At 71.6% G+C, this 55,356-nt stretch carries 55 protein-coding genes, 1 tRNA gene and 1 riboswitch (2 of these 57 running past the window's edge); of the genes, 27 read left to right on the top strand and 29 right to left on the bottom strand.

Annotation, left to right across the window (positions count from 1 at the left end; genetic code table 11):
* On the bottom strand, positions 1-503 hold the 5' portion of the coding sequence (locus tag QF034_RS18330) for a copper chaperone PCu(A)C domain-containing protein (RefSeq protein ID WP_307175995.1). The gene continues 172 nt to the left of window position 1, outside the view; the window shows 503 of its 675 coding nt (coding positions 1-503); it begins with the start codon at positions 501-503; the stop codon falls past the left edge of the window.
* Between the two features lie 581 nt (positions 504-1,084).
* Here QF034_RS18330 and QF034_RS18325 point away from each other — a divergent pair.
* The 6 genes from QF034_RS18325 (at position 1,085) to QF034_RS18300 (ending at position 7,500) form a co-directional block, all read left to right on the top strand.
* Positions 1,085-1,567, top strand: coding sequence for a CarD family transcriptional regulator (locus QF034_RS18325; protein WP_003953493.1), 483 nt, complete (start codon positions 1,085-1,087; stop codon positions 1,565-1,567).
* A gap of 286 nt (positions 1,568-1,853) precedes the next feature.
* Positions 1,854-2,618 carry a 2-C-methyl-D-erythritol 4-phosphate cytidylyltransferase gene (gene ispD, locus QF034_RS18320; RefSeq protein WP_307175994.1) on the top strand — a complete coding sequence of 255 codons (765 nt, stop codon included), beginning with the start codon at positions 1,854-1,856 and terminating at the stop codon, positions 2,616-2,618.
* A 49-nt stretch (positions 2,619-2,667) separates the two neighbouring features.
* Positions 2,668-3,147, top strand: coding sequence for a 2-C-methyl-D-erythritol 2,4-cyclodiphosphate synthase (ispF, locus tag QF034_RS18315; protein ID WP_307179912.1), 480 nt, complete (start codon positions 2,668-2,670; stop codon positions 3,145-3,147).
* Positions 3,148-3,191: 44 nt separating this feature from the next.
* Complete coding sequence (cysS, locus tag QF034_RS18310) at positions 3,192-4,589, top strand: cysteine--tRNA ligase (protein WP_307175993.1); 1,398 nt, start codon at positions 3,192-3,194, stop codon at positions 4,587-4,589.
* 95 nt (positions 4,590-4,684) lie between these two features.
* Complete coding sequence (gene rlmB / locus QF034_RS18305) at positions 4,685-5,626, top strand: 23S rRNA (guanosine(2251)-2'-O)-methyltransferase RlmB (protein ID WP_307175992.1); 942 nt, start codon at positions 4,685-4,687, stop codon at positions 5,624-5,626.
* Between the two features lie 128 nt (positions 5,627-5,754).
* A complete protein-coding gene (locus QF034_RS18300) occupies positions 5,755-7,500 on the top strand; it encodes a DoxX family protein (RefSeq protein ID WP_307175991.1) in 1,746 nt (581 codons plus the stop codon).
* 72 nt (positions 7,501-7,572) lie between these two features.
* On the opposite strand, the gene QF034_RS18295 is transcribed toward QF034_RS18300, so the two are convergent.
* The 4 genes from QF034_RS18295 to QF034_RS18280 form a co-directional block, all read right to left on the bottom strand.
* Positions 7,573-8,304, bottom strand: coding sequence for a nucleotidyltransferase family protein (locus QF034_RS18295; protein ID WP_307175990.1), 732 nt, complete (start codon positions 8,302-8,304; stop codon positions 7,573-7,575).
* A gap of 108 nt (positions 8,305-8,412) precedes the next feature.
* A complete protein-coding gene (locus QF034_RS18290) occupies positions 8,413-8,868 on the bottom strand; it encodes a hypothetical protein (RefSeq protein ID WP_307175989.1) in 456 nt (151 codons plus the stop codon).
* A 218-nt stretch (positions 8,869-9,086) separates the two neighbouring features.
* Complete coding sequence (locus QF034_RS18285; RefSeq protein WP_307175988.1) at positions 9,087-10,175, bottom strand: ABC transporter ATP-binding protein; 1,089 nt, start codon at positions 10,173-10,175, stop codon at positions 9,087-9,089.
* Between the two features lie 184 nt (positions 10,176-10,359).
* Positions 10,360-11,328 carry a helix-turn-helix transcriptional regulator gene (locus QF034_RS18280; RefSeq protein WP_307175987.1) on the bottom strand — a complete coding sequence of 323 codons (969 nt, stop codon included), beginning with the start codon at positions 11,326-11,328 and terminating at the stop codon, positions 10,360-10,362.
* Positions 11,329-11,446: 118 nt separating this feature from the next.
* On the opposite strand from QF034_RS18280, the gene QF034_RS18275 reads away from it, so the two are divergent.
* Positions 11,447-11,863, top strand: coding sequence for a DUF3224 domain-containing protein (locus QF034_RS18275; protein ID WP_307175986.1), 417 nt, complete (start codon positions 11,447-11,449; stop codon positions 11,861-11,863).
* 88 nt (positions 11,864-11,951) lie between these two features.
* A tRNA-Thr gene (locus QF034_RS18270) sits at positions 11,952-12,025 on the top strand.
* 16 nt (positions 12,026-12,041) lie between these two features.
* On the opposite strand, the gene QF034_RS18265 is transcribed toward QF034_RS18270, so the two are convergent.
* Positions 12,042-13,133 carry a DUF4037 domain-containing protein gene (locus QF034_RS18265; RefSeq protein ID WP_307175985.1) on the bottom strand — a complete coding sequence of 364 codons (1,092 nt, stop codon included), beginning with the start codon at positions 13,131-13,133 and terminating at the stop codon, positions 12,042-12,044.
* A gap of 3 nt (positions 13,134-13,136) precedes the next feature.
* On the bottom strand, positions 13,137-14,060 hold the full coding sequence (locus QF034_RS18260; protein WP_370880813.1) for an aminoglycoside phosphotransferase family protein: 924 nt from the start codon (positions 14,058-14,060) through the stop codon (positions 13,137-13,139).
* Between the two features lie 189 nt (positions 14,061-14,249).
* On the opposite strand from QF034_RS18260, the gene QF034_RS18255 reads away from it, so the two are divergent.
* Positions 14,250-17,468, top strand: a complete 3,219-nt coding sequence (locus tag QF034_RS18255) for a Tat pathway signal protein (RefSeq protein ID WP_307175983.1) — start codon at positions 14,250-14,252, stop codon at positions 17,466-17,468.
* 33 nt (positions 17,469-17,501) lie between these two features.
* Here the strand turns inward: QF034_RS18255 and QF034_RS18250 are convergent, their stop codons facing one another.
* Positions 17,502-18,482, bottom strand: a complete 981-nt coding sequence (locus QF034_RS18250) for a zinc-binding dehydrogenase (RefSeq protein WP_307175982.1) — start codon at positions 18,480-18,482, stop codon at positions 17,502-17,504.
* 81 nt (positions 18,483-18,563) lie between these two features.
* Positions 18,564-19,724 carry an NAD(P)-binding protein gene (locus QF034_RS18245; RefSeq protein ID WP_307175981.1) on the bottom strand — a complete coding sequence of 387 codons (1,161 nt, stop codon included), beginning with the start codon at positions 19,722-19,724 and terminating at the stop codon, positions 18,564-18,566.
* A 129-nt stretch (positions 19,725-19,853) separates the two neighbouring features.
* Here QF034_RS18245 and QF034_RS18240 point away from each other — a divergent pair, with 129 nt between their 5' ends.
* Complete coding sequence (locus QF034_RS18240; protein WP_307175980.1) at positions 19,854-20,531, top strand: pentapeptide repeat-containing protein; 678 nt, start codon at positions 19,854-19,856, stop codon at positions 20,529-20,531.
* 13 nt (positions 20,532-20,544) lie between these two features.
* Here QF034_RS18240 and QF034_RS18235 read toward each other — a convergent pair whose 3' ends face one another.
* A complete protein-coding gene (locus tag QF034_RS18235; RefSeq protein ID WP_307175979.1) occupies positions 20,545-21,045 on the bottom strand; it encodes a hypothetical protein in 501 nt (166 codons plus the stop codon).
* On the opposite strand from QF034_RS18235, the gene QF034_RS18230 reads away from it, so the two are divergent.
* Positions 21,035-22,477 (top strand): M1 family metallopeptidase, encoded by a 1,443-nt coding sequence (locus QF034_RS18230; RefSeq protein WP_370880812.1) that lies wholly within the window; start codon positions 21,035-21,037, stop codon positions 22,475-22,477. The two genes, QF034_RS18235 and QF034_RS18230, sit on opposite strands and share 11 nt — an antisense overlap.
* Positions 22,478-22,484: 7 nt before the next feature.
* Here the strand turns inward: QF034_RS18230 and QF034_RS18225 are convergent, their stop codons facing one another.
* Entirely contained in the window at positions 22,485-23,009 is a 525-nt protein-coding gene (locus QF034_RS18225; RefSeq protein ID WP_307175978.1) for a GNAT family N-acetyltransferase, read from the bottom strand.
* 102 nt (positions 23,010-23,111) lie between these two features.
* Entirely contained in the window at positions 23,112-23,687 is a 576-nt protein-coding gene (locus QF034_RS18220) for a TerD family protein (protein WP_010035999.1), read from the bottom strand.
* Positions 23,688-23,833: 146 nt separating this feature from the next.
* On the opposite strand from QF034_RS18220, the gene arfB reads away from it, so the two are divergent.
* Complete coding sequence (gene arfB, locus QF034_RS18215) at positions 23,834-24,271, top strand: alternative ribosome rescue aminoacyl-tRNA hydrolase ArfB (RefSeq protein WP_086564441.1); 438 nt, start codon at positions 23,834-23,836, stop codon at positions 24,269-24,271.
* On the opposite strand, the gene QF034_RS18210 is transcribed toward arfB, so the two are convergent.
* Both QF034_RS18210 and QF034_RS18205 read right to left on the bottom strand, forming a co-directional pair.
* Positions 24,268-24,735: a GNAT family N-acetyltransferase gene (locus QF034_RS18210; RefSeq protein WP_307175977.1), complete on the bottom strand. Its 468-nt coding sequence runs from the start codon at positions 24,733-24,735 to the stop codon at positions 24,268-24,270. The two genes, arfB and QF034_RS18210, sit on opposite strands and share 4 nt — an antisense overlap.
* A 45-nt stretch (positions 24,736-24,780) precedes the next feature.
* On the bottom strand, positions 24,781-25,365 hold the full coding sequence (locus QF034_RS18205; RefSeq protein ID WP_307175976.1) for a flavin reductase family protein: 585 nt from the start codon (positions 25,363-25,365) through the stop codon (positions 24,781-24,783).
* A gap of 371 nt (positions 25,366-25,736) precedes the next feature.
* Between QF034_RS18205 and cdgB the strand changes: the two genes are divergently transcribed.
* Both cdgB and QF034_RS18195 read left to right on the top strand, forming a co-directional pair.
* Positions 25,737-27,395, top strand: a complete 1,659-nt coding sequence (cdgB, locus tag QF034_RS18200; protein ID WP_307175975.1) for a diguanylate cyclase CdgB — start codon at positions 25,737-25,739, stop codon at positions 27,393-27,395.
* Between the two features lie 118 nt (positions 27,396-27,513).
* Positions 27,514-28,443: a carbohydrate-binding protein gene (locus QF034_RS18195; protein ID WP_307175974.1), complete on the top strand. Its 930-nt coding sequence runs from the start codon at positions 27,514-27,516 to the stop codon at positions 28,441-28,443.
* Positions 28,444-28,487: 44 nt separating this feature from the next.
* Here QF034_RS18195 and QF034_RS18190 read toward each other — a convergent pair whose 3' ends face one another.
* The 3 genes from QF034_RS18190 to QF034_RS18180 form a co-directional block, all read right to left on the bottom strand.
* On the bottom strand, positions 28,488-29,417 hold the full coding sequence (locus QF034_RS18190; RefSeq protein ID WP_307175973.1) for a 1-phosphofructokinase family hexose kinase: 930 nt from the start codon (positions 29,415-29,417) through the stop codon (positions 28,488-28,490).
* A gap of 123 nt (positions 29,418-29,540) precedes the next feature.
* Positions 29,541-30,752 carry an N-acetylglucosamine-6-phosphate deacetylase gene (gene nagA / locus QF034_RS18185; RefSeq protein WP_307175972.1) on the bottom strand — a complete coding sequence of 404 codons (1,212 nt, stop codon included), beginning with the start codon at positions 30,750-30,752 and terminating at the stop codon, positions 29,541-29,543.
* Positions 30,752-31,693: an ROK family protein gene (locus QF034_RS18180; RefSeq protein WP_307175971.1), complete on the bottom strand. Its 942-nt coding sequence runs from the start codon at positions 31,691-31,693 to the stop codon at positions 30,752-30,754. Before QF034_RS18180 ends, nagA begins: the two co-directional genes overlap by 1 nt.
* A gap of 132 nt (positions 31,694-31,825) precedes the next feature.
* On the opposite strand from QF034_RS18180, the gene QF034_RS18175 reads away from it, so the two are divergent.
* Complete coding sequence (locus tag QF034_RS18175; RefSeq protein ID WP_307175970.1) at positions 31,826-33,079, top strand: ABC transporter substrate-binding protein; 1,254 nt, start codon at positions 31,826-31,828, stop codon at positions 33,077-33,079.
* A gap of 35 nt (positions 33,080-33,114) precedes the next feature.
* The gene (locus QF034_RS18170; RefSeq protein ID WP_307175969.1) at positions 33,115-33,360 is read left to right on the top strand and encodes a DUF3263 domain-containing protein; all 246 of its coding nucleotides are present in this window, start codon (positions 33,115-33,117) and stop codon (positions 33,358-33,360) included.
* A 3-nt stretch (positions 33,361-33,363) separates the two neighbouring features.
* Here QF034_RS18170 and otsB read toward each other — a convergent pair whose 3' ends face one another.
* From otsB to QF034_RS18155, 3 genes are all read right to left on the bottom strand, one after another.
* Entirely contained in the window at positions 33,364-34,212 is an 849-nt protein-coding gene (otsB, locus tag QF034_RS18165; protein WP_307175968.1) for a trehalose-phosphatase, read from the bottom strand.
* A 6-nt stretch (positions 34,213-34,218) separates the two neighbouring features.
* Positions 34,219-35,607 (bottom strand): alpha,alpha-trehalose-phosphate synthase (UDP-forming), encoded by a 1,389-nt coding sequence (locus QF034_RS18160; RefSeq protein WP_307175967.1) that lies wholly within the window; start codon positions 35,605-35,607, stop codon positions 34,219-34,221.
* Between the two features lie 73 nt (positions 35,608-35,680).
* On the bottom strand, positions 35,681-36,625 hold the full coding sequence (locus QF034_RS18155) for a glucosyl-3-phosphoglycerate synthase (RefSeq protein WP_306965906.1): 945 nt from the start codon (positions 36,623-36,625) through the stop codon (positions 35,681-35,683).
* Positions 36,626-36,780: 155 nt separating this feature from the next.
* A riboswitch (SAM riboswitch) is annotated at positions 36,781-36,936 on the top strand.
* Positions 36,937-36,954: 18 nt separating this feature from the next.
* Here QF034_RS18155 and thrC point away from each other — a divergent pair.
* The 6 genes from thrC to QF034_RS18125 all read left to right on the top strand — a co-directional run bounded on the left by thrC (position 36,955) and on the right by QF034_RS18125 (position 44,403).
* Complete coding sequence (gene thrC / locus QF034_RS18150) at positions 36,955-38,241, top strand: threonine synthase (protein WP_307175966.1); 1,287 nt, start codon at positions 36,955-36,957, stop codon at positions 38,239-38,241.
* Positions 38,242-38,351: 110 nt separating this feature from the next.
* The gene (locus tag QF034_RS18145; protein WP_010035955.1) at positions 38,352-38,627 is read left to right on the top strand and encodes a ubiquitin-like small modifier protein 1; all 276 of its coding nucleotides are present in this window, start codon (positions 38,352-38,354) and stop codon (positions 38,625-38,627) included.
* 447 nt (positions 38,628-39,074) lie between these two features.
* Positions 39,075-39,278, top strand: coding sequence for a cold-shock protein (locus QF034_RS18140; protein WP_010035953.1), 204 nt, complete (start codon positions 39,075-39,077; stop codon positions 39,276-39,278).
* Positions 39,279-39,816: 538 nt separating this feature from the next.
* Entirely contained in the window at positions 39,817-41,439 is a 1,623-nt protein-coding gene (groL, locus tag QF034_RS18135) for a chaperonin GroEL (protein WP_307175965.1), read from the top strand.
* 178 nt (positions 41,440-41,617) lie between these two features.
* Positions 41,618-42,745 (top strand): NADH:flavin oxidoreductase, encoded by a 1,128-nt coding sequence (locus tag QF034_RS18130; protein ID WP_307175964.1) that lies wholly within the window; start codon positions 41,618-41,620, stop codon positions 42,743-42,745.
* 101 nt (positions 42,746-42,846) lie between these two features.
* Entirely contained in the window at positions 42,847-44,403 is a 1,557-nt protein-coding gene (locus QF034_RS18125) for a carboxylesterase/lipase family protein (RefSeq protein ID WP_307175963.1), read from the top strand.
* Between the two features lies 1 nt (position 44,404).
* Here the strand turns inward: QF034_RS18125 and QF034_RS18120 are convergent, their stop codons facing one another.
* The 5 genes from QF034_RS18120 to QF034_RS18100 all read right to left on the bottom strand — a co-directional run bounded on the left by QF034_RS18120 (position 44,405) and on the right by QF034_RS18100 (position 47,792).
* On the bottom strand, positions 44,405-44,974 hold the full coding sequence (locus QF034_RS18120; RefSeq protein ID WP_307175962.1) for a hypothetical protein: 570 nt from the start codon (positions 44,972-44,974) through the stop codon (positions 44,405-44,407).
* Between the two features lie 13 nt (positions 44,975-44,987).
* Entirely contained in the window at positions 44,988-45,659 is a 672-nt protein-coding gene (locus QF034_RS18115) for a Uma2 family endonuclease (RefSeq protein ID WP_307175961.1), read from the bottom strand.
* A 59-nt stretch (positions 45,660-45,718) separates the two neighbouring features.
* Positions 45,719-46,525 (bottom strand): hypothetical protein, encoded by an 807-nt coding sequence (locus QF034_RS18110; protein WP_307179910.1) that lies wholly within the window; start codon positions 46,523-46,525, stop codon positions 45,719-45,721.
* Positions 46,526-46,777: 252 nt separating this feature from the next.
* Entirely contained in the window at positions 46,778-46,969 is a 192-nt protein-coding gene (locus QF034_RS18105; RefSeq protein ID WP_307175959.1) for a DUF397 domain-containing protein, read from the bottom strand.
* Positions 46,953-47,792 (bottom strand): helix-turn-helix domain-containing protein, encoded by an 840-nt coding sequence (locus QF034_RS18100; RefSeq protein ID WP_307175958.1) that lies wholly within the window; start codon positions 47,790-47,792, stop codon positions 46,953-46,955. Before QF034_RS18100 ends, QF034_RS18105 begins: the two co-directional genes overlap by 17 nt.
* 114 nt (positions 47,793-47,906) lie before the next feature.
* On the opposite strand from QF034_RS18100, the gene QF034_RS18095 reads away from it, so the two are divergent.
* Together QF034_RS18095 and QF034_RS18090 are read left to right on the top strand one after the other, a co-directional pair.
* Positions 47,907-48,152, top strand: a complete 246-nt coding sequence (locus QF034_RS18095) for a hypothetical protein (RefSeq protein ID WP_307175957.1) — start codon at positions 47,907-47,909, stop codon at positions 48,150-48,152.
* A gap of 134 nt (positions 48,153-48,286) precedes the next feature.
* Entirely contained in the window at positions 48,287-50,311 is a 2,025-nt protein-coding gene (locus tag QF034_RS18090) for a hypothetical protein (protein ID WP_307175956.1), read from the top strand.
* On the opposite strand, the gene murQ is transcribed toward QF034_RS18090, so the two are convergent.
* Together murQ and QF034_RS18080 are read right to left on the bottom strand one after the other, a co-directional pair.
* Positions 50,308-51,249 (bottom strand): N-acetylmuramic acid 6-phosphate etherase, encoded by a 942-nt coding sequence (gene murQ / locus QF034_RS18085; protein WP_307175955.1) that lies wholly within the window; start codon positions 51,247-51,249, stop codon positions 50,308-50,310. The genes QF034_RS18090 and murQ overlap by 4 nt on opposite strands.
* Positions 51,250-51,296: 47 nt before the next feature.
* Positions 51,297-52,199, bottom strand: coding sequence for a MurR/RpiR family transcriptional regulator (locus QF034_RS18080; RefSeq protein ID WP_370880951.1), 903 nt, complete (start codon positions 52,197-52,199; stop codon positions 51,297-51,299).
* A 55-nt stretch (positions 52,200-52,254) separates the two neighbouring features.
* Here QF034_RS18080 and QF034_RS18075 point away from each other — a divergent pair, with 55 nt between their 5' ends.
* Both QF034_RS18075 and QF034_RS18070 read left to right on the top strand, forming a co-directional pair.
* The gene (locus QF034_RS18075) at positions 52,255-52,638 is read left to right on the top strand and encodes a DUF8819 family protein (protein WP_307175953.1); all 384 of its coding nucleotides are present in this window, start codon (positions 52,255-52,257) and stop codon (positions 52,636-52,638) included.
* The gene (locus QF034_RS18070) at positions 52,635-52,922 is read left to right on the top strand and encodes a DUF4031 domain-containing protein (protein WP_020271000.1); all 288 of its coding nucleotides are present in this window, start codon (positions 52,635-52,637) and stop codon (positions 52,920-52,922) included. Before QF034_RS18075 ends, QF034_RS18070 begins: the two co-directional genes overlap by 4 nt.
* Here the strand turns inward: QF034_RS18070 and QF034_RS18065 are convergent.
* Both QF034_RS18065 and QF034_RS18060 read right to left on the bottom strand, forming a co-directional pair.
* Positions 52,895-53,947, bottom strand: coding sequence for a GNAT family N-acetyltransferase (locus tag QF034_RS18065; protein ID WP_307179909.1), 1,053 nt, complete (start codon positions 53,945-53,947; stop codon positions 52,895-52,897). The two genes, QF034_RS18070 and QF034_RS18065, sit on opposite strands and share 28 nt — an antisense overlap.
* A gap of 34 nt (positions 53,948-53,981) precedes the next feature.
* Positions 53,982-54,644, bottom strand: a complete 663-nt coding sequence (locus QF034_RS18060; protein WP_307175952.1) for an HD domain-containing protein — start codon at positions 54,642-54,644, stop codon at positions 53,982-53,984.
* A gap of 47 nt (positions 54,645-54,691) precedes the next feature.
* Here QF034_RS18060 and QF034_RS18055 point away from each other — a divergent pair, with 47 nt between their 5' ends.
* On the top strand, positions 54,692-55,356 hold the 5' portion of the coding sequence (locus QF034_RS18055; RefSeq protein WP_307175951.1) for a maleylpyruvate isomerase family mycothiol-dependent enzyme. The gene runs 13 nt beyond the window's last position; 665 of the gene's 678 nt are visible here — the first part of the coding sequence; the start codon lies at positions 54,692-54,694; the stop codon falls past the right edge of the window.

The raw sequence follows: 55,356 nt of genomic DNA, 5'->3' as shown, positions 1-55,356 counted from the left end.
GGGCCCCACTCCTTGAAGTAGTGCTCGGCGGGGACGACGAACGCGCGCAGGCTCACGTCACCCGTCTTGCTGAAGGTGAAGGTGACCTTCTGGGCGTTGCCGTCCTGGACGGCCTCGCGGCTGCTCGGCAGCACGGCGGTGGCGTTGTCCTTGCCGCCCAGGACCAGCGAGCCGTGGGCCGGGATGCTCAGGCTGCCGCCCTTGGCGGGCTTGAGCTCGGCCTTCTTGCCGGTGCCGGGCAGGGTGATGGACTCCAGCGTCTCGGCGGTGCTGCCGGAGTTGAAGAAGGTGGCGGAGATCGCGGCCGGGCCGGTCGACTCGAGGTCGGGCTGCGTGATCACGATCGCGTTCTGGACCTTGATGTTGCCGACGCTCGTCGCCGCGTTGTCCGGCTTGATCTCGAGGGTCTGCGCGTCGCTGCCGGCGCCGCACGCGGCGAGCGAGGCGACGGAGAACGCGATGGCGGCCGCGGCGAGGACGCCGCGTCGAAGGCTGCTGCTCACGGCGGCGGCAACTCCTTGACTCGAGCGGAGCGGCCGATAAAGCCGCCCTAAGTGTCTGTCAGCAGGCCTCAGGTTACCGAGCCGTTCCCGCCCGGCCGCACCCGACCCCCCGGCACCTGTGGTCCCACGTGAGTCACAAGTGACACCCAGGTCACATTGGCGGGTGCTCGTCAGGCATTCACATAAGAGCCTCGGGCGGCAGCGCAGATTTTCCGTGAAGGAATGCGCGGACCCCCTCGGAATTGATCACCGGCGGCTCGCCCGGACGCCCGGTGATCAATTCGGGATTCGACCGGAACCCGGCTCGGGCCTCCGAACGGAGTAGCGGAAGTCGATCATACGGAACCGGACATATGGGGATGTTCGGCCGCTTGGAGGGGGGTCCGGATGTGTGTAACGTACGCGTTTCGCTCGGCCTGGAGAGCCGCTCCGACCTGCGAATACCTTCTTCCATCCCCTGTCCGAAGCACGTTCCTGTTGGACTTGTCAAGCCCCGAGATATGCCCTGACCTGCGAAAACGCCATTCAGAACCCGCAGTTTCCGTGTTACCCTGGATAGCCACGGAAGGGGTACCTGTCACATGACGTTCAAGGTTGGCGACACCGTGGTCTATCCCCATCACGGGGCCGCGCTGATCGAGGCTATCGAAACTCGCCAGATCAAAGGCGTGGACAAGACCTACTTGGTGCTGAAGGTCGCCCAGGGTGACCTGACAGTGCGTGTGCCAGCGGACAATGCGGAGTTCGTCGGCGTGCGTGATGTGGTCGGTCAGGATGGGCTGGACCGGGTCTTCGAGGTGCTGCGCGCGCCGTACGCCGAGGAGCCCACGAACTGGTCCCGTCGTTACAAGGCAAACCTGGAGAAGCTCGCTTCGGGCGATGTCATCAAGGTCGCGGAAGTGGTGCGTGACCTGTGGCGTCGTGAGCGCGAGCGCGGACTCTCCGCCGGCGAGAAGCGCATGCTCGCCAAGGCCCGCCAGATTCTGGTGAGCGAGCTCGCCCTCGCGGAGAACACCAACGAGGACAAGGCCGAGGCCCTGCTCGACGAGGTTCTCGCCTCCTGAGGCGAAGCCTGTCGCTCAGCACTCTGCTGATCAATCCTGCACATCGAAATGCCGCGGTGCCCGATGACGATTCTCCAGTCGCCGGGCGCTGCGGCATGTTCGCATTCGGACGCCGAATGCGCCGTCATCGCCGGATGTGTTATCACTCACGATCCGGTGCTTGGCGTGCCGGGCCCGGGCAGCCGGCTCGACCAGCGTCACGGAAGGGTCCGGTCGAGCGCGTCGCGCCCGGCACTCCTCCAGGCCATACCCACGCCAGGGCAACACACAAACCTGACAGGAACCGATGTCTGACGATTCGCGTCCCTCGCCGTCGGCCGCCCCTTCGGCAGGCCGTACGGCGGCCGTGATCCCGGCCGCCGGCCGTGGTGTACGGCTCGGCCCGGGCGCCCCCAAGGCGCTCCGCGCGCTGGGCGGCACCCCCATGCTCATCCACGCGGTCCGCGCAATGGCCGCCTCCCGCGCCGTCTCGCTGGTCGTCGTCGTGGCCCCGCCCGAGGGTGCCGCCGAGGTCAAGTCGCTGCTCGACGCGCACGCGCTGCCCGAGCGGACCGACTTCCTCGTCGTACCGGGCGGGCAGACCCGCCAGGAGTCCGTGAAGCTCGGCCTGGACGCGTTGCCCCCCGGTCACGACATCGTGCTGGTGCACGACGCGGCCCGGCCGCTGGTGCCGGTGGACACGGTCGACGCCGTGATCGAGGCCGTACGCGAGGGCGCCCCGGCCGTGGTCCCGGCCCTGCCGCTCGCCGACACCGTCAAGCAGGTCGAGCCCGCCGGGGCGCCCGGCGAGCCGGAGCCGGTCGTCGCCACGCCGGAGCGCGCGCGGCTGCGGGCGGTGCAGACGCCGCAGGGCTTCGACCGGACGGCGCTGGTACGGGCGCACGAGACGGTCACCGGGGACGTCACCGACGACGCCGGCATGGTCGAGCAGCTCGGCCTCACGGTCGTGGCGGTGCCCGGCCACGAGGAGGCGTTCAAGGTCACCCGGCCCCTGGACCTGGTGCTCGCGGAGGCGGTCCTGGCCCGCAGGAGGCTCAACGATGGCTTCTGACGAGACGCCCGCGAAGGGCGAGACGCCCGCGGTGGACGAGGCGCCCGCGATGCCGCTGCCCCAGGTCGGCATCGGTACCGACATCCACGCCTTCGAGGAGGGCCGCGAGCTGTGGTGTGCCGGTCTGAAGTGGGAGGACGAGGGTCCGGGACTGGCCGGCCACTCCGACGCGGACGTCGTCGCGCACGCCGCGTGCAACGCGCTGTTCTCGGCGGCCGGCCTCGGCGACCTGGGACAGCACTTCGGCACCGGCCGCCCCGAGTGGTCGGGCGCGTCCGGCATCACGCTCCTGACGGAGGCGGCCCGGATCGTCCGCGCGGCCGGTTTCCGCATCGGCAACATCGCCGTACAGGTCGTGGGCCCGCGGCCGAAGATCGGCAAGCGCAGGGACGAGGCCCAGAAGCTGCTGTCGGAGGCGGCCGGAGCACCGGTTTCCGTATCGGGCGCGACGACGGACGGACTGGGCTTCCCGGGACGCGACGAGGGCCTGATGGCGGTGGCGACGGCGCTGGTCGTACGCGCCGCGTGACGGCTCTGCCCCACACACCCCCTACGGCCTACTACCCTGGTCCCGTGACTATTCGCCTGTACGACACCAGCGCCCGGCAGATCCGTGACTTCTCCCCGCTCAAGCCGGGTTGTGTCTCGATCTACCTGTGCGGTGCCACCGTGCAGGCCGCACCCCACATCGGGCACATCCGGTCGGGTCTGAACTTCGACATCATGCGCCGCTGGTTCGAGTACCGCGGCTGGGACGTCACGTTCGTGCGGAACGTGACGGACATCGACGACAAGATCATCTCCAAGGCGGACCAGCAGAACCGTCCGTGGTGGGCCATCGGCTACGAGAACGAGCGCGCCTTCAACGACGGCTACACCGTGCTGGGTTGCCTGCCGCCCACCTACGAGCCCCGCGCCACCGGCCACATCACCGAGATGGTCGAGATGATGCGTGACCTCATCGACCGAGGGCACGCCTACGAGGCCGACGGCAGCGTCTACTTCGACGTCCGCTCCTGGCCCTCCTACCTGGAGCTGTCCCGGCAGGACCTCGACGAGATGCGCCAGCCCGCCGAGGAGGGCATCACCGGCAAGCGCGACCCGCGCGACTTCGCCATGTGGAAGGCGGCGAAGCCGGGGGAGCCCAGCTGGGAGACGCCGTGGGGCCGCGGCCGTCCGGGCTGGCACCTGGAGTGCTCGGCGATGGCGCACAAGTACCTCGGCACCGCCTTCGACATCCACGGCGGCGGCCTCGACCTGGTCTTCCCGCACCACGAGAACGAGATCGCCCAGGCCAAGGCCTACGGCGACGACTTCGCCCAGTACTGGGTGCACAACGCCTGGGTCACCATGAGCGGCGAGAAGATGTCCAAGTCGCTCGGCAACTCGGTCCTGGTCAGCGAGATGGTCAAGCGCTGGCGGCCCATCGTGCTGCGCTACTACCTCGGCACCCCGCACTACCGCTCGACGATCGAGTACAGCGAGGAGGCGCTGCGCGAGGCCGAGTCGGCGTTCGCGCGGATCGAGGGCTTCGTGCAGCGCGTGGTGGAGAAGGCCGGTGCCGTCGAGCCGGCCGCCGAGGTGCCGCTGGCCTTCGCCGAGGCGATGGACGACGACCTGGGCGTGCCGCAGGCGCTCGCCGTGGTGCACACCACGGTCCGGCAGGGCAACAGCGCGCTGTCCGCCGACGACAAGGAAGCCGCGGTGGCCCGGCTCGCCGAGGTCCGTGCCATGCTCGGCGTCCTCGGGCTCGACCCGCTCGACGCCCTCTGGGCCGGGGAGAGCGACCGCGGCGCCGACCTGCACGGCGTGGTCGACACGCTCGTCCGCATGGTCCTCGACCAGCGCGAGGCCGCCCGGGCCCGCAAGGACTGGCCCACCGCGGACGCCATCCGCGACCAGCTCGGCCAGTCCGGCCTGGTCATCGAGGACAGCCCGCAGGGGCCCCGCTGGAGCCTCGGACCGCGCTGACCCGACCGCGATCCGGAAGATCGATTGTGCCGCCCGGGCCTCCGGGCGGCACACTTCAGACGTACGTACGTACCGCACCCACAGACAGGTAGGTCATGGCAGCCAACAACCGCCGCATGTCCGGCAAGAAGGGCGCGCAGGTCGGCAGTGGCGGCCAGCGGCGCAAGGGCTTGGAGGGCAAGGGCCCCACTCCGCCCGCCGAGATGCGCAAGGGACACAAGAAGAACCGTGTCGCCGGCGCCAAGGCGCGGCAGACCGCGCGCCGTCCCGCGCCCCGGGGCCGCGGCGGCAAGTCCACGTCCGAGCTGGTCGTCGGCCGCAATCCGGTCTTCGAGGCGCTGCGCGACGGCGTGCCGGCGTCCACGCTGTACGTCCAGCAGTTCATCGACAACGACGAGCGCGTCCGTGAGGCCCTCCAGCTCGCCGCCGAGCGCGGTGGGATCAACCTCATGGAGGCCCCCCGTCCCGAGCTCGACCGGATGACGAACGGGCTCAACCACCAGGGCCTGGTGCTCCAGGTCCCGCCGTACGAGTACGCGCATCCCGAGGACCTCGTCGAGGCCGCCGCCGACGCGGGTGAGGACCCGCTGATCGTCGCGCTCGACGGGGTGACCGACCCGCGCAACCTCGGCGCGGTCGTCCGCTCCGTCTCCGCCTTCCGCGGGCACGGCGTCGTCGTACCCGAGCGGCGGGCCGCCGGGATGACGGCCGGTGCCTGGAAGACGTCCGCCGGTGCGGCCGCCCGTACGCCCGTCGCCCGCGCCACCAACCTGACGCGCGCGCTGGAGGCGTACAAGAAGGCCGGCATCGTGGTCGTCGGACTCGCCGCCGACGGCGAGGTCGAACTCGGTGACCTTCAGGCCCTCGGCGGGCCCGTCGCCATCGTCGTCGGCAGCGAGGGCAAGGGCCTGTCCCGGCTGGTCGGGGAGACCTGCGACTTCCGCGTGCGGATCCCGATGCCGGGCGGCGCCGAGTCGCTCAACGCCGGTGTGGCGGCGGGGATCGTGCTGTACGAGGCGGCCCGCCGGCGCCGCTGAACAGGCGTCCGCCGCCTCACCCGTACGGGGTAATTCCGGTGGCATCGGGGCGACAAGGACAAGCTTGACGGGGTCCGGACAGATCCGGCGAGTCAAAGCAGTGTCCTATCCCGACGTCACTCGGTTAGATGAGTGTGGACACCAGAACACCCCGCACACCCACGGGGGAACGCTCGTCGGGACTCGACGACGCTCCCGCGCTGAGCATGGTGAAGGTGCCGAGCGACCCGGCGCAGGTCATCGTCAATCACGCGAGTTTCCGCGTGCAGTTGGGCGTCTCGACGCGTCGCGTCCAGTCCCCCCGGGTCGCACGGCATCTGACCGCCAGCGAGGACACCGCCCGCACCCCCGTCGTCACCGCCCGGGGCGCGGCGGACGGGGCCGCCACGCGTCGCCGGCCCGTCGTCTGGAGCGGCAAGTCCGCGCCCGACGACACCGGCGCCCACCGGCTCCTCCAGGCCGTCCGGCACGAGAGCGTCCGCCACCCCGACGAGTCCGCCACGGACAGCGGGGCCACCCAGGTCATCTCCCGCGTGGGCACCGACCCGCGGGCCCCGGGCTACGGCGCCGGGTACCAGGACGGCGGCTACGGCACCGGCTACGAGGGCGACGGCTACCAGGACGAGCTCACCCAGACCGTCGAGACCCCCGTCGTCGGCCGGCAGCGCACCCACGAGCCCGCCGACGGCACCCGGCTGCTGCCGCCCATGCGCACGGTCGGCAGCGCCTACGACGAACCGGCCTACGACGCACCGGCCTACGACGACCCCGCCTACGCGGAAGGGGAGTTTGAGGACGACGCCGACGAGGCGGACGGCACCGGGCGGTCCGTCAAACGGCACGGCGACGACCCGGCACGGCACGCCTACTACCCGGGCCGCCGGATGAACCTCGGCGTCGTCCTGCTCCCGCTGCGCGTCTTCCTCGGCTTCATCTCCATCTACGCCGGCATGGGCAAGCTGTGCGACCCCGTCTACTTCGACGGCGGCAAGCGCGGCACCATGGTGAAGTGGCTGAACACGCTGCACCCCTGGGAAGTCGCCGAGCCGCTGCGGCAGTTCGCGTTCGAGCACCCGGTCGGATCCGGACTGGCCATCGCCTTCGCCCAGGTCATCGTCGGCGTCCTGACAGTCCTCGGCTGCTGGCAGCGCGTCGCCGCCTGCTTCGGCGCCCTGCTCTCGGCCGCGCTGCTGGTCACCGTCAGCTGGAAGAGCGTCCCCGTCTACGAGACCCCCGACATCATCTACCTCGCCGCCTGGTCCCCGCTGATCATCGCCGGCGCCCCCGTCTACTCCGTCGACGGCCGCCTGGCCGGCAGCGCCTGGCGCCGCCTCGGACCCCGCGCCGACATCTGGGACCTGCGAAGCTACGTGCTGCGCCGCGGCGCCCTCGTCACCGCCGTCGCCACCGGCCTCACGCTGCTCGTCGGCTCGCTGCTCGGCGGCGCCGTCCGCGACTCCGACCGGGTCGTCGTCCCCGGACCCGGCGAGGCCCCGCGCAACGAACTGCCCGGTGCCCCGCTCCCGGACGCCCCTGGCAAGCGGCACCACAAGCGGACCCCGTCGGCCTCCACCTCGCCCACCCAGGGCGCCACGGCCGGCTCGGCCAGTCCCAGCGCGGGCACCACGGCCAGGCCGGGCGCCACCCAGGACGCCGGCGCGGTCACCGGCGGCTCGCCCAGCCAGACCCAGGGCAGCGCGGGCCAGGCCCCGCCCCAGCAGTCCTCCCCGGCCGGCCAGGCCCCGAGCACCACGTCCGGCCCCACTTCCGGCGGCACGGGCTCGACCGGCGGCTCCGGCTCGACCGGCGGCTCGGGCGACGGCGACTCCTCGTCCACGGGCCGGCCGGGCCTGGTGGGCGGCTTGCTGGGGTAGCCGGCCGACCGGCACGAACAGGAACGGGCCCCACACCTCGGGTGTGGGGCCCCTTCTGTGGAAGGCGAGCTCTCAGCGCCCCGACGCCGCCAGTTCCTTCGCGGCCTCCGTCAGATCCTTGGCCGTGTCGATGGCACGCCAATACGACCCCTGAGGGATCGTGAACCCGGCCAGCTTCCGTTCGCGGGCCAGCCGGGGAAACGTCGTGCGCTCGTGGTCCCCGCGGTCGGGCAGCAGGCCCGCGAACCCGGGGGAGAAGACGTACACACCCGCGTTGATCTCGAAGGTCGACGGCGGGGCCTCGATGAAGTCCGTGATGCGGCCGAAGCCGTCCGTCTTCACCGCACCCCACGGCAGCCGCGGCCGCGCCAGGGCCAGCGTCGCGACGGCGTCCCGCTCGGTGTGGAAGTCCGCCATGTCACGCAGCGAGAACCGGGTCCAGATGTCGCCGTTCGTGGCGTACCAGGGCTGGTCCGGGTGGGGCAGATGCGCGGCGGCGTACTTGAGGCCGCCGCCGCGGCCGAGGGGCTCCGACTCCACGACCGTGGTGACGGAGACGGGCAGATCGGCCGTCTCCAGCCACTTCTGGAGCACCTCGGCGAGGTGGCCGCAGGAGACCACCACGTCCGTCACGCCCTCCTCGGCGAGCCAGGACAGCTGATGGCCGATGATCGGTGTCCCCGTCCCGGGGATCTCGACCATCGGCTTGGGCCGGTCGTCGGTGTACGGGCGTAGCCGGGAGCCCTGGCCACCGGCCAGAACGACGGCTTGAACGGGGCGGGACGCGGCGCTCGGATCGCTCATGAGACCGAACTGTACGTGGCGTCCCGCCCGGGACCGCGGCGGACAAAAAATTCTCGCGTCAGCCGCTGCCGGCTTCTCACCTCTCTCGCCGACGGCAGGGCGGGGTGCTCAGGTGTGCGCGGCCGCGACGCCCGTGGCGAAGGCGGTGTCGCAGACCGGGCGGGCGTAGGACTGGGCGCGTGTCGGGCCGTAGACCCGGACGGCGGCCTGTCCGAGGGCGCGGGCGATGGACGTGCAGTGCTTCGCCAGCGACGGGCGGCCGTTGACGGCCTGCTGGAGATGGGTGAGGGCGACGCCGGGGTTCTCCTCCTGGAGTTCGGTGAGCAGTTTGTCGCGCAGGATGTCCTGCGGGGCGCGCTTGACCGCCCGCGGGGTGCCGGCGGACGTGCTGGTGTCCGCGGCGGTGAGCACCGGGTCGGAGGTGCTCCCCGACCAGTTGACTCGGGTGACCGCGAGGGTCCCGGAGAGCACCAGGACGACGGGCAGGACGAAAGCGAGGGAGCGGCCGATCCGGCGGGCGGGGCCCCGGCCGCGTCGCGTCTGTTGGTTAGTGGAGTGCTTCACGCGTGTGAGGGTAGCGCGGGGTAATGGTTTGTAGACATTCAGTCACCGGTTCGGGGGATGAGACAGTGCTCATTTTTGGGTAAGGCGTTGACGCACACCGCTCGAAACGTCCGGTGTGCCGGGGTATTTGTCGACAAGGAGAAGGGCCCCGCAGCAGGCTGCGGGGCCCTTCTCGTCAACTTGGGTGATTCACCCGGGGTTGTGCGTTTGCCGACGGGTCAGTCGGACAGGCGCGCACCCGTGGAGGTCGAGAACACGTGGGTCTCGCCGGCACGCGGGACGACGTGCAGCGTGCTGCCCTTCTCCGGGACGTCACGGCCGCCGACGCGGACGACGATGTCCTTCGTCTCGCCACTGACCTGGGCGGTGCCGTAGACGAAGGCGTCGGAGCCGAGCTCCTCGACCACGTTCACGGTGACCGCGACACCCAGGTCGGAGTCGGCGCCGGCGACGTCGAAGTGCTCGGGGCGGACGCCCACGGTGACCGTCTTGTCGGTGGCGGCGGAGAGCGCGTCACGCTGCACCGGCACGACCGAGTTGCCGAACTTCACGCCGCCGTCGGTGATCGGGACCTCGACGAGGTTCATCGCCGGGGAGCCGATGAAGCCGGCCACGAAGAGGTTGGCGGGCCTGTCGTACATGTTGCGCGGGGTGTCGACCTGCTGGAGCAGACCGTCCTTGAGGACGGCCACGCGGTCGCCCATCGTCAGGGCCTCGACCTGGTCGTGGGTGACGTAGACGGTCGTGATGCCCAGGCGGCGCTGGAGCGAGGCGATCTGCGTACGCGTGGACACACGGAGCTTGGCGTCCAGGTTGGACAGCGGCTCGTCCATGAGGAACACCTGCGGCTCACGCACGATGGCGCGGCCCATGGCGACACGCTGGCGCTGACCGCCGGAGAGCGCCTTCGGCTTGCGGTCCAGGTACTCGCTGAGGTCGAGGATCTTCGCGGCCTCTTCGACCTTCTGCCGGATCTCCGCCTTGTTGACGCCGGCGATCTTGAGCGCGAAGCCCATGTTGTCGGCGACGGTCATGTGCGGGTAGAGCGCGTAGTTCTGGAACACCATGGCGATGTCCCGGTCCTTCGGCGGCAGGTGGGTGACGTCGCGGTCGCCGATGCGGATGGCGCCGCCGTTGACGTCCTCGAGCCCCGCGAGCATGCGGAGCGAGGTGGACTTGCCGCAGCCGGACGGGCCGACGAGGACGAGGAACTCGCCGTCCTCGATGTCGATGTCGAGCGCGTCAACAGCGGGCTTGGTGGAACCCGGGTAGATCCGGGTCGCCTTGTCGAACGAGACAGTGGCCATGGTGAGTGAACCCCTTCTACCGGCAGGAACGTGCCGGACGATCCGAGTAGGAAGGCGGTGCCACGACGGTGTTCCGTTGTGGTGTAGTCCACACGTGTGAACTGGCTCAGGACGGTACCTGGCGTTCACGTGGTCTGTCAGTACCTCCGGCCCTGTGAACTTCGTGGAAATTTTCGAAGACGCCTCACGGCTGCCCGTACCGGTCCGCCAGCGCCGCCACCGCCCGCGCCACGGCCTGCCGCAGCCCGGGCGGCCCGAGGACCTCCGCCTCCGGACCCAGCCGGAGCAGGTCCCCGACCGCCACGGCCTCCGCCTCCACGGGCAGTTCCACTTCCACCCAGCCGTCCGCGTCCGGCGCGCCCGCACCCTGAAGGGCCCGTGCGCCCGCCGCCCCGAACTGCATCGGCAGCAGCCGCTGCCCCCGCGGTGAGAGGCGCAACCGGGCGACACCCTGCTGCAGGGCGGCCTCCAGCCGCCGGGACGACTCCTCCCAGTAGGCGGCCAGGTCGAAGCCGGCCGGACGGTCGAAGAGCTCCCCGGTCTCCTCCACGGTCAGCAGGCGGGACACCCGGTACGTCCGCACGGACTCCTCCGCAAGGGCGACCAGGTACCAGATGCCGCCCTTGAGGACGAGCCCCAGCGGCCGCACCTCCCGGCGCACCTCGCCCCGCCACCGCCGGTAGTGCACGCGCAGCACCCGCCGCTCCCACACGGCCGCCGCCACCGGTTCCAGACACGGCACCGGATCGGCCTCCCGGAACCACGCCGGCGCGTCCAGATGGAACCGCTCCTGCACCCGCCGCGCCTGCCCGGCCAGCTCCGCCGGCAGCGCGGCCTGCACCTTCAGCTGGGCACTGGCCAGTACCGCTCCCAGCCCCAGATCCCGCGCCGGGCCGGGCATTCCGGCGAGGAACAACGACCCGGCCTCGGCGTCGGTCAGACCGGTCAGCCGGGTCCGGTAGCCGTCCATCAGCCGGTAGCCGCCCTCCGGCCCCCGGTCCGCGCACACCGGCACCCCCGCCGCGCCCAGCGCCTCGACGTCCCGGTAGACCGTGCGCACCGACACCTCCAGCTCGGCGGCGAGCTCGGGCGCGGTCATCCGCCCGCGGTTCTGGAGCAGCAGGAGCAGGGAGAGGAGCCGGTCGGCACGCATGGGAGCCATTGTCCGGTGTACGCGCCCGTACCTGACAGGAGATGTCAGGTACGGGGGACAGAGTGGTGTTCCCAGACGGGCCGCACGGCCACCGGCTGATCTTCGAGAGGACCCACCCATGCCCGGCACCCGCACCACCACCGGACACTTCACCTTCGCCGACTGGCAGGAGCGCGTGATCGGCCCGGGGGAGGACGCCAACCCCCGGCTCGCCCACGCCTCCGTCCGGAACACCTTCAGCGGCGGCATCGAGGCGGCCGGGACGCTCTGCGAGTACTCCATCGTCTACGTCACCCAGAAGACCGGCTCCTTCGCCGGCATGGAACTGATCACGGGCCGGCTCGACGGGCGGGAGGGGAGCTTCGCCGTGGAGGAGCGGGGGTGGTTCGGCGAGGACGGGACGGTGCACTGCACGTTCGAGGTGGTGCGGGACTCCGGGAGCGGGGAGCTGGCCGGACTGCGGGGGAAGGGCGATTTCACCGCGTGCCACGGGGAGGCGACCGTGGCGTACCGCTTCGAGTACGAGCTGGAGTGAGCCCGGGCGGGACGGAACTTCGTGGCTCGGGGTAACGGGCTCTGTGTACAGTGGTGCCGCCCTCGCGTACGGCGTTGTAGTACGCGGTGCCTCCTTAGCTCAGATGGCCAGAGCAACGCACTTGTAATGCGTAGGTCGTCGGTTCGAATCCGACAGGGGGCTCCGGTGGAAGCCCGGGTCAGATCGTCTCTGGCCCGGGCTTTTTTCTGTTCTGGACGTCGCTGAGGGCGTCGGTGCTGTCCACCCACTGGTCGATCGCGCCGGTGTCGGGCAGCGAGCGGAGGGCCGGGTCCGTGATGCGGGCGCGCAGTGCCGTCGTGAAGCGTTCCGCGTGGAGGACCTGGAACGGGCGGCTGTGGTACGGGCGGGTGGTGGGGTCGACGGGGGCCGTGAGCGCGAGGTCGTTGTGGTGGGTGGCGACGGTCTCGTAGGCGTGCTCGAGGTGGTGCTCGCGGGTGTGCCAGTCGGGGGCCGCCAGCGCCGCGGTCAGGGTGGGGGTGAGCGCCGCGCCCAGGGGAGTCGCGGTGAAGGCGGTGCCGAGCCACTTGCTGTAGGGCGGGTAGCGGCGGTCCATGAGGAGGCTCAGGCGCATCAGGTCGCGGATCAGACGGGCGGCCACGATCGCGGAGCCGAGTTCGTCGCCCACCTCGCCGCAGCGGCCTACGAAGGCCTCCTCCTGCGAGATGCGTTTCCACTGACAGGCCAGGACGTACAGCCAGATCTCGTGTGGGTACCAGCGCAGGGCGGTGCGGGCCGGGGCGAGGCGGCCGAGGCCGTCGTGGAAGACGGCGCCGGTGGTGACCTCGGCCAGGCGCTGGGTGGACGTGGCCAGCCAGTCCGCCGTGGTGACGCCCTGGGCCGGGTCGAAGCCGAGCCGGTCCGTGAACCAGGTGGCGGAGTCCGTGATGTCGACGCGGTGGTGGACCGGGCCGTCGGTGCCGGCCATGACGCGGATGTCGGTGCCCGGGTCGTCGCCGGTGCGGGCGAAGTGGGTGGGGTGGCCGAGGAAGGTCTTCGGGAGGCGGTGGGAGAGGAGGTCGGTGAGGCGGGGGCCGTGGGGCTCGGCGTCCTCCGGGCGCAGGAAGAGCTGGAGGCGCGGGCCCCACTCGTGGTCGGCCGAGCGTGCGGTGTCGTAGCCGAGGACCTCGGAGCCGCTGCCGAGGCGGGCGGCCGAGTGGGGCAGGCCGGGGAGGGCCTCGTGCAGGAGGGGGCGTACGGCCTCGGTGTAGAAGCGGCGGGAGAGTTCCAGGCCGGGGAGGAAGGAGGGCATGGATCAGCCGGTGTGGTCGCGCAGGCGGCGGGCGATCTCGAGCTGGTCGTCGTCCAGGGGGCGGCCGTCCTCGATGTCCCACAGGGCGTTCTGGAGGAGGCGGCCGAGGGTCCAGGCGCGGGCGCGGGGGCGGTCCAGGGCGAGGACGTCGGTCATGGCGTCGAAGCGCCAGAGGATGTCGTCGGGGTCGTAGCGGTTGTCGATGGCCGGCCACAGCTCGAAGGCGGGGTCGCCCGCGAGTGGCTTGGGGTCGATGGCGAGCCAGGGGGCGCGGTCGCAGGCGAGGACGTTCTCGTCGTGGAGGTCCCAGTGCAGGAGCCGGTCGCCGGGTTCGTCGACGACCTCGCGGACGGCGGCGGCGCAGTCGGCGACGAGGCGGCGGGCCTCGGGGTCCGGGATGCGGTCGAGTGCCCACGGGGTCTGGTCCAGCATGGCCCGGGCGATGTCGCCGAGGCGGCGCATGCCGGGCGGGGCGGGGAAGGAGGTGAGGTGGGCGAGGAGTTCGGCGATGGTGACGACGGCCTGGTGGGGGTCCGGGACGTGGGACAGCATCCGGGTCTCGTCGAGACGCTCCAGCAGCATGGTGCCGGTGGGCTCGTCGTGGTCGAGGAGACGGACCGCTCCGTCGCCGTCCCAGACGCGCAGCGCGACCGGCTCGCCCTCGCTCTCCTCGTCGCGGATCTGCAGCTTGAGGACCGCGGGGCCGCCGTCGGCGCGGCGGACCGGGAGGACCAGGGCGGACACGCCGTGCATGGGCGGCCCGTCGGGCTCCAGCCCCCAGCGGTCGAGGAAGCCGGCCGTCAGGTCCGGCAGTTCCTCGATGAAGGCGCGGCCCGCCTCGCCGTTGAACTTCTCCTGTGACGCTGCCAGTTCCCGGGGGATGTCGATCACTTTCGGCACGGTAGTGGGGTGGGCCGGGCGGGTCATGTGAATTAACCCGGGCCGGGACGGGATGGGCCGGCCCGGCGTCTCGGATTTCTCACGGGCGCCGTGTCGTACCTGTGTGCGAGCATCTCGCCAACGACCACTGATCCAGGGGGGATTGCCTTGTCGGACAACGACGCCTGCCCGAGACCGAGACCGAGATCCAGATTCAGATCCAGGTCCGGATGGCGAGTGAGACGTGGGCGGGCCGGCGCGTCCGCCGTCGTCGTCTCGCTGTTCGCCTCACTGCTGGGCCTGACGGGGGCGGGCTCCGCCCAGGCCGCCGCCGAACCGGAGTGTGCGCCGCTCGCGCTCGCGCCCTTCGGGGATCCGGGTGACGCCGTCGGCAAGGTCACCGTCCCGGCTCAGAGCAGCGCCTGCTTCACGGTGACGGCCGCCTCGGCCGGTCTGCACTTGGTGACGCTGGACGACAGTCAGAACAACGCCTACGCGCAGATGTTCGACGCCGACGGCGCCGAAGTCGACTGCTTCGACGAGGAGTACCGCGCCGAGGGCTGGTGCCAGGTGCCCGCGGCCGGCACGTACACCGTCAAGGTCGTCAACAGCGGCTGGGTCGACGACGAGCGGACCGAGCTCACCGTCGTCCCGCTCGGCTCGGGCACCCGCGGTTGCGCCGAGCCGGTCGGCACCGGCTGGGACCGGCCGGCGGTGATCCGGAGCGCGGCGAGCCCGCTGGCCGTCGACTGCCAGGCCTTCGAGGGCCGGCCCGGTGAGCGGATCCGGCTGACGGTCGGCACCAAGGTGTACGGCGAGTCGGTCGCCTGGATCACCGACGCGACCGGCGCCCGCGTCTGCGAGCACTTCCCGGAGGACGGCGAGGACAGCTGCGTCCTGCCCGGCCACGGCCCCTACCGGGTGCTGTCGAGCGTCTCCCGCGCGGAGAGCGGCTTCCCGGCCGAGTACGCGCTTCAGGTGCGCCGGCTGAACGACCCGCAGGGCTGCGCGACCGCGTCGGTCCTGCCCTACGGCCCGATCGAGCCACGGGAGTTCGGCACGGACGCCTGCTACACCTTCTCCGTCGCCAAGGCCGGGCCGTACACCGTGCACTACGTGGACCAGGACCGGTCGGCCGGGGCGGTCCGGGTGTACGACGCAGGCGGCAGGACCGTGTGCCAGTCCGGCACCGACCCCTGCCGGATCCGCGAGGCGGGCACCTACACGGCCGTGCTCGGCACCAACGCCTTCGCGCCGTCCCGTGACCGGCTGGTGGTGTTCGACCGTGCCTCCGACGCCGGCTGTGTCGCGATCGAGGCCGGCCTGTACAAGGGGAAGCTGAGCACCGTCGGGCAGTACGACTGCCTGACCCTGCCCGTGCCGAAGGGCGGCCGGATCGCCGCGCTCACCTCGCAGACCTCGGCCGGGCTGACCCCCGAGGTGGAGGTCCTGGACCGGGACGGCACCCCGCAGTGCGACGGGGAAGCACTCCGGGGCGGTGACTGCGCGCTGACCGGTGAGGCGCCGTTCCGCGCGCTGGTGCACACCGAGGACAGCGGCGACACGGCCACGGGCCCGTACGCGGTCGCCTTCCACCGCACCGACGTCGCCGAGGGCTGCCCCGTTCTGCCCGCGGGCAGCTTCGCCGCGGGCGGTGCGAAGGCCACGCTGACCACGGGCGACGGCGTTTTCTCGCACTGCCTGGGGATCCCGGCCGGCGCGCACTCCAGCACCGAGCTGCTTCAGCTGACCGCGACCTCGGGGACCGCGCCGGCCGGGTTCTCGGTGCTGGACCCCGACGGCAAGCGGGTCTGCGAGCGCTACGCCGCGACCGACGGCTGGACGATCTGCTCCCTGACCCCGGGCAAGGCCCACACGGTGCTGGTGACCGGCCGGGACGAGGCAGCCACGTACTCCCTGACCCGGCGTGACGTCACGGCGAGCGCCTCCGCCGCGGGCTGCGCCAAGGCCGCTGCGGTGAAGGTCGGCGGCGCGTCCGTGAAGGGCGTGTCCGGAGCGCCGGGCACCATCACCTGCCACCAGGTGACCACGGGCGCGGCGACCGACGTCGTGCACGTCAATGTGCGGGACGCCCTCGGCACCGCCAACAGCGCGGTCATCGCCGGGGACGGCCGCGTGGAGTGCTCCTTCCGCAACTCGCCCTGCGCGGTGAGCGGTTCGACCACCCACCAGGTCCTCGTACAGACGCCGACCCGTCTGCAGGCGGCTCCCGAGTACCGTCTGGACGCCCTGCGCATCGCGACCGCCGACGGGCCCGCCGCGGAGTGCGCCGCGGTGCCGTCCGTGGCGTTCGGGTACGGGCCGGTCACCGGCACGCTGGACGAGTCGCGCACCGCGATGTGCGCGGCGCTGCCCACCGCCGGGTTCGACCGGTTCGAGACCGACATCAAGGACACCACCGGCGCCGCCACCGCGGCAGTGCCCGTGCTGTACAACACGTCCACCTGGAAGAACGGCTGCACGCACTTCATTCCGGAGGGCTACGACTGCAATGTGCTGGGCTCGTCCTCGGGGAGTACGCCGTCGCTGTTCCTGCTCGGCCTGCCCGAGAAGGCGGCCGGCACGGCCTACAGCGCCAAGCTCACCTGCTCGTCCGCGCTCTGCGGCACGGAGAAGACGGACGTCACCGCCGTCAGCCCCGGCACCGGGGCCGCCGGCACCAAGGTGAAGCTCACCGTCACCGGTACCGCGCTCGGGCCGGACGTCAGGGTCCAGCTCAGCCAGGCCGGAAAGACGATCACCGCGCCGGCGGACTCGGTCTCCGCGGACAACCGCACGGTGACCGCGACCGTCGACCTGACGGGTGCGGCGACCGGCACCTGGAACATCAGCGTGTACACGCACGGCCGGGAGTTCCAGCGCGGCACCTTCACCGTGACCCCCCAGCCCGGGCTGGAGAACACGGCGGCCCCGAAGGTGACCGGCACGCCCAAGGTGGGCGCCAAGGTCACCGCCGCGCCGGGCACCTGGTCGGCGACCCCGTCCTCGTACACGTACCAGTGGAAGGCGGACGGGACGGCGATCGCCGGTGCGACCGCATCCGCGTACACGATCCCCGCGGCGCAGGCCGGCAGGAAGCTCTCCGTGACCGTGACGGCGGTCAAGACGGGCTGGCGCAGCGGGTCCGCGTCCTCGGCGGCCGTGACCGTGGCCAAGGGCGACGCGCCCAAGGCGACCAAGCCGCCGGTGATCAGCGGGACGGCGAAGGTCGGCCGGACACTGAAGGCGTCCACCGGCACGTGGAGCCCGGCCGCGACCTCGTACGGGTACCAGTGGTACGCGAACGGCAAGGCGATCAGCGGGGCGACCAAGTCATCGCTGGTGCTGAAGGCGGCGCAGCAGGGCAAGAAGATCACCGTGAAGGTGATCGCGCACCGCACCGGGCACAAGGACGGCTCGGCGCTCAGCGCGGCGACGAAGGCGGTCGCCCGCTGACCCGTCCTGGCCGAGCCCTGTGAAGAGGAGGTGTCACGGCTCCAGGACCACCTTTCCGATCGTCCCCCGGCTCTCCAGCGCCCGGTGCGCGGCCGCGGCCTCGCGGAGCGGGAAGCGTTGTACGGCCGGGGCCAGACGGCCGGCGGCGGCCTCGGTGAGGGCGCGCAGTTCGAGGGTGCGCACGGGGTCGGGGCCGCCGGCCTTCCGGAGCATCACGGGGCCCAGGACCTGCTCGGAGACGCCCTCGACGAGGTAGGGGCCGCCGTCGTGGATGCCGTCCGCGGACCAGCCGAAGACGATGTGCTTGCCGCCGGGGCCGAGCAGGGCGACGGCCTCGCGGGCCACATCGCCCCCGACGCCGTCGAAGACCACGGTCGCGGCCCGGCCGCCGAGATGGGCACGGACCTTCGCGGGCCAGGCCGGGTCCTTGTAGTCGACGGCGAGATCGGCGCCGCCCGCCTGCACGCGGGCGACCTTCTCCGGCCCGCCCGCGAGGCCGACGACCGTGGCGCCGGCGTTCTTGGCGTACTGCGCGAGGAGCGTGCCGATGCCGCCGGCCGCGGCCGGGACGACGGCCACCGAGTCGGGGCCCAGCTCGGCGAACTGCAGGATCCCCATCGTCGTACGGCCCGTGCCGATCATGGCGACGGCCTCGGCGAAGTCCAGGTTCTCCGGGATCTCGTGCAGGCGCTCGGCCTCGGTGACGGCCAGTTCGGCATAGCCTCCGGGGACGAAGCCGAGGTGGGCGACGACCCGCTTGCCGAGCCACAGGCCCGCGACGCCCTCGCCCAGGGACTCGACGACACCGGCGACCTCGCGGCCGGGGATGGTGGGCAGGGGCGTCGGCTCGGGCGCCGGGCCCTGTCCGCCTTCGCGCAGGGCGGTGTCGAGGAGGTGGACGCCCGCCGCCCGTACGGCGACACGGACCTGGCCGGGGCCCGGTCGCGGGTCCTCGACCTGCTCGTAGGTGAGGTTCTCGGCCGGGCCGAAGGCGTGCAGGCGGATGGCGCGCATGGGAACTCCTCGTCGATGCGTCCGGCGCACGTGCGTGCGTCCGGTGCTCATGGGTTCGTCCGGTGCGCCCAGCCTTCAACCTCAAGCTTGCTTGAGGTCAAGCTCCCGCCGGCCGAGCGCCAACGACACCGCCGTCAGGGCGCTGTTGAAGGAGACCTCCGACAGCACGCCCGGGGCCGCGACCTGGTCGCCGGCGAGGTAGACACCGTCGCCCCGGTCCACGGCCGGCCGGTCGCGCCAGCTGGTGCCGGGCAGATCAACCGCGCCCGTACGGCCGTTCGCGACGGCCTCGCGCCGCCAGGTGACGCGCTTGCGCCAGCCCGGGAAGCCCAGATCGAGCAACTGCTCGGCGCGGGCGGTGCCGTCGGCCTTGGACTCGTGCGGGGCGATGGGGATCTGCCCCTGGATGAGCTGCCGGCCGGCCGGGGCGAGGCTGCGGTCCTGGGCGGTGAACCGTTCGAGCCAGCCGGGCGCGTCGAGGTCGGAGACCGCGAACGCGTCCCCGCGCCGCGTCCGTACGGCGAGGTCGACGAGGACGGTACGGCCGCTCGGCCAGGTCAGGGAGTCGTCGCCGAGCAGGCGCCGGGCGGCGTCGAGGGAGGTGGCGACGATGACCGGCGTGTCGGTGGGGAGCGTGTCGACGCGGGACAGCGTCTCCATCCGGACGCCCAGGTTCCAGGCGCGGGCGGCCATCCGGTCGATGAGGGTGGCCCAGCCGCCGCGCGGGTAGTGCGCCTCGGGCGGCAGCTTGGTGGCGCGGCGCAGGCGCTCCTGCACGAACGCGGCCGACAGGGAGCCGGGGTCGTGGTGGAAGAGGGCGACGGCCGAGTAGTGGGCGGCGGCCCGGGCCCCCTCCTCGCCCGCGATGCCGGTCGCCCAGGTCAGGAAGTCGACGTCGGCGGGGGCCTGTTCGGCGGTCCGGCGCAGCAGCTTCAGCATCGGGAAGGGCGGGGTGCGGCGCAGCACGCCGTGGTGCCGCAGCCGTAGCCGGGCGGCCTCCAGGGGCGGGATCGGCGCGAGCGGCCCGATCAGGTCGCGCTGCTTGAGCCAGGTCCAGTGCGGGCCGCCGTTGTAGAGGGCGTGCGGGCCCTCGTTCGTGCGGTAGGGGCCCTCGGCGGTGCGGGCCCGGCCGCCGAGGGTGTGGTGGGCTTCGTGGATGGTGACCTTGGCGCCCGCCTCGGCGGCGGTGATCGCGGCGGTCAGTCCGGCGAAGCCGCCGCCGATGACGGTGATGCGGTGCATGGCTGGGGGTCTCCCTCGGGTCGGGGTCGCCTTTTGCGAGTACGACCGGCCGAGGGCACCGGAATGTGACATGGCCGGTGTTCCCGCAGGTCAGGGCCGGTTGTCAGTGGCGGGGTGCAGCATGGGGGCATGGCGAGGAGAGCGGCTGGCGGTACGGGTGTGAAGGGCGCGCGGCGACCGGAGGTGCGGCTGCCCGCGCTGGAGCCCCACGAGGGCGGTGCGCTGGAACCGGACGGGGACTACGACGGGCTGGACTTCCGGGGAGCGGACTTCACCGGGCAGGACGGGTCGGGCGCCCGCTTCATGGACTGCGCCCTGACGGACTGCGCGCTGGACGAGACCGGGCTGCGGCACGCCCGCGTCCTGGACTCGACTCTCACCGGAGTCCGGGGCGTCGGCACCGATCTCGCCGAGGCGACCCTGCGCGATGTGGAGCTGACCGATGCCCGGCTCGGCGGGCCGCAGTTGCACGGGGCGGTGCTGGAGCGGGTGCTGGTCCGCGGCGGCAAGATCGACTATCTGAACCTGCGCACGGCCCGGCTCAAAGACGTCGTCTTCGAGGGCTGTGTCCTGGTCGAGCCGGACTTCGGCGGCGCCCGCCTGGAGCGCGTGGAGTTCGTGGACTGCGCGCTGAAGGGCGCCGACCTCCACGCGGCGACCCTGACGGACGTCGATCTGCGGGGTGCCGCGTCCCTGGAGATCAGCCGCGGGCTGGACCGGCTGGCCGGGGCGGTGATCAGCACGGCGCAGCTGCTGGATCTGGCGCCGGTGCTGGCCGCGCAGTGGGGGATCCGCGTGGAGGGCTGAGCCCCGGCGGGGTCTACGGAAGGCGGGGGAAACGCGCCTGGAGCGTCCAGATCGCCGGGTTCTCGGCGAGGTCGTCGTGCAGGTCGGTGAGGTCGGCGATCAGGTCGTGCAGGAAGTCGCGGGCCTCGCGGCGCAGTTCGGTGTGGGAGAAGGTCAGAGGGGCTTCCTCCGCCGGCATCCAGTCGGCCTCGATGTCCACCGACCCGAAGCGGCGCTCGAAGAGCATTCGGTCGGTCGACTCGGTGAAGTCCAGCTCCGCCCGCTGCGGCCGGGACGCCCGGGAGCCCGCCGGGTCCCGGTCGATCCGCTCCACGATGTCGCACAGCGCCCACGCGAAGTCGAGCACCGGCACCCATCCCCAGGCCGTGGACACCTCCCGGTCCTGCTCGGTGTCCGCCAGATAGACGTCACCGCAGAACAGGTCGTGCCGCAGGGCGCGGACGTCCGCACGGCGGTAGTCGGTCTGCGGCGGGTCGGGGAAGCGGTTGGAGAGGGCGTAGCCGATGTCGAGCACGGATGTGATGGTGTCACGCGCCCGTAGGATCTTGATCGTGGCCCGATCTGTACGTCTTGTCCCTGTCCTGCTCGTCTGCTGCGCTCTCGCCGGTACCGCGTGCGGCGGCGGAGTCCACGGCACCCCGGGCGGTTCCGGCGTACGCGATCCGTACTTCCCGAAGGCCGGCAACGGCGGCTACGACGTCACCCACTACGGCCTGCGCCTCGGCTACGCCCCGGACGCACATCACCTCACCGGCACGGCCACCCTCACCGCCCGGGCCACCAAAGCCCTCTCCGCCTTCAACCTCGACCTGCTCGGCCTGGAGGTCGGAAAGGTCACCGTCGGCGGCGAGACCGCCCGCTGGAACCGTGCCGGGCAGGAACTCACCGTCCGGCCGCGTGAGGATCTCGACGAGGGCGAGACGTTCCGCGTGACCGTCGGCTACTCCGGGGCGCCCGAGACCGTCACCGACCCGGACGGCTCCAAGGAGGGCTGGCTGCGCACGACGGACGGGGCCCTCGCGCTGGGCGAGCCCGCCGGGTCGATGGCCTGGTTCCCCGGCAACCACCACCCCTCCGACAAGGCGGCGTACGACCTCACGGTGACCGTGCCGCGGGGACTGCGGGCCGTGTCCAACGGGGAGTTGCGCGGCGAGACGACCGCGCGGGACCGGACGACCTTCCGCTGGCACACCGCCGAGCCGATGGCGAGCTACCTCGCCACGCTCGCCATCGGCCCCTACGACATCTCCCGCACCACCGCCCGGGACGGCCTGCCCGTCTACACGGCCGTCGACCCGGCGGAGAAGAAGGGGAGCCGCGCGGTCCTCGCGCGGATCCCCGAGGTCCTGCGCTGGGCGGAGCGGCGGTTCGGCCCCTACCCCTTCTCCTCCACCGGCGCGATCGTCGACCGCGCGGCCGACATCGGCTACGCCCTGGAGACCCAGAGCCGTCCAGTGTTCCCCGGCGCCCCCGACATCACGCTCCTCGTCCACGAACTCGCCCACCAGTGGTACGGCGACTCCGTGACGCCGGAGAGCTGGCGGGACATGTGGCTCAACGAGGGCTTCGCGACGTACGCGGAGTGGCTGTGGGAGGAGGACCACGGCGGCGAGACGGCGCAGGAGAGCTTCGACGCGCTGTACGACCACGGGGAGCAGACGTACGAGGACCTCTGGTCCTTCCCGCCCGGGAAACCCACCGACGCCGCGCACCTCTCCGGAGCCCCCGTCTACCAGCGCGGCGCCATGGTCCTCCACAAGGTCCGCCAGGCGGTGGGCGACGAGGCGTTCGGCGACATCCTCCGCGGGTGGGCGGCGGCCCATCGCCACGGGAACGCCGACACGGCCGGCTTCACGGCGTACGTCGAGAAGCAGGCGCCCGGGAAGGACGTCGACGGCATCTGGGAGGACTGGCTGTACGGGGAGGGGAAGCCGGAGCGGCCCTGAGGGTGCGCTAGGGCGTGCTGAGTTCCTTGCGGAGCACCGCACAAGGGCGCTTCATCTGCAGGTCCTCGCGACGGTCGATGACCTCGTAGCCGAGGGCCGTCCAGAAGGCCAGGGCCTTCGGGTTGTTGTCGAGGACGGCGAGGCGTGCGGCGGTGCGGCCCGCCGTGCGGAAGCGGTCCTCCACGAGCGTGGCCAGGCGGCGGCCGTGGCCCTGGCCGTGCAGGCTCGCGTCCACCATCAGCAGGCCGATCCAGGGGTCCGGATCGGCGGGGTCGGGGTGGTCGGCGAGGGTGATCGAGATCCCGGTCAGGCCGCCGAAGCTGCGGGCGAGCAGCACCTCGGTGCCGGGCTGGGTCCATTCCTCCGACAGGGCGTGTGCCACCTGCTCCGGGCGGATGTCGTGCGGGTCGGGGAAGTCGCCGGTGAGGGCGTGGAACGCGTGGTTGGAGGCGTAGAGGGCCGTGAGTTCCGCGAGGAGGGGTTCGGGGAGGGAGCGGCCGGGGGGTGGTGGGAGAAGGGGGTCGAGGATCACGTCGAGAACGTATCGCGGGCGGCGCGGGGAGGGGCGGGGACGCGGAAGCCCCCGGGCCGGTGGACCGGCGCCGGGGGCTTCCGCGGCAGGTGAGGGCGTCCGTCAGACGTTCACGCCGAAGTCCTGGGCGATGCCGACCAGGCCCGAGGCGTAGCCCTGGCCGACTGCGCGGAACTTCCACTCCGCGCCGTTGCGGTACAGCTCGCCGAAGACCATGGCCGTCTCCGTGGCGGCGTCCTCCGACAGGTCGTAGCGGGCGATCTCGGCGCCGCCGGCCTGGTTGACGATGCGGATGTAGGCGTTGCGGACCTGGCCGAAGTTCTGCGAGCGGTTCTCGGCGTCGTAGATGGACACCGGGAAGACGATCTTGTCGATGTCGGCCGGGAGGGCGGCGAGGTTGACGTTGATCGCCTCGTCGTCGCCGGCGCCCTCACCCGTGCGGTTGTCACCGGTGTGGACGATGGAGTTGTCCGGCGTCTGCTTGTTGTTGAAGAAGACGAAGTGGGCGTCCGAGTAGACCTTGCCCTGCGTGTTGACCGCGATCGCGGACGCGTCGAGGTCGAAGTCCGTGCCGGTGGTGGTGCGGACGTCCCAGCCGAGGCCCACGGTGACGGCGGTCAGGCCCGGAGCCTCCTTGGTGAGCGAGACGTTGCCACCCTTGGACAGGCTTACAGCCATTGTTGGGAGTCCCTTCCCTCGTTTACGTACGGCAAAGAAGCTACAGCTACCCCCATGAACGCGGAGAGGGGTACGCGAGGTTCCAGGTCCTTTACTTTCTTTACGCGCGATTATTCGGGTGACGTGGACTGGTCAGGAGCGGGAACATGGAGGGCATGTCCGGTCCCCACGTCATCCGCGGCTCCGTCTCCCTGCCCGAGGCCGAGCTCATCTGGCGTTTCTCGCGGTCGTCGGGGCCGGGCGGGCAGCACGTCAACACCAGTGACTCGAAGGTCGAGCTGAGCTTCGACCTGGCGAGGACCGAGGCGCTGCCCGAGGTGTGGAAGAAGCGGGCGCTGGAGCGGCTGGCCGGGCGCCTGGTCGACGGGGTCGTCACCGTGCGTTCCTCCGAGCACCGCTCCCAGTGGCGCAACCGCGAGGCCGCCGCCGTACGCCTCGCCGCGCTCCTGGCCGAGGCGACCGCACCCCCGCCCAAGCCCCGCAAGCCGACCCGGATCCCCCGGGGCATCAACGAGCGGCGCCTGCGCGAGAAGAAGCAGCGCTCGGAGACCAAGCGGGGCCGCTCCGCGCAGAACTGGAACTAGGTCAATTCCAGCACTCCGACCGTCTGGCCTCCGCTGGTCTCACCGTTGAGGCGGAAGCCGAGCCCCACGTAGAAGCCCTCCGGGCCGTCGGGGCCGGGGTGCCAGGTTACGTAGAGCTGCTTGGCGCCGCGCCGGCGGAGTTCCTCCGCGACCGACTCGACGGCGAAACGGCCGTAGCCCCTGCCCTGCTCCCCGGCCGCGATGTTCAGCCGCCACAGGCCCGAGCGCCGCACGCTGCCGTCCTCGTACCAGTCGATGTCGAGGAAGGCCATCAGGAAGCCGACCGGGCGGTCGCCGTCGACGATCAGACGGGGCCAGGCGACGCCCGGATGGACGTAGGCCTCGGCGAGGGACTTCACGACGGGGGAGACCGCGTGCTCCTGGTCGGGGCGGACGGCGATGCCGAGGGCGGCGTCGAGATTCGCCGGGGTGATCTCTGCGAGGCGCGGGCCGGTCCTGGTCATGCGCGCACCATAGGCGGGCGGATCACCGCCGGGCCAACCGTTTCCTCAGCCCAACTGCCGGTATCGGCCACGGAAATACGTCAGCGGGCCGCCTTCCGCGCTCGGCACCCGGGCCGTCAGGACGCGGCCGATGACCAGGGTGTGGTCGCCGGCCCGGACCCGCTGCTCCGTGCGGCACTCCAGGACGGCCAGGGCGCCGCCGACCAGGGGCGCGTCGGTGTACTCGCCGCGTGTGTACGGGATGTCCGCGAAGAGCAGACGGTCGCTGACGCGGCCCTTCATGGCGAAGCGGCCCGCGATGTGCCGCTGGCTCTCGGACAGGACCGAGACCGCCCACAGGGGCTGCTCGTCGAGCAGCTCGTCCATGCGGGAGCCCTCGCGCAGGCTCACCAGCACCAGGGGCGGGTCCAGGGACACCGACATGAAGGCCGTGGCCGTCATGCCCACGTCCTCGCTGCCCGGCGCCGAGGGGTCGTCCGGGTCGAGGGGCGGCTCCTGCGCGGTCACCAGGACCACGCCCGAGGCCAGCCGGGACATGGCGGCGCGGAACTCGTCGTTGCTCACCCCCTCAGCATGCCCGGAGGCGGGCGACGGAATGATCGGGGACGTGGCTGTGGGAGTGTTCGGCACGCCCGAAACGCTAGTCTCCGTCTCCGGCGTCCCGCATCGGGCTCCCGCCGGATCACGGACTTAGGACTCCCGACGGACTCCCGACGGACGCCCGACGGACTTCCGACGGACGCCCGACGGACTCCGGAAGGGCGTGGGGACATACATGTGCGCAACCTGACAAAGTTTGCGTTCGGTAGCCGCACGTGAAGAACGCAGAAACTCCACTCAATTGTTCAGGTTTGCCTGTGACTTGAGTCACAAGGGGCAGGAATTGTTGACCCTGTGTACCGAGTGGGCAGCGCGCTGTGATTCAGTGGCTGGGAAGCTGCCAGGACGATACGCCGATGAGAACCCTTGATTCGCTGCGAGGTCTCGGGGGGAGGGCGAGCATGGAGACCGAGTCGGAGCCCTACGTCCGCCTTGCGTCCCTGCGGCAACTGCACCAGGTCATGGCCGACATGAACACGGCCCGCAGCCTGGCGGACACACTGCAGACCGTCGCGGAGGGCGTCGTCGCCGCCCTCGGGTACGAGCTGGCGTGCGTGAACCTCGTACGGCCCGACGGCGACCTCGTCGTCGCCGCCTTCGCCGGGAACCCCGCCGCCGAGGCCCTCATCACCGGCCGCGTCGGCTCGCGCGAGTCCTGGGAACGCCGCCTCGGCATGGGCGAGCACTGGGGCGACCTGGTGTTCATACCGCACACCGAGGGCTGGGTCCTCGACGACGACGACGTCCCGCAGTGGTACACCGACGGCCCCGCCCCCCGCTTCGAGGACGAGTGGCACCCGGCCGACCGGCTCTTCGCCCCGATGTACGCGCCCGGTCCGCAGGGCAGCGCGGCCTGCGGCGAGCTGATCGGCGTGCTGTCCGTCGACCGGCCGCGCAACGGCCGCCGCCCCGGCGCCTGGGGCCGCGAGGCGCTCCAGATGTACGCCTTCCAGGCCGCCATCGCGATCAGCAACGCCCGGCTGCGCGCCAACATGCAGCGGGCGCTCGTCCGGCTGGAGCGCGAGCAGCAGGCGCTGCGGGCCAGTGAGGAAAGCTTCAGGCAGGCCTTCGAGTACGCCCCCTCCGGCATGGCCATCGCCGAGATGGGCGGCGACCAGCACGGCCGGATCCTGCGCACGAACGACGCCCTGTGCCGACTGCTCGGCCGCCCCGCCTCCGCGATGCGCCGCTACTCGTTCTCCGACCTGGTCCACCCCGAGGACATAGGCACGCTCCTGCGCACCTCCGCCGAGGGCGGCCGGGCCGAGCTCCGCCTCGGCCGCCGGGACGGCACCTACGTCTGGGTCAGCCTGCGCAACAGCGTCGTCGCGGACGCCGCCGACGGACCGCGCTTCCTCCTCACCCACGTCGAGGACATCGAGGAGCGCAAGCGCCGCGAGCTCCAGCTCGCCCACCGCGCCTCCCACGACTCGCTCACCGGCCTGCCGAACTCCGCCGAACTGCGCTCCCGCCTGTCCGCTCGCCTGTGTCAGCGCGCCACTCCGCAATCCGCCGTCGTCGAGTCCCACGACGCGGCGTACGGTCATCCCGACTTCGACGTGGTCGGGCCCGGCTTCGACTTCCGGCAGGGCGTGGAGCCGTACGACGCCTACGACCACCATGTGCACACCGTCGCCCCGGACGGCGATCACGACGACGGCACCAAGGGCCTCGCCGTCCTCTTCTGCGACCTCGACGGCTTCAAGTCGATCAACGACCGGTTCGGGCACAACGCGGGTGACGCGGTTCTCATCGAGGTCGCCCGCCGGCTGAGCAACGGCGTCCGCGACGGCGACACGGTCGCCCGGCTCGGTGGTGACGAATTCGTCATCCTCGCCGACGGGCTCGGCCGCGCCGACGCGCAGGACCTCGCGGTCCGGCTGCGCAACGAGATCATCCAGCCCATCCGCGCCGAGGGGCGGGCCGTCCGGGTCGGCGCCAGCTTCGGCATCGGATGGGCACACTGTGGAATGACGGCGGACGAAGTGTTGAAATCCGCTGACGAGCGGATGTACGTCGAGAAACGATCTCGTCCCAAACAGCACAGACGCGCGGGCTGAGCCCCAGGTCAGCGAGTGGATGCGGTCTGAGTCACCCGTTTGGGTCACTGGGAGCGGGTAGGCTCGCTCTCTCACGACCCGTACCGCATGCACCGCACCTGACTGAGGAGACCAAGGGATGACGCCCGGCAACAACGGCGCGAGCACGCCCGAGGACGACGACCCGTTCGGCTATCTCTACGCCGACGGGCAGGCCAACGGGGCCCAGCCGCCGTCCGGGGGTTATGGCTACCCGAACTCGGTCAACCGGGTGCGGGCGGTCGGCACACGCCAGTACGGCCAGCAGGCGTCCTACGGCCAGGCCCCGCAGCAGCAGAGTGCTCCCGGCCGGCCGAACGCGCACTACGCGGCACCGGAGACGCTGCCCGGCGGCGCGCCCACCGCGCAGCAGCAGGTGCCGGGCGGCGGTGGCGGTGGCCGTGGCGGCCGCGGGCCGAACACCAAGGGTCTGCTGATCGGTGCGATCGCGGTGGTCGCGGCGGTCGTCATCGGCATCGGCGTGGCCATGCTGGGCGGCGAGAAGGACCAGAGCAACACCGACGACCAGGCGGGGACGACCCCGACCCAGTCCCAGAACGCGAAGCCGAGCCCGTCGCCGAGCAAGGGCGGTCAGAGCGAGGTGGAGCTGCCCAAGACCGACGCGAAGGCGTTGCGGCTCGGGCCGGGCGTTTCGACGGCGTCGGACTTCAAGGGCGCGAAGGCCGACGGTGGCGTCTATGTGACGGGTTTCAACCACGTCGGAGCGACCGTCACCTGGACTGTCGACGGCATCAAGAAGGCCGGCACCTACCGGCTGTACGTGAACTACGGCGTCCCGGGCGTGGACGCCAACGCGACCGTGGTGGTCAACGGCGAGGCCAACAGCAAGCCGCTGAGCATGGCGAACTTCGGGAACACGCCCAAGGGCGACTGGGAACAGGGCTGGAAGAACACCTGGGCCAACGTGAACCTGACCAAGGGCACCAACACCATCGAGCTCGCCTGCAACGAGGGCAACCAGTGTGACGCCGTCATCGATCAGCTGTATCTCACGGGTAAGGACGGGTGAGCAGAGGCGGAAGCGCCTCCCTGGCGGCGCTGACGCTCGTCGACTCAGGCCGCGCTGACCTCCCCTGACACCGTCACCCGCCCCAGCAGCTCCTCGTACACCCCCCGCTCGAACTCCCCCGCAACCGGTGCCGAGACCGTCGCTGCCGACAGGGCCACCGCCCGGGCCAGGCGGTCCGGCCAGGGGAGGTGTTCCACCAGGCCCGACAGCAGGCCGGCGACCGCCGAGTCGCCCGCGCCCGTCGGGTTGCCTCGTACGGAGGTCGGTGGGGTGGCTCGCCAGCGGCCCTCTCGGGTGGCGGCGAGGAGGCCTTCCGGGCCGAGGGACGCCACCACCGCGCCCGCGCCCCTGCGGCGGGCGTCCTGCGTGGCGCGCAGGGGCTCGTGGGAGCCGGTCAGTTCCGCCAGTTCGTCCGCGTTCGGCTTGATGATGTCCGGGCGGGCCGCGACACCCCGGCGCAGCGCTTCGCCGCTCGTGTCCAGGAGGACCGGGACGCCGGCGGCACGGGCCGTCCGGACCAGGACCGCGTACGCCCCCACCGGCACGCCCGGCGGCAGGCTGCCGCAGAGGGCCACCGCCGAGGCGGACGGCAGCAGGTCCTCGTAGGCCTCCTGGAAGGCCGACCACTCGGCGGGCGTGACCATCGGGCCCGGTTCGTTGAGCTGCGTCGTGTCGCCGGTCTGTTCGTCCACCACGGCGATCGTGCGGCGGGTCGCGCCCGAGACCGGGACCAGCGCGTCCACCACGCCCGGCACCGCCGCGAGCCGCTCCTGCACGACCCGTCCCGTCGCCCCGCCCGTGAAACCGGTCACCGTCACCTGGTGCCCGAGCGCGGCGAGCACCCGGGCCACGTTGACGCCCTTGCCGCCGGGGCGTTCCGTCACCTCGGAGACGCGGTGGGAGGCGTGCGGCCTGAGGGACCGCACACGGTAGGTGATGTCGAGAGCGGTGTTCAGCGTGACCGTGAGGATCACCTGGGCCGACCTCCCCCGAGAATGCGCTTGCCGCCGTGAATGTTCAGATAGTCCGATCATGCCAAAGAGACGGCGGTCGGCCCAGTCCTGGAGCCGGCCACCGTCTCCCTACGGCGGGACGGATCAGTGCAGTTGGGGACCGACCACCCATTCGCCCCGGCGCATCACGCCCCTGAGCTCGTAGTCCGCGTCCAGGAGCACCAGATCCGCGTCCTTGCCGGGCTCCAGGGAGCCGATCCGGTCGGCCATGCCGAGGAGCCGGGCCGGGGTGGCCGAGAGGGCCGCCACCGCGTCCTCGACGGACAGGCCGTCGACCGTGACCGCACGCTTGAACGCGCGGTCCAGGGTGAGGGTCGAGCCGGCGATCGTGCCGTCCGTGAGCAGGCGGGCAACGCCGTCCGCGACCTCCACCTCCATCGGGCCCAGCCAGTAGCGTCCGTCGCCGAAACCGGCCGCGTCCATCGCGTCCGTGATGAACGCCACCCGGTCCGCGCCCGCGCGGTGGAACGCCAGCTGGAGCGCGGCGGGGTGCAGATGCGTGCCGTCGTTGATCAGCTCGACCGTGATCCGGTCGTCCTCCAGGAGCGCGGCGATCGGGCCGGGGGAGCGGTGGCCGAGCGGCGGCATCGCGTTGAAGAGGTGGGTGGCGACCGTCGCGCCCGCGTCGATGGCCTCGACCGTCTGCTCGTACGTCGCGTCGGTGTGGCCGATCGCCGCGATCACGCCGTGTTCGGCCAGGAGGCGTACGGAGTCGGTGCCGCCGGGCAGTTCGGTGGCCAGCGTGACCATCTTCGCCCTGCCCCGGGCCGCGTCGATCAGCTTGCGGACCTCCGCCGGGTCCGGGTCGCGCAGCAGCCCCTCGGAGTGCGCGCCCTTGCGGCAGGGGGAGATGAACGGGCCCTCGAAGTGGATGCCGGCGATCTCGCCCTGCTCGGCCAGCTCGCTCAGCAGGCCGGCGCGCTGGGCGAGGAAGTCCATGTCGCCGGTGACGGTCGAGGCGACCAGGGTGGTCGTGCCGTGCAGGCGGTGGGTGTGGATCCCCTTGAGGATGTCTTCGACCGACCCGGAGGTGAAGGAGGCTCCGCCGCCGCCGTGGTTGTGGATGTCGACGAAGCCGGGGAGTACGTAGTGGCCGGTTACGTCGATGACCTGGGCGTTTTCGGGGGCTGTGGCGGTGATGCGGGTGCCGTCGATGGTCAGCCGGCCGTTTTGGAGCGTTTCTGTGGGGAGGACGACGGTTGCGCCGGTCAGGACCGTGGGTTGTCCGGCCGTCGCGGGCTGCGGGTGCGACGGGGCTGGTCGCGCAGTTCCCCGCGCCCCTGGGTCGGCTGCCATCAGGGCGATACCTCCATACGGTCGGTTCGGTCGAGGAGATCCCAGGCCAGGAGCCCGGCGCCGAGGCATCCGGCCGTGTCACCCAGCGCCGCGGGGACGATTGACGGCTGCTTCTGGAAGGTGAGGCGGTGGCGGATCGCTTCTCGTAGCGGTGTGAACAAGGTTTCTCCGGCCTCGGCCAGGCCGCCCCCGATGATCAGGGTGCTGGGGTCCAGCAGAGTCAGGGCGGTGACCAGGCCGTCCGCCAGGGCGTCGACGGCCTGCTGCCAGACCGCCTGCGCCCTCGGGTCGCCGGAGTCCACCGCCTTCGCGCAGTCCGCGGCGTCCGCGTCCGGGTCCCCGGAAGCCGTCGCCCACGCCTCGCTCACCGCCGCCGCCGAGGCGAAGCGCTCCAGGCAGCCGTGCTGCCCGCACGGGCAGGGCGCCCCGCCGGGGCGTACGACGATGTGGCCGATCTCACCCGCGAAGCCGTGCGCGCCCGCCTCGACCCGGCCGTCGACGCCGATGGCGCCCGCGATGCCGGTGCCGAGCGCGACGAACAGGAAGCGGTCCGCGCCCCGGCCCGCGCCGACCCGGCCCTCGGCGAGGCCGCCGGTGCGCACGTCGTGGCCGAGGGCGACCGGGATGCCCAGCCGCTCCGCCAGCAGGTCGCGCAGGGGGACGTCACGCCAGCCGAGGTTCGCCGCGTAGACGGCGATGCCCCGCGCCTCGTCGACGATGCCGGGGACGGCCACGCCGGCGGCCGACGCGGGCGTGCCGAAGTGCTCGGCACCGTACGCGCGCAGTTCGGCGGCGAAGTCGAGGATGCCCGCGACGACGGCGTCCGGTCCGTGCTCGCGTCCGGTGGGGCGGCGGGCCCGGTGCAGCAGTTCGCCCCGCGGACCGGCCAGGGCGGCCTTCATTCCGGTCCCGCCCACGTCGAGGGCGATGACATGTCTCACGGAAACAGTGTGACCCGGGGACCCGCGAGAGGTCTAGTCCACTCACGTGGTGTAGACCTTGTTCCGATTATCGAAAGCTTTCGTCGGCGGTCACGCCAGGGTTGGGGAAGAACAGCGGTGCAGCGGCGGTGGATGGCAGGAACGATCGCGGTGGTGTCCGCACTGGGCATGACGGCGGTCCTCGGCGGCTGTGGCGTGACGGGCGGCTCGGCCGACGTGACCCTGAAGCTGGTCGCCGCCGACTACGGCGACAGTGCGGCCAACAGCTCCAAGAAGTACTGGGACAAGCTGGTCGAGGAGTACGAGGCCGACCACCCCGGCGTCAAGATCGACGTCAGTGTCTACTCCTGGAACGACGTCGACCGCAAGGTCAGGGAGATGGTCGCCGCCGGTGACCCGCCGGACATGGCGCAGATCGGCGCGTACGCCGACTACGCGGCGCAGAACCAGCTCTACAAGGCGGACGACCTGCTCTCCATACCCGTGCAGGCCGACTTCGTCGGACAGCTGGCCTCCGCGGGACAGGTCAAGGGCGTGCAGTACGGCATGCCGTTCGCCTCCTCCACCCGCGTGCTCTTCTACAACAAGACCCTCTTCGCCAAGGCCGGCATCACCCCGCCCAAGTCCTGGGACGACCTGGCCGAGGACGCCCAGGCGCTCAAGGACGAGGGCGTGAAGTACCCCTACGCGCTGCCCCTCGGCCCGGAGGAGGCGCAGGCCGAGACCCTGCAGTGGATGCTCAGCGGCGGGGGCGGCTACGCCGACACCGTCGGCAGCTACGGCATCGACTCCCCGGAGAACATCGACACCTTCTCCTGGCTGAAGAACGAACTGGTCGCCAAGGACCTGACCGGGCCGGTCGCGCCCGGCGAGCTGAACCGGGCCGCCGCGTTCGCCGCCTTCGCCAAGGGCGAGGTCGGCATGCTCAACGGCCACCCCTCCCTGATGAAGATCGCCGCCAAGTACGGCGTCGAGTACGGCATGGTGCCGACCCCGGGCAAGGAGGGGCCGAGCAAGTCCACGCTCGGTGTCGCCGACTGGATGACGGCCTTCCGGAAGAACGGCCACAGTGACCAGGTCGGCGACTTCCTCGACTTCGTCTACAGCGAGAAGAACGTGCTGGCCTTCTCCCGCGAGTACGACCTGCTGCCGGTCACCAGCTCCGCGTCCCGGACCATGACCGCCTCCCGCAAGGACCGGCACCTCAAGCCGTTCCTGGAGGAGCTGGTGGCCTCCGAGCTCTACCCGGTCGGCAAGACCTCCTGGGCCGACGTCAGCGCCGAGGTGAAGAAGCAGATCGGCAAGGCCGTCGCCCCCACCGGCAGCCCCTCGGGCGTCCTGGGACACCTCCAGGCCGTGGCGACCCGGGCGGAGAGCGCGGAGTAGCCCCGCTGTCGGTGGCGGGCGTTACGGTGCCTGGCATGGACGAGGACACGGGTGAGGAGCGGCTCGGGCGCCGGGAGCGGGACATCCTCGCGCTCGAACGCCGCGGATTCTCCGGGCCCGGCGCGAAGGAACGGGCCGTACGGGAGGAGCTGGGCCTCGCCCCCGTGCGCTACTACCAGCTCCTCAACGCCCTGCTGGACGACCCCCGGGCCCTGGCCCACGACCCGGTGACGGTGAACCGGCTGCGGCGGATCCGGGAGAAGCGCCGGGCGGAGCGTTAGGACTCAGCCGATCCGGGCCGCCAGCTCGCTCAGCAGGCGTACGACACCCTCCGGACCGTCCACCACCACGTCCGCCCGCTCCCTCAGCTCGGTCACCTCGTCGCTGCCGCTGCACACCAGCAGGCCCGGGGTGCCGTCCGAGCGGAGCGTGTCGACGGCCGAGAAGGCGGGCAGATCGCCCAGGTCGTCGCCGGCGAAGAGGACGGACCCGGCGCCGACCTCCCGGGCGAACCCGGCGAGGGCGGCGCCCTTGTCCATGCCGGGCGGGCGCAGTTCGAGGACCATGCGGCCGGGCTCCACGATCAGGCCGTGGCGGCCGGCCAGGCCGGCGAGCGGCTCGCGCAGGGAATCCAGCGTGGCCTGGGGATCGGCGGCCCGGCGGGTGTGGACCGCCACGGACCGGCCCTTCTCCTCGATCCAGGTCCCCTGCGACGCGCCGAGCCGTTCGAGGAGCTCGGGCAGCTCGGTGCGGACCGCGGCGACGCCGGGATGCGGCTCGGGGGCGCTGACCTCGCCGGTGCGGGCGTCCCAGCGCTCGGCGCCGTAGTGGCCGAGGACCACGAGGTGCTCCAGGCCCGGGACGTCCGCGAAGCCGCCGCCTCGCACCGCGACCTCGGCGGGCCGCCCGGTGATCACCGCCACGGCGGCCACCTTCGGTGCGAGCGCGGCCAGCGCGGGGACGGCGTCGGGGTGGGCCCGGGCCTGCTCGGGGTCGGCCACGATCGGCGCGAGCGTCCCGTCGAAGTCGAGGCCGATCAATGCCGTGCCCGGGCGGGTGAGAAGAGCGTCCAGACCCTCCTGCCCGGCTTTCGTGGCGGGCACCGGCAGCGGGGAGTCCGTGGGACCGGTCATCGCCGCTCAGCCCCTCAACGCGTCGAGCTGGTCCAGGAACCACTGCGCCGGAGGCAGAGCCGTCGCCGCCGCTGCCAGGCGCTTGCTGCGCTCGGCCCGCTCCTCCGGGCGCATGGACAGGGCCTCGTGCAGGGCCGTCGCCGTGCCCGTGATGTCGTAGGGGTTCACCGTGATCGCGTCCTCGGCCAGCTCCTCGAACGCCCCGGCCTCCCGCGACAGCACCAGCGCGCAGCCCGCGTCGGAGACGACCGGGACCTCCTTGGCGACGAGGTTCATGCCGTCCCGGATGGGGTTGACCAGCGCCACGTCGGCCAGCCGGTACGCGGCCAGGGAGCGGGCGAAGTCGTCCTTGAGGTTGAGGACGACCGGAGTCCACCCCGGTGTCCCGAACTCGGCGTTGATCTCCTCCGCGACCCGCCGCACCTCGGCCGTGTACTCCCGGTACACCGCGAGGTCCTGGCGCGAGGGATACGCGAAGGCCACGTGCACCACGCGCTCGCGCCATTCGGCGTGGGTCTGAAGCAGCCGGCGGTAGGCCAGCAGGCCGCGCACGATGTTCTTCGACAGCTCCGTGCGGTCGACCCGGACGATGGTGCGGCGGCCCTCGCCGATCTCCTCCCGGAGCGCGGCCATCCGCTCCTCGACGTCCTGCTCGTGCGACCGCTTCCGCAGGAAGTCCGCGTCGGCCCCCAGCCCGTGCACGCCGATCCGCGTGCCCCCGAGCCCGCCGGCGAACTGCTCGGCGCACGCGGTGAACGCGTCCGCCCAGCGCTGCGTGAGGAAGCCCAGCCGGTCCGCGCCCAGCATGCCGCGCAGCACCTGCCCGGCCACGTCGTCCGGCAGCATCCGGAAGTACTCGGGCGGCGCCCACGGAGTGTGCGAGAAGTGGCCGATCCTGAGGTCCGGCCGCAGCGCGCGGAGCATGCCCGGCACCAGCGTGAGGTGGTAGTCCTGCACCACCACCGCCGCGCCCTGCGCCGCCTCCTCGGCCAGCGCCTCGGCGAACGCCCGGTTGTACGTCTCGTACGACGCCCACTGGCGCCGGAACTCCGCGTCGAAGACCGGCTCCAGCGGCGTCTGGTAGATCATGTGGTGCACGAACCACAGCACCGAGTTGGCGATGCCGTTGTACGCGTCCGCGTGCACGTCGGCCGGGATGTCCAGCATCCGCACGCCGTCCTCGCCGACGCCCCGCCGGACCGCCTCGCGGTCGCCGTCGGACAGCGCCGAGCACACCCACAGCGCGTCCGCGTCCGAGCCGATCGCGGACAGCCCCGAGACCAGCCCGCCGCCGCCCCGCTTGGCGTTCAGCGAACCGTCCTCGCCCACCGCGTACGAAACCGGACCGCGGTTGGACGCCACCAGCACCTGTGCAGCACCGTACGTCGAAGCCATACGCCTCAACCTAGCCCGGCCCGGAAACACTCAAACGTGCGGCCCCGCCCCACCCGGCCGAAAACGACCCCGGTCAGGCCGCTCTCCGCGCCTGGTACTCGGCGATCTCCGCCATCGGCGGACGCTCCTCGGTGTCCACGGAGTACGTGCGCGGCTCGAAGCCGTCGCCGCCCCGCTCGAACTGCGTCAGGGACGGCCGGATCAGATGCCCGCGGGCCAGCCGCAGCTGGGCCGTGCGGTAGATCGCGGCGGCCATCCGGCCCAGCGCCTGCCCGTCCTGGTGCCGGTGCTTGCGCACCCCGACGTCCACCTGGGCGAGGGCGTCCAGGCCCACCAGGTGCAGCGCGTCGACCAGCATGCCCAGCTCGACGCCGTACCCGACGGGGAACGGCAGCTGCTCCAGCAGCGAGCGGCGGGCCGCGTACTCGCCGCCGAGCGGCTGCACGAACCCGGCCAGCTGCGGCCAGTGCATGTTGAGCAGCGGGCGGGCCATCAGCTCCGTGACCCGGCCGCCCTGGCCGGCGGCGCCGCCGAGCGGACGGTCGTACATGCCCTTCACCAGGGCGACGTCCGGGTCGGTGAGCAGCGGGCCCACGATCCCGGAGACGAAGTCGGACGAGAAGTCCTTCAGGTCCGCGTCGATGAAGCAGACGATGTCCCCGCGCGTGACCAGCAGCGAGCGCCACAGCACCTCGCCCTTGCCGGGCACGGCCGGGATCCGCGGGATGATCTCGTCGCGGTGCACCACCGTCGCGCCCGCGGCGGCGGCCACCTCCGACGTGCGGTCGGTCGACCCCGAGTCGACGACGACCAGTTCGTCGACGAGCGGCACCTGCCGCATCAGGTCGTGACGGATGATGGCGGCGATGTCACCGACCGTCTCCTCCTCGTTGAGCGCGGGCAGCACCACACTCACCGTCTGGCCGGTGCGCTGCTTGGCGGCCAGAATCTGGTGGAGCGGACGATCGGTCGCTGACCAGGAACGGGTGCTCAGCCAGCGCTCGACTTCTTCCAGCACCGTGGCGGCTCCTCTGCGTACTCTCGGCGGGACGGACTGTGACCCATCTCGCGGTTCGGACGACTATCTCAACTGTCCTGGTCGTCGGTTACAGTCTTGAACAACGCGGATGACCATCGCATGTCCGGGGTCAACCGTTGTTTACAACCACATACAGCTCATCCAGAGGGGCAGAGGGAAACGGCCCGATGAAGCCCCGGCAACCCTCCAGCCGATACTCGTAGGTCACTGTCGACCGCTCCGCGAGGCTCCCGGCTCGGGAAGGTGCCAAATCCGTCTCACGGCGAGATGCGTCGTGAGGAAGATGAGGAGAAAGGGCCTCGCCTCACATGGCTGTGCAGACTGTTGCAAGCACCACCGACTCCACCGTAGACCTCGGCCCCGCCGCCGCCCTGAGCTGCCGCGAGTGCGGCCACCGCGTACCCCTCGGCCCGGTCTTCGCGTGCGAGGAGTGTTTCGGCCCGCTGGAGATCGCCTACGACTTCTCGGCCTACGACACCGAGGAACTCCGCAAGCGGATCGAAGCGGGACCCGCGAACATCTGGCGCTACGCCCCGCTGTTGCCGGTCCCGGCCGACGTGGCGACCAAGCCGAACATCAACCCGGGCTGGACCCAGCTCGTCAAGGCCGACAACCTCGCGCGTGAGCTGGGTGTCGACGCCGGCAAGCTCTTCATCAAGGACGACTCCGGCAACCCGACGCACTCCTTCAAGGACCGGGTCGTCGCGCAGGCCCTGGAGGCCGCCCGCGCCTTCGGCTTCACCACGCTGTCCTGCTCCTCCACCGGCAACCTCGCCGGCGCCGTGGGTGCCGCGGCGGCCCGCGCCGGCTTCCGCTCCTGCGTGTTCATCCCGCACGACCTGGAGCAGGGCAAGGTCGTCATGGCCGCGGTCTACGGCGGCGAGCTCGTCGGCATCCAGGGCAACTACGACGACGTGAACCGCTTCTGCTCCGAACTGATCGGCGACCCGGCCGGCGAGGGCTGGGGCTTCGTCAACGTCAACCTGCGGCCGTACTACGCCGAGGGCTCCAAGACCCTGGCGTACGAGATCTGCGAGCAGCTCGGCTGGCGGCTGCCCGACCAGATCGTGGTGCCGATCGCCTCCGGCTCGCAGCTCACGAAGATCGACAAGGGCCTGCAGGAGCTGATCAAGCTCGGGCTGGTCGAGGACAAGCCGTACAAGATCTTCGGCGCGCAGGCCGAGGGCTGCTCGCCGGTGTCGACGGCGTACAAGGCCGGGCACGATGTCGTACGCCCCCAGAAGCCGGACACGATCGCCAAGTCGCTGGCGATCGGCAACCCGGCGGACGGGCCGTACGTGCTCGACATCGCGCGTCGCACGGGCGGTGCGGTGGAGGACGTCAACGACGAGCAGGTCGTCGACGCGATCAAGATTCTCGCCCGGACCGAGGGCATCTTCGCGGAGACCGCCGGTGGGGTGACCGTGGGCGTGGCGAAGAAGCTGGTCGAGAACGGGGTGCTCGACCCGTCGTTGACGACCGTGGTGCTGAACACGGGTGATGGTCTGAAGACGCTGGATGCGGTGGCTGGGACCGGGCTCACCGCGACCATTCGTCCCAACCTGGATTCGTTCCGTGAGGCTGGGCTCGTCTGACCGTCGTCTGCTGCGGGCCGGTGGGGGCTGGTCGCGCTCACGCGGCGGAGCCGCATGTTCAACGCAGCCCCGCGCCCTAGCTATCTCGTCCAACCGGAGGTTTTGAAGTCATGAGCGTCACCGTTCGCATCCCCACCATCCTGCGTACCTACACCGGCGGGCAGGCCGAGGTCGCCGCCGAGGGGGCGACCCTCGGCGAGGTCATCGCCGATCTGGAGAAGAACCACACCGGGATCGCCGCCCGGGTGCTGGACGACCAGGGCAAGCTGCGCCGGTTCGTCAACGTGTACGTCAACGACGACGACGTGCGGTTCGAGCAGGGGCTGGAGACGGCGACGCCGGACGGTGCCGGGGTGTCGATCATCCCCGCCGTCGCGGGTGGCTGAACCGGTCGACCGGCTTGATTGTTACCTTCGGTAATGGCGGTTACTGAGAGTTCATCGAATTGCCCCCTCCGTGAGAGAAGCGGAGGGGGCAATTCTGTGTGATTGAGCGCGGTAGAGTTGGGGAACGCAGCGCCGATCTCCTGATCGGGAGCCCTGATTTCCTGCCGCGCGCCCGACAAGATGTAGCCAAAGTGTGTGTGTCTTTCGCGGCTTTTGTGCCTTTTGTGTGGCCCGACTTGCCCTGAAGTCTGGCGAATTCTCCCCACATTCCGGACCCCGCGCGTCCAGAATTCTCGTCCGATTGACCTGTTGCAGACGGCAGTTGGACAGATACATTCGGCCGCGGTCGACGCGTTCCGGCGCACGCCCCCAACCGTGGGGGGTGAGGTCTGACCCGGGTCCGCGAAGTGTGGATCTGTGCAAGGGCCAGTAATAGGGGAGTTAGGCATGGCTCAGGGCACCGTCAAGTGGTTCAACGCGGAGAAGGGGTACGGCTTCATCGCGGTCGACGGTGGTGCGGATGTTTTCGTCCACTACAGCGCGATCCAGATGGACGGCTACCGCACCCTTGAAGAGGGCCAGCGGGTCGAGTTCGAGATCTCGCAGGGTCAGAAGGGACCGCAGGCCGACATGGTTCGCGTCTCTGCCTGAACGCGCACCACGACCAAGCGCAAGCGACCGGTCTTCTCTGAAGGGCCCGCACCCCCTGGGGTGCGGGCCCTTCGGTCTGTCGGGCCGGCCGACCGGGGTGACGGGCGCGCCGGGCGACCGCTCGTCGAAACCGCCGCGCCCGAACGCGTCTCGGCGTCCCCCCGGCGCTGGGGGCGCGGGGCCGCGCTCCGGACCTGCTCGCGTCGTCGCTCTCGTCTCGCCGCCGCGGGCCGGGGGCCAGGCATTTCTCTGCTCGCCCGATCCGCCGCGGCGCTGCCCGTGGCCTGCGGGCCGAGCCGGATGCCCCCTGTTCGCCGGGGGCTGAGCGCCCGCTCGAACCGTGGGAGTCGCTTGCACTCGCCATGCCCGAGTGCTAATCATTGCGTTAGCACTCTGAAGGTGAGAGTGACAACGTAAGGACCGGGTCGGTGAGGCCCGCAGGCCGGGTGGGAAGGAACCACGAGGCAGGCGAGCCGTCCGTCGCGGGCGCGGGCGCGGTCCGAAGTAATCACCCCCAGTCCTGGAGGGACCACTTCACATGGCCAAGATCATCGCGTTCGACGAGGAGGCGCGGCGCGGCCTCGAGCGCGGCATGAACCAGCTCGCGGACGCCGTCAAGGTGACGCTCGGCCCCAAGGGCCGCAACGTCGTCCTCGAGAAGAAGTGGGGCGCCCCCACGATCACCAACGATGGTGTGTCCATCGCCAAGGAGATCGAACTCGAGGACCCGTACGAGAAGATCGGCGCCGAGCTGGTCAAGGAAGTCGCCAAGAAGACGGACGACGTCGCCGGTGACGGTACGACCACCGCGACCGTGCTCGCCCAGGCCCTGGTCAAGGAAGGCCTGCGCAACGTAGCCGCCGGTGCGAACCCGATGGCCCTGAAGCGCGGTATCGAGCGCGCCGTCGAGGCCGTCTCCGCCGCCCTGCTGGAGCAGGCGAAGGACGTCGAGACCAAGGAGCAGATCGCCTCCACGGCCTCCATCTCCGCCGCCGACACCCAGATCGGCGAGCTCATCGCCGAGGCCATGGACAAGGTCGGCAAGGAAGGCGTCATCACCGTCGAGGAGTCCCAGACCTTCGGTCTGGAGCTGGAGCTCACCGAGGGTATGCGCTTCGACAAGGGCTACATCTCGGCGTACTTCGCCACCGACATGGAGCGTATGGAGGCCGTCCTCGACGACCCGTACATCCTGATCGCCAACTCGAAGATCAGCAACGTCAAGGACCTGCTGCCGCTCCTCGAGAAGGTCATGCAGTCGGGCAAGCCGCTGCTGATCATCGCCGAGGACGTCGAGGGCGAGGCCCTGTCGACCCTGGTCGTCAACAAGATCCGCGGCACCTTCAAGTCCGTCGCCGTCAAGGCCCCGGGCTTCGGTGACCGCCGCAAGGCGATGCTGCAGGACATCGGCATCCTCACCGGCGGCGAGGTGATCTCCGAGGAGGTCGGCCTCAAGCTGGAGAACGCCACGATCGACCTCCTGGGCAAGGCCCGCAAGGTCGTCATCACCAAGGACGAGACCACCATCGTCGACGGTGCCGGCTCCGCCGAGCAGGTCCAGGGCCGGGTCAACCAGATCCGCGCCGAGATCGAGAACAGCGACTCGGACTACGACCGCGAGAAGCTGCAGGAGCGCCTGGCGAAGCTGGCCGGCGGCGTGGCCGTCATCAAGGCCGGTGCCGCCACCGAGGTGGAGCTCAAGGAGCGCAAGCACCGCATCGAGGACGCCGTCCGCAACGCCAAGGCGGCCGTCGAGGAGGGCATCGTCGCCGGTGGTGGCGTGGCCCTGCTGCAGGCCTCCCAGGTCTTCGAGAAGCTGGAGCTGGAGGGTGACGAGGCGACCGGCGCCAACGCCGTGAAGCTCGCCCTGGAGGCCCCGCTGAAGCAGATCGCCGTCAACGGTGGTCTCGAGGGCGGCGTCGTCGTGGAGAAGGTCCGCAACCTCCAGGTCGGCCACGGCCTGAACGCCGCGACCGGTGAGTACGTCGACATGATCGCCGAGGGCATCATCGACCCGGCGAAGGTGACCCGTTCCGCGCTGCAGAACGCCGCCTCCATCGCCGCGCTGTTCCTCACCACCGAGGCCGTCATCGCCGACAAGCCGGAGAAGACCGCCGCGCCCGCCGGCGGCGGCATGCCGGGCGGTGACATGGACTTCTGATCGACCTGGTCGATCAACGTCCTTGCCGAGGGCGGCACTCCCTGTTCCGACAGGGGGTGCCGCCCTCGGGCGTGTCCGGGATCACAGCGCGGACGGGATGAGGGGGCCGGGGCCGGATGGTTGGACCGTACGTCTTATGCGTATGCACATACTGTCCGGTATCAAGAGGAGCCCCCACGTGACCGTCGACGCCTCCGCCGCCTCCCGCGCCGCCGAAATCCTGTCCCGGCCCGTGTCGCTGGGCGGCCTGACCGTCCCGAACCGGATCGCGATGGCGCCGATGACCCGCATGTTCTCCCCGGGCGGCATCCCCGGCGAGGACGTCGTCTCGTACTACGCGCGCCGCGCCGCAGCCGGTGTCGGCCTGATCGTCACCGAGGGCACCTACGTCGGCCACGAGTCGGCCGGGCAGAGCGACCGCGTCCCGCGGTTCCACGGCGAGGAGCAGCTCGCGGGCTGGGCGAAGGTCGCCGAGGCGGTGCACGCCGCGGGCGGCACGATCGTGCCGCAGCTGTGGCACATCGGCATGGTCCGCAACCAGGGCGAGCCGCCCGTCGCGGACGCCCCGGCCGTCGGCCCCTCCGGTCTGCGCATCGGCGCCACCGAGCCCACCGGCAAGGCCATGACCCAGGCCGACATCGACGCCGTCATCGGCGCGTTCGCCGAGGCCGCGGCCGCCGCCGAGCGCATCGGCTTCGACGGCGTGGAGATCCACGGCGCCCACGGCTACCTGCTCGACCAGTTCCTGTGGGAGGGCACCAACCGCCGCAGTGACGCCTACGGCGGCGACCCGGTCGCCCGTGCCGCGTTCTCGGCGGAGATCGTCGCGGCCGTCCGCGAGACCGTCTCCGCCGACTTCCCCGTCATCTTCCGCTACTCGCAGTGGAAGCAGGACGCCTACGACGCCCGCCTCGCCGAGACGCCCGAGGAGCTGGAGGCCATCCTGACCCCGCTCGCCGCGGCCGGTGTGGACGCCTTCCACGCCTCCACCCGCCGCTACTGGGTGCCCGAGTTCGACGACTCCGACCTCAACCTGGCCGGCTGGACCAAGAAGCTCACCGGCAAGCCGACCATCACCGTCGGCTCGGTCGGCCTGAACGGCGACTTCATCAAGGCCTTCCAGGGCGAGGGCGCCGAGGTCGGCGACCTCGACAACCTCCTGGACCGCTTCGAGCGAGACGAGTTCGACATGGTCGCCGTCGGTCGCGCCCTGCTCCAGGACCCGCAGTGGGCGCAGAAGGTCCTCTCCGGCCGCTTCGAGGAGCTGGCGTCGTACGACCCGGCGGCGCTGAAGACGCTCAGCTGACCACGGGGCGGTCCGCGCCCGGGCCGCCCTGGTTTCACTTGCGTCAGTCAAGGACACTGGCGGAGCGCCTGTTCACCGGCACCCCGTGAGGAGATCCAGAGATGACGACGACCGAGTCCCACCCCCCGAACGGCGCCTTCGCCGGGCAGGCCGCACCGGTGGTGCGCACCACCGCCGGTGCGGTACGCGGCCGCACGGAGGAGGGCCTCGCCGTCTACCGCGGCATCCCCTTCGCCGCGCCCCCCGTGGGCGAGGCCCGGTTCCAGGCACCGCGCCACGCCCACGCCTGGGACGGCGTACGGGACGCGTACGCCTTCGGCCCGCCGCCCCCGCAGGACCTCGGCAACCTCGGCGGCCCGGGTTTGATCAACGTGCCCGAGGGCGACGAGTGGCTCACGGTCAACGTCTGGACCCCCGAACCCGCCCCGGGCGCCCGCCGCCCGGTGATGGTGTGGCTCTACGGCGGCGCCTACAAACTCGGCCACGCCGGCAGCCCCGGCTACGACGCCCGGCACCTCGCGGCCGACGGTGACGTGGTGGTCGTGTCGCTCAACTACCGCGTGGGCATGGAGGGTTTCGCGTTCATCGAGGGCGCTCCCGCCAACCGCGGCCTGCTCGACCAGGTGGCCGCGCTGGAGTGGGTCCGGGACAACATCGAGGCGTTCGGCGGCGACCCCGGCCAGGTCACGGTCTTCGGTGAGTCGGCGGGCGCCGGCTCGGTCGCCTCGCTGCTGGCCATGCCGGGGGCGGCGGGCCTGTTCCGGCGGGCGATCGCGCAGAGCGTGCCGGGGACCTTCTTCTCGGACGCGCTGGCCCGTGACATCGGCGCCGCGCTCGCCGCCGAGGTGGGGCTGCGCGCCACGGTCGCCGACCTGGCGACGATCCCGCCACGCGAACTGACGTCGGCGGGCGAGTCGTTGAGCGGCAAGATGGCCGGGTACATCGACCGCTGGGGCCAGGCGGCGCCGACGGTCACGCCCTTCTCGCCGGTCGTCGACGGCGAGGTCCTTTCGGTCACGCCCTGGCAGGCGCTGGCGGTCGGCGCGGCCAAGGACGTCGACCTGCTCGTCGGCCACAACCGCGACGAGTACCGCCTCTTCGTCGCCATGGCGGGCCACCTGGGCCGGATATCCGAGGAGCGGGCGACCGCGGCCCTGCGCCTCTTCGCCCCCGGCCCCGACGGCGAGCGGGCCTACCGCACGGCCTTCCCCGACGCCTCCCCGGGTGAGCTGTTCGAACGCGTCCAGACGGACTGGTTGTTCGGCATGCCCTCGCTGCACCTGGCCGAGGCGCAGCGCGCGGGCGGCGGACGCGCGCACGTCTACGAGCTGACCTGGCCGGCCCCGGGCAGCGGCGGCGCGCTGGGCGCCTGCCACGGCCTGGACATCCCCCTGCTCTTCGGCACGTACGGGGCGGACCTCGGGGCCCTGCTGTTCGCGGGCACGGAGCCGTCCGCCGAGGCCGAGGCGCTGTCGTCCCGCTTCCGGACGTCCTGGACGGCGTTCGCGAGGACGGGTGACCCGGGCTGGCCGGCGTACGAGGAGACGGAGCGGCTGGTGCAGGTGCTGGACGCGGAGCCCGAGGTGAGGGCGTACCCGGAGGAGGCCTCGCGCAGGCTGTGGGAGGGCTACGACTTCCGGGCCCTGCCCCTCCTGTGAGCTAAAGGTTGCCCATCGGCTCGATGTCGACCCTGACCGGCGTCCCCCACACGCGCAGCACCTCGTAGTCGGTGAACTCGTGCACCAGCCGGTAGGCCATGGCGGCTCGGGGAGCCTTGCGCTGGGCGGCGATGTAGAGCTCGGCCTCGCGGCGGTCCCGGCGTGGGGTGCCGCACAGCTGCCAGGTCTGGCCGTTCCACAGCTCCGGCAGCCAGCGCTGCTGGGGCTGGGGACGGTCACCGCTGACGCCGTAGCGGGACTGGACCGGCTCGGTGGGCCGGTGCTGCGGGGCGGGGCCGTTGAACTCCGCCCGGCGGGCGGCCCGGCGCCGGGTCTCGCACAGCAGGCACAGGTCGGGGGCGGCCTCGTCGACCGGGCCGCTCGGATGCTCGGGGCAGCGTGTGCTGGGCGCCGCGTTCGAGACGCTCTCCTCCAGCAGGTCCAGGGCGCGCTTCAGATCCGCCTTGACCTCGTGCAGCTTGGCGTCCGGGGTGTCGGAGGTGAGGACTTCCCCGTGCTCACCGAGGAGACGGAGGGCACGGCCTAGGGCGGTGAGCTGGGCGTGGTTCATGGGTCCATTGTCGTCAGTCGGCGTAGTCCTTGAGCTTCCCGGTGTCCAGGGTGATGTTCACGGGGGCGGGGAGCTCGACGGTGGCGCCCCAGGGGTGGGAGGAGACCTGCTGGTAGCGGCCGTCCTTCGGCTCGCTGAAGACCGTGAGGGTGTGGTTGTCCCGGTCGATGAGGAGGTACACGGGGATCTCGGCTTCGGCGTAGCCGATGGGCTTGTCGATGCGGTCGCGCTGGTTGGTATCGCGGTCCCTGGAGGTGATCTCCACGGCCATGAGGGAACCGTCGGGCTCGGACCATTCGCCGTGGCCTCGGAAGTGATCCACAGGCGCGAGAGTTGCGTCCGTGCGAGCGCGGCCCTTGCGGTAGGCCTCGGCCTTGACGCCGGACTCGGGCACGAGATCCAGGTCAGGGCGGTGTTGCATGCACTGGCGCAGCAGCCACATGAGGATGCAGCGGTGGTTGCCATCCGGCATGGCCTTGACCTCTAGTTTTCCGTTGATGTACTCAAGCCGCACGGTCTCCGGGGCGCGGCGTTCAAGTTCCTCGAAGTCCTCGACGCTGAGTGGATCCTTCGTGCGGACCCGCCCGTCGACGTATTCGAGCCGCACGTGGTCCGGGGCCACGTCGGCCAGTTCCTCGAAGTCCTCGATGGGCATCAGCGGGTGGTCAGCGGTACCAGGGGTCATGGTGGTGCCTCCTCCCTTCCATCGTGCCCTGGGGGAGTGACGTCGCACCGTAGGAGCCGTCATGTGCGTGCCTTCTCTCGGCGTCGTTGGGACATCGCGGCGCGGATCTGGGCCGCGCGGTCGTGAACCGTGGGGGCGGACAGGGGTGCAGGGGGTTGCGCGGGGGCGCGTTCGCCCCGGCAGGCGCTGCAACGGCCCCCTGGTAGGGACTCCGGACGCCCCGGAGCACCGCAGTTCGCGCACTCCAGGACCCGCAGGGGCGGGCGCGGGGCGGGTGGGGGCGGGAGTTTGCTGGTCAGGCGATTGCGGACCAGGGCGGCGGGGTGGTGGACGGGCGTCGGCAGGCCGGCTGTGAGCGCACGCAGTACGTCCTCCTCCGAGGCGCCCCGCTCGAACCACTCCGTCACCAGTGGGGCGAGCGTCGCGCAGTCGGCCTGGGAGAGCGACAGGACGGGTGCCGTGCGGCCGAGGGCGGCCAGGAGGATGTGGGCGCGGGAGCGGGTGGGGCGCGCTGTCTGCTTCGGTACGTCGCCGCGGGTGAAGGCGGCCCACCAGTCGTCATCCCGGGCGGTGCGGGTGAACCACGTTCGGGTGATCCAGCGGGAGCTGCCGTCGTCCGCCGTCACGCACTCCCGGCCCCGGCGCAGGTGGCCCGCCTGCTGGATGCGGTTGAGGGCGGTGCCGAGGGCGCACTGTCCGTATGGCAGGTGCTTGGCCAGCGTCTTTACGGAGATGTCGGCGCCGTCGGGGAGGCGGTCGAGGTAGGCGGCGATGGCGGCTTCGCGGGGTGGGAGGTGTGCGAAGTCGTTTCTCGCGCGGGGGAGTTGGTCAGGAGCAGTGCGTTTGCCGTAGCCCGGGTTGGCCATGGGGTGCGCGGACGAGCGGGCAGCACTAAAGTTGGCGTCAGCCATGGGATCGATCGACTCTCGATCTCGTTGGTAAGCCCCCGCAGGTGTTGGCGCACCTGGCGGGGGCTGTTGCTTTGTGCAGGGAACGTTAAGGGTATGTGACTGTCCGTGGCAAGCCGGACGCGTCGCGTCAACTCGCCGGGTGGGAGGGTGGGTTGAGGCCCTCCACCCGTTCCTTGAAAAGAGGGCTCGAAGCCCGGGTCCCGAAGCTCAGGCCGTCTCGTCCTTGAGCTTCTCGACGAACGCGGACCAGGCAGTGGCCCGGAACACGAGCTTCGGGCCGTGGGGGTTCTTGGAGTCGCGGACGGGGATGACATCAGGGAGTGCCTGGGTGACTTCCAGGCAGTTGTCGCCGGTGCCGCCGCTGTAGCTGGACTTGTACCACTCAGGCGTGTTTCTCATGGCCGTAATCCTGCGCCATCGCCTCAAGGAGAGCCAGAGACTTCTCAGGCGAGAGTGCCGAAGCCGTGAGGAATTCGAAGTAGAGCCTGTAACGCGCGACGGTAGCGGGGTCGTCTTCCAGCTGTCCGGTGTCGACCCCTTCGAGATAGGCCAGCGGAGGGGCGTCGTCGAAGTCCATCACCCTGACGCACCCCTGCATCCCCGGGTGGGCTCCCGCGTCGAACGGCAACACCTGAACGATGACGCGGTTCCGGCGGGTCAAGCCGATGAGGTGGAGTAGGGCCCCCCTCATCACCTCTGGTCCGCCCGTGACTCGGCGCAGTGCGGCCTCGTCAATAACCGTCCACAACAGAGGCTTTGTTGGATCACCGAGGATCCGCGCCCGCTCCATCCGGCCTGTCACCAGCGCCTCGATAGACTCCTCTGCTGCTGAGGGCTGGTAGGCGCGGCTGACGGCTCGTGCGTAAGCGGGTGTCTGGAGCAATCCGGGGATCAGCATCGAGGTGTACTCCCTGATGGCCGTGGCCTCCGTCTCCACCTCTGCGGCTTCCGCGAAGTGCTCGCGGTACTTGGACTTCGCCGCCGCCGCACAGTTCCGCTGGAAGAAGTCCTCCGTCCCCAGCACCTCGTCCAGCAACCGCGCATACTCGCGCTGCATCCTGCGCGTCCCCGCCTCCAGCTGCCCGATGAACGACCCGCTCACGAACAGCCGCTGGCCCAGTTCCTCCTGGCTGAGGCCGGCCTTCTCGCGGGCGTGGCGGAGTTCGGCGCCCAGGAGGGCTCGCGGGGAGGAGGACGGGTCGAGGTCCCTGGATCCGGGCATGGGCAACTCCCTGTCGTACACATCGGGTTGTTGGGCCGCCGTATATCGCCAGGCTAGAGGCGCGTCGGCCACGCTGTGTGGTGAATCACAAACTCAGCGTGGAGGTAGGAAAAGGTGCGCTCGACCGAAGAGATCGTGGAGTCGTTGCGGGACGCGCTCGCGGGAGTGGGTGTCGTGCTGCCGTCCCTGTGCGTCGATCCGGTCACGGCCGCGAGTGACGAGCCGTTCGCCCTGGTCGATCTGGGGCGGTGCAATGTACGGACGGCTGAGCACCTGACCGACGTACTGCGCTCGCTGCCCGTGCGAGAGACGCTGCGGGCTCGCGTGCGGCAGGTCAACCGGGAGCCGAAGTCACGGTGAAGTATTGGTGACCGGCAGGTGTACAACCATTCGCCCGCAATCGCCGTCGAACTGACGTATCGCGCGTACAGCGGCGTACGCCCCACCGCACGCCATCCCGGAAGACACGTCCTTTTCCCAGAGGGATCCTGTTCATGACGCTCCGTTGGCTGTGCGGTGTCCTGCGCGTGCGCGGGAAGACCGATCTGTTCCTCGTCCTCCTCCTCGCCGCCGGTTTCGCCGCCCTGCCCGTCTTCGCGTTGCTGCCGTCGCTGTGGGGCTTCGCTGCGGCCTCGGCCGTGAGTTACGTCGCGGACGAGGTGCTGCACGCGCGGTCTCCCTCCTTCGTGCGGCGGCTGGCCGCGCTGCAGCTGACCCGCACGATGCGGTTCACCGTGCGGACGGTGATGCTGCTCGCCCTGGCCGACCGCATGAACGCGTCGGACGCGGTGCTGGTGACCGCCCTGGCGGTGTTCAGCGCCCACTTCGCCCTGGTGACGCTGTACACGGCGGTGCATCACGCCATCCGGCGGCGGCGCACGCTCCCGGTGGTGGTGCGCAACCTCGACATGAGCGGGGCGGGGATCCCGGCGGCGCCGCCCGCCTTCCTCTACCGGCGCTTCCTGCGCAAGCTGCTGCATCTGGACCTACCGGCCCACGCGGGGCTGCTCGTCGCGCTCGCGGCGGGCGCCTGGCAGCCCGCGGGCGCCGGCTTCGCGCTCACGGCCGGGCTTTCCGCGGCGGCCGTGCTGGCGCTGCTGGCGCAGTTGCGCCAGGCCCGCCGGATGCCGTCGCCGGACCAGGTGATCGCGGAGGTCAACCGGCAACTGGCCGGGTACCGGCCGGAGGTGGCGCTGTACTTCAGCTTCGCGTCCGTGTCGCGGGACTTCATGTACCAGGTCAACATGTGGATCGAGACGCTGGAGCGGCTCGACCGGCGGCCGCTGATCATCCTGCGGGAGCGGGCCTCGTTCCGTTATCTGAGCCGTACGCGGCTGCCGGTGGTGTGCGTGCCGAAGGCCGATGACGTGGCGCAGCTGGAGCTGCCCGAGCTCCGGGTCGTCCTCTACCCCGGCAACGCGGGCAAGAACGTGCACATGCTGCGCGTCGCCGAGGCCAAGCACGTCTTCATCGGGCACGGCGACAGCGACAAGCTCGCCAGCAGCAACCGGGTGAGCAAGGTGTACGACGAGATCTGGGTGGCCGGGCGGGCCGGGCGGGACCGCTACCAGCGGGTGCGGCACGCCATCAGTGACAAGGCGATCGTCGAGGTGGGCCGCCCGCAGCTGTCGTCGATCCGGCTGCACGCGGACCATGTGCCGGGTCCGCTGCCGGTCGTGCTGTACGCGCCGACCTGGGAGGGCTGGAGCGACGACGACTGCCACACGTCCCTGATCCCGATGGGCGTGACGCTGGTGGAGAAGCTGCTCGCGGAGAACGTACGGGTCGTCTACAAGCCGCATCCCCTCACCGGCAAGCGCTCCCGCGCGGCCGCCGAAGCGGACCGGGCCGTCCGGGAACTGCTGCGCGCGGACAACGAGCGCCGTGACGCCGAGCGGGCCCAGGCGTCGGTCGCCGCCGCGAAGCCGCGGCTCGCCGAGATCCAGGCCCGCCTCGGCGAGCTGGCCGGGCGGCTCGGCGGCGACGACGCCGAGCGGACCCGCGAGGCGCGCCTCCCCGGGCCGGACGGGGAGGCCGAGTGGCACGAGCTGCGGGCCGAGTGGCACCGGATCTTCTGGGAGAGCCGGGGCCCTGTCCGGCACAACGTGGTGGTCGGGCAACTGCCCACGCTGTACGAGTGCTTCGACCAGGCCGACCTCCTCATCAGCGACGTGTCGTCCGTGGTCGCGGACTTCGTGGCGAGCCTCAAGCCGTACGTGCTGACCAACGCGGACGACCTGCCCGACGCGGAGTTCCGGGCCGCGTACACTACCGCCGGGGGCGCTTACCTCCTCGACCGGGACTGCGCCCGCCTGCCGGAGATCCTGCGCTCGGTCCGCGATCCGCGCCACGACCCGATGGCCGCCGAACGCCGGGTCCTCAAGGAGTACGTCCTGGGCCCGGACCGCCCCACCTCGACGGAGCGGTTCAACGCGGCCGTCAACGCCCTGGCGGGCAGGGCCGCGGCGGAGCACGAGGAGTGGCGCGGGGACGGACCGCGGGTCGCTGTGGGGCTCTAGGCGGTGCCCGTCGCCGCTGCCAGGGCCGCGCGCAGGTGGCCGTCGGACTCCGTCAGCAGGCGGGCCGCCGTCGGGCCGTCCACGTCGGCCAGGAGGGTCAGGATCGCGTTCTTCACCTCGCCGTCGGTGGCGGCCAGGGCCCGTTCGATCTCCTCGTCGCCGGCGCCGGTGGCGAGGGCGACGATGCGGTGGGAGCGGGCGCGCAGTTTGTCGTTGGAGGCGCGGACGTCGACCATCAGGTTCCCGTAGGTCTTGCCCAGGCGGATCATCGTGATCGTCGAGAGCATGTTGAGGACGAGCTTCTGTGCCGTGCCGGCCTTCAGCCGGGTGGAGCCGGTGAGCAGTTCGGGGCCCACGACGATCTCGATGCCGTGCTCGGCGGCGGCCGCGAGCGGGCTGCCCGGGTTGCAGGCGAGGCCGATGGTGAGGGAGCCGCGGGCGCGGGCGTGCTCGACGGCGCCGATGGCGTACGGGGTGCGGCCGGAGGCCGAGATGCCGACCACCGTGTCGTCCGGGGTCAGGCCGAGGGGCTCCAGGTCGGCACGGGCCAGTTCCCGGGAGTCCTCCGCGCCCTCCACCGAGGTGACCACGGCCTGCGGGCCGCCCGCGATCAGCCCGACGACCCGGGCGGGGTCGGTGTTGAAGGTGGGCGGGCACTCGGAGGCGTCCAGGACGCCCAGCCGGCCCGCCGTGCCGGCCCCCGCGTAGACCAGGCGACCGCCCCGGGCCATCCGCTCGGCCAGGGCGTCGATCGCGGCGGCGATCTGAGGCAGCCGGGCCGCGACCGCCCCGGCGACGGTGGCGTCCTCGCCGTTCATCAGCCGCGCGATGTCGAGGGTGGGCAGCCGGTCGATGCCGGCCAGCTCCGGCCGGAACGCCTCGGTGGTCAGGGACTCCAGCTCGGCTCTGAGACCACGGGGGTTGGAGGTGGAGGTCATGGACGGCTCTTTCCGTGTCTTTCCGGTGCGTGTCGGCCGGGGCCGGCTCAGGAACGATGCCGGTGGGCCAACGCCTCGTACGACGCCGAGAGCGCCGGCGCCGCCGTCTCGTACGTCCGCTGCGCCACCCCCACGAACAGGCAGTCCACCACAAGAAGCTGTCCGGTCCGGGACGACATCGCCGCGGGACGCAGCTCGCTCTCCCGGGCCGTGGACGTGGTGAGGACGTGGTCGGCGTACTGGGAGACCGGGCCGTCCGGGCGGCCGGTGATCGCCACCGTCGTCGCCCCGCGCTCGAAGGCGACCCGCAGCGGCTCGATGACGTCCCCCGTCGACCCGGAGTGCGTGATGGCGATCGCGACATCGCCCGCGCGCAGTTGCACGGCATTGGTGACGGCCAGGTGCGGGTCGCTGTGCGCGTGCGCGACCAGCCCTATGCGCAGCAGCTTCTGCGTGAGGTCCTGGGCGACCAGGCCGGACGCCCCGACCCCGTACACGTCCGTGCGGCGGGCAGCGGCCAGCGCGGTGACGGCCGCGCCCAGTTGGGCGGTGTCGAGGCCGGCGGCGGTGTCGGCGAGGGTCTGCTGCTCGTCGTAGGCGAGCTTCGCGACCACGTCGGCGATCGGGTCGTCGGCCGCGATGTCCGTCGTGATGGCGGGGGCGCGGCCGGACTGCTGCTGGGCGGCGAGGCCGGCGAGGGCCAGGCGCAGGTCCCGGTAACCCGGATAGCCCAGCAGCCGGGCGGTGCGTACGACGGTCGCCTCGCTGGTGCCCGTGAGCTCGGCGAGGCCGGTGACCGTGAGGGCCGCGCAGCCGGCCGGGTCTCCCGCGACGGCCTCGGCGACGCGCTGCATGGAACGCGTCATCGACGGGCCCAGCGTGCGGACCTTGGCCGCGAGGGCGGCGGGCGCCGGCGGGGTGCCGAAACTTTCCTTCACTCTTGAGGTCACCTCTGAAAGATATTTTCGGCTCGGCGTCTCGGTCAAGAGTGCGCACAATGGGGGCATGGACCCCATCAGCCCCCTGGAGCAGGCACTGCACGCCGCGCGCGCCCTCGTGCTGGCCGACCTCGTCGCGGGACGCGTCGCCGAGGCGGACGTCGTCTCCCTGGTCGAGGAGTCGGTCGTGCAGCGGCGCTGGTGGGTCGAGCAGTGGCCGGAGGGCGCGCAGTTCGTCGCCGGCCTGGTCGCGCAGGACGTGCAGGACGCCTTGCTGGAGCGCTACGGCCGCTGGCCGCTGTGCCCGGTGTGCGGCACCGGCGAGCCGCACGCGCTGGACGTGCGACCGGAGTTGGGGCCCGACCCGCACTGGGTGTGCAGCGAGGCGGGCGTGAAGGTCGCGGCGGTCGGGTCGCTGGGCGAGGCGCTCGGCGGAGCGGCGTCCTCGTGACCGTCTACATCGACCCGCCGACCTGGCCCGGCCACGGCCGCATGTGGTCCCACCTGATCAGCGACGTCTCGTACGAGGAGCTGCACGCCTTCGCCGAACGCCTCGGCGTGCCCCGGCGGGCCTTCGAGCGCGACCACTACGACATCCCCGCCCAGCGGTACGCGGACGTCGTGGCGGCCGGGGCCGTGGAGGTCAGCAGCCGCGAGGTGGTGCGGCTGCTGCACGGGGCGGGGCTGCGCCGGCCCAAGGGGCGGACTCAGCCGCGGGGTTCGCGCAGCTCGTAGGCGACCTGCTCGGTGTCCTGCGCGACGGCCTCGAATCCGGCGCGGGCGAGGACGCGGTGCGAGGGCGCGTTGTCCCGCTCGACATTCGCGACGACGGTCCGGACCTCGTCCCGGGACAGTGCCCACGCCGACAGCGCGCGCAGCGCCTCGGTGGCGTAACCGTGGCCACGGGCCGCTTCGACCAGGTCGTAGCCGACCTCCAGCCGCCCCGACTCGTCCGGCACGCTGTGGAAGCCCATGGCGCCGAGCGCGCGGCCGTCCTCCCGCCGGACCAGGACGTACATGCCCCACTCGGGCCGGTGGACGCCGTCCTCGTACTGCTTGAACACCAGCCCGGAACCGATCCGGGTGCCCTCGATCGGACCGCCGTCGAGCCACTCGAAGCCGCCGTCGCCGACCGTGGAGAGATCGCCCGCCGCCGCCGGGGTGACGCCCTGGAGGGTGAGCCTTTCGGTGGGGATCACGTGGTTGTTGCTCCACCGCCACCCGGTGACCGGCTCGCGGCCGGGCAGGTCGCCCCGGCCGGTGGCCCACAGCAGGGTCCGCCACGGGGTGGGGCCGGGCTGGACGTGCGGGAAGATCCGGGTGAGGACGAAGTCGCACAGCTCGGGGGCCGGTTCGTACGCCACGCCCAGGCCTTCGGCCATGTCGTGGGTGTGCAGCAGCACCTCGGCGACGCCCATCGCGGCGAACCCCTCACGGTTCGCGCTGCGGAACGGATACGGATGGAAGGCCCGGACCTCGCGCGGGGTGGTGCGGATCGCGGCGGCGAACAGGGCGCCCATCGTGCGGATCACCCGCAGCGCGCCCGCGTTGTCCGTCCCCTCCTCCAGCGAGATCTCGAACGGCGTGTACGACTCGGGCTCGCGCCCCGCCAGCTGCCCGGCGTACCCGATGAGGTCCTCGGCGATGTGCACCGCCGTCTCCCGGCAGCTCCACTCCAGCCGCCCGGCCCGCACCGCCTCCCAGTCCCGGTCGGTGACCGCCCCCAGCAGGCCCACGCACTCGTCGACGGCCTGCTCCACCTGTTCCGCACCCGTTGTCCGCATGCCGGGCAGGTTACGAGGCGTCGTCGGGCGGAAGCGACAGCATTTCCAGCTCGGCGGTGAGGTTGTAGCGGGCCGTCGCCTCCCACTCCGACGCTCCGTACGGCGTCCTGAACAGCCTCGGCAGGTCGAGGAGTTGGCGCAGGATCGCCGCACGGCCCGTGCGGAAGGCCTCGTTCGGGACGAAGTGGTACTCCCCGCGGACGGCGGCGGTGTAGGCGGCGTACGCCGACGGGGGCGAGGCGAGGATCGCCAGGTCGGCGTCGCACAGGACCTGGCCGTCGGGGTCGTCGTCGGCGGGGTCGTGGCCGACGGTGAGGCGGACCAGGCGGGCCACCTCGGCGGTCCTGGCGGCGGACACGCCGGCCTCGGGCAGGGCGCGTTCGGCGAGCCGCGCGGAGCGCTCCTCGTTCTCGGAGCGCTCGGGGAGGTAGACGGCGTCGTGGAACCAGGCGGCCAGCCGGACCACGTCCGGGTCGCGCGCGTACTTCCCCAGTACGTCGATGTGGTCCAGGACCGCCGTCAGGTGCGCCACCGTGTGGTAGCGGCGCTGCGGCTCCTGCCAGCGTCCGAGCAGGTCGTCGGCGTACGGGACCGGGTCCGGGCCGGCGGCCGGGCCCCGGGCCGCCTCCAGGGTGCGGACGAAGCGGGCGCGGAGGGCGTCGATATCGGCCATGGGGGCATTCTCCCGCTCGGCGGGGTGAGGCACCTAGCGTGGGGTCCATGACGACTCCTGCTGATGTGCACGACGTACGGGACCCCGAGCAACCCGGGAGGCTGCTCGCGATCGAGCGTGACGGGCTGATCCCGCTGCTCCGGGCCAGGGCCGAGGAGGACTTCGCGCTGCCCGTGGGGGCGTGTCCGGGCTGGTCGGTGCGGTCGGTGCTGGCGCACTGCTCGGCCGCGCTCACCCGGGTGGTGGAGAACCGGTTCGAGGACGGCGTGTTCTCGCCCGAGTCGAACGACCGGGACATCGCCGAGCGGGACGGCTGGAGCAACGCGCGGGTGGTCGACGAGCTGGAGCGCGGGATGACCGAGGCCGGGCCGGTGATCGCCGGGGCGGGCGGGAAGCTGGACGGTCTCGCGCTGGGGGAGTGGGTGCACGCCGGTGACGTCCGTGACGCCTTCGGCGAGCCCGGGGCGTACGGCGGGGCCGGGCTGCCGGACGCGCTGGCGCTGCTCGCCCGGATCACCCGCGAGCGGGGGCATGTGCCGCTGCACGCCGACCTCGACGACCTGGACGAACCCCTGCGGCTCGGGGAGAGCGGCGGGGAGCGGCCCCCGGGCCGTTTCATCGGGGACGGGCCGACCCTGGTGCGGCTGTACACGGGGCGGCCGGTCGACGGGGCCGAGTTCGAGCTGGTCGGGGTGGAGGCGAAGGATCTGAA

This window comes from Streptomyces africanus (assembly GCF_030816955.1).
In the GTDB taxonomy this organism is placed as follows: domain Bacteria; phylum Actinomycetota; class Actinomycetes; order Streptomycetales; family Streptomycetaceae; genus Streptomyces; species Streptomyces africanus.
Note: the sequence above shows the minus strand (reverse complement) of the source record. Positions and strands in the feature narration are given on the sequence as shown.

What these genes read in the sequence shown, in the direction of transcription:
- QF034_RS18125 (WP_307175963.1), top strand. Translation starts at nt 42,847, where the DNA reads ATGACGACGACCGAGTCCCACCCCCCGAACGGCGCCTTCGCCGGGCAG.
- nagA (WP_307175972.1), bottom strand. Translation starts at nt 30,752, where the DNA reads ATGGCAGCCGACCCAGGGGCGCGGGGAACTGCGCGACCAGCCCCGTCG.
- QF034_RS18285 (WP_307175988.1), bottom strand. Translation starts at nt 10,175, where the DNA reads ATGGCCACTGTCTCGTTCGACAAGGCGACCCGGATCTACCCGGGTTCC.
- QF034_RS18145 (WP_010035955.1), top strand. Translation starts at nt 38,352, where the DNA reads ATGAGCGTCACCGTTCGCATCCCCACCATCCTGCGTACCTACACCGGC.
- QF034_RS18280 (WP_307175987.1), bottom strand. Translation starts at nt 11,328, where the DNA reads ATGCGTGCCGACCGGCTCCTCTCCCTGCTCCTGCTGCTCCAGAACCGC.
- QF034_RS18195 (WP_307175974.1), top strand. Translation starts at nt 27,514, where the DNA reads ATGACGCCCGGCAACAACGGCGCGAGCACGCCCGAGGACGACGACCCG.
- QF034_RS18240 (WP_307175980.1), top strand. Translation starts at nt 19,854, where the DNA reads ATGGCGAGGAGAGCGGCTGGCGGTACGGGTGTGAAGGGCGCGCGGCGA.
- QF034_RS18075 (WP_307175953.1), top strand. Translation starts at nt 52,255, where the DNA reads ATGGACCCCATCAGCCCCCTGGAGCAGGCACTGCACGCCGCGCGCGCC.
- QF034_RS18295 (WP_307175990.1), bottom strand. Translation starts at nt 8,304, where the DNA reads ATGAGCGATCCGAGCGCCGCGTCCCGCCCCGTTCAAGCCGTCGTTCTG.
- arfB (WP_086564441.1), top strand. Translation starts at nt 23,834, where the DNA reads ATGGAGGGCATGTCCGGTCCCCACGTCATCCGCGGCTCCGTCTCCCTG.
- groL (WP_307175965.1), top strand. Translation starts at nt 39,817, where the DNA reads ATGGCCAAGATCATCGCGTTCGACGAGGAGGCGCGGCGCGGCCTCGAG.
- ispF (WP_307179912.1), top strand. Translation starts at nt 2,668, where the DNA reads ATGCCGCTGCCCCAGGTCGGCATCGGTACCGACATCCACGCCTTCGAG.
- QF034_RS18275 (WP_307175986.1), top strand. Translation starts at nt 11,447, where the DNA reads ATGCCCGGCACCCGCACCACCACCGGACACTTCACCTTCGCCGACTGG.
- QF034_RS18250 (WP_307175982.1), bottom strand. Translation starts at nt 18,482, where the DNA reads ATGCGCGCCATCCGCCTGCACGCCTTCGGCCCGGCCGAGAACCTCACC.
- QF034_RS18110 (WP_307179910.1), bottom strand. Translation starts at nt 46,525, where the DNA reads ATGGCCAACCCGGGCTACGGCAAACGCACTGCTCCTGACCAACTCCCC.
- QF034_RS18115 (WP_307175961.1), bottom strand. Translation starts at nt 45,659, where the DNA reads ATGACCCCTGGTACCGCTGACCACCCGCTGATGCCCATCGAGGACTTC.
- QF034_RS18300 (WP_307175991.1), top strand. Translation starts at nt 5,755, where the DNA reads ATGAGTGTGGACACCAGAACACCCCGCACACCCACGGGGGAACGCTCG.
- QF034_RS18100 (WP_307175958.1), bottom strand. Translation starts at nt 47,792, where the DNA reads ATGCCCGGATCCAGGGACCTCGACCCGTCCTCCTCCCCGCGAGCCCTC.
- QF034_RS18245 (WP_307175981.1), bottom strand. Translation starts at nt 19,724, where the DNA reads ATGCACCGCATCACCGTCATCGGCGGCGGCTTCGCCGGACTGACCGCC.
- QF034_RS18265 (WP_307175985.1), bottom strand. Translation starts at nt 13,133, where the DNA reads ATGCCCTCCTTCCTCCCCGGCCTGGAACTCTCCCGCCGCTTCTACACC.
- QF034_RS18120 (WP_307175962.1), bottom strand. Translation starts at nt 44,974, where the DNA reads ATGAACCACGCCCAGCTCACCGCCCTAGGCCGTGCCCTCCGTCTCCTC.
- QF034_RS18220 (WP_010035999.1), bottom strand. Translation starts at nt 23,687, where the DNA reads ATGGCTGTAAGCCTGTCCAAGGGTGGCAACGTCTCGCTCACCAAGGAG.
- cdgB (WP_307175975.1), top strand. Translation starts at nt 25,737, where the DNA reads ATGGAGACCGAGTCGGAGCCCTACGTCCGCCTTGCGTCCCTGCGGCAA.
- otsB (WP_307175968.1), bottom strand. Translation starts at nt 34,212, where the DNA reads ATGACCGGTCCCACGGACTCCCCGCTGCCGGTGCCCGCCACGAAAGCC.
- QF034_RS18060 (WP_307175952.1), bottom strand. Translation starts at nt 54,644, where the DNA reads ATGGCCGATATCGACGCCCTCCGCGCCCGCTTCGTCCGCACCCTGGAG.
- QF034_RS18140 (WP_010035953.1), top strand. Translation starts at nt 39,075, where the DNA reads ATGGCTCAGGGCACCGTCAAGTGGTTCAACGCGGAGAAGGGGTACGGC.
- QF034_RS18090 (WP_307175956.1), top strand. Translation starts at nt 48,287, where the DNA reads ATGACGCTCCGTTGGCTGTGCGGTGTCCTGCGCGTGCGCGGGAAGACC.
- rlmB (WP_307175992.1), top strand. Translation starts at nt 4,685, where the DNA reads ATGGCAGCCAACAACCGCCGCATGTCCGGCAAGAAGGGCGCGCAGGTC.
- QF034_RS18175 (WP_307175970.1), top strand. Translation starts at nt 31,826, where the DNA reads ATGGCAGGAACGATCGCGGTGGTGTCCGCACTGGGCATGACGGCGGTC.
- QF034_RS18210 (WP_307175977.1), bottom strand. Translation starts at nt 24,735, where the DNA reads ATGACCAGGACCGGCCCGCGCCTCGCAGAGATCACCCCGGCGAATCTC.
- QF034_RS18160 (WP_307175967.1), bottom strand. Translation starts at nt 35,607, where the DNA reads ATGGCTTCGACGTACGGTGCTGCACAGGTGCTGGTGGCGTCCAACCGC.
- murQ (WP_307175955.1), bottom strand. Translation starts at nt 51,249, where the DNA reads ATGACCTCCACCTCCAACCCCCGTGGTCTCAGAGCCGAGCTGGAGTCC.
- ispD (WP_307175994.1), top strand. Translation starts at nt 1,854, where the DNA reads ATGTCTGACGATTCGCGTCCCTCGCCGTCGGCCGCCCCTTCGGCAGGC.
- QF034_RS18105 (WP_307175959.1), bottom strand. Translation starts at nt 46,969, where the DNA reads ATGAGAAACACGCCTGAGTGGTACAAGTCCAGCTACAGCGGCGGCACC.
- QF034_RS18260 (WP_370880813.1), bottom strand. Translation starts at nt 14,060, where the DNA reads ATGACCCGCCCGGCCCACCCCACTACCGTGCCGAAAGTGATCGACATC.
- QF034_RS18325 (WP_003953493.1), top strand. Translation starts at nt 1,085, where the DNA reads ATGACGTTCAAGGTTGGCGACACCGTGGTCTATCCCCATCACGGGGCC.
- QF034_RS18170 (WP_307175969.1), top strand. Translation starts at nt 33,115, where the DNA reads ATGGACGAGGACACGGGTGAGGAGCGGCTCGGGCGCCGGGAGCGGGAC.
- thrC (WP_307175966.1), top strand. Translation starts at nt 36,955, where the DNA reads ATGGCTGTGCAGACTGTTGCAAGCACCACCGACTCCACCGTAGACCTC.
- QF034_RS18230 (WP_370880812.1), top strand. Translation starts at nt 21,035, where the DNA reads ATGTCGAGCACGGATGTGATGGTGTCACGCGCCCGTAGGATCTTGATC.